General features: G+C 33.4%; 47 protein-coding genes (1 of these 47 running past the window's edge). 32 read left to right on the forward strand and 15 right to left on the reverse strand.

From position 1 onward, the window contains the following. Window positions 1–752 (forward strand): ribonuclease E/G (locus tag B3L86_RS10890; RefSeq protein WP_291118908.1); only part of this gene is annotated, 752 nt, incomplete at its 5' end. 44 nt (window positions 753–796) lie between these two features. Here B3L86_RS10890 and pbpC read toward each other — a convergent pair. The 4 genes from pbpC to B3L86_RS10910 form a co-directional block, all read right to left on the reverse strand. Continuing rightward, the gene (pbpC, locus tag B3L86_RS10895; RefSeq protein ID WP_291118911.1) at window positions 797–3,190 is read right to left on the reverse strand and encodes a penicillin-binding protein 1C; all 2,394 of its coding nucleotides are present in this window, start codon (window positions 3,188–3,190) and stop codon (window positions 797–799) included. A 93-nt stretch (window positions 3,191–3,283) separates the two neighbouring features. After that, window positions 3,284–4,852, reverse strand: coding sequence for a S41 family peptidase (locus tag B3L86_RS10900; RefSeq protein WP_291118914.1), 1,569 nt, complete (start codon window positions 4,850–4,852; stop codon window positions 3,284–3,286). Between the two features lie 429 nt (window positions 4,853–5,281). Continuing rightward, a complete protein-coding gene (locus B3L86_RS10905) occupies window positions 5,282–10,783 on the reverse strand; it encodes an alpha-2-macroglobulin family protein (protein ID WP_291118917.1) in 5,502 nt (1,833 codons plus the stop codon). 122 nt (window positions 10,784–10,905) lie between these two features. Further along, window positions 10,906–11,349, reverse strand: a complete 444-nt coding sequence (locus B3L86_RS10910; protein WP_291118920.1) for a nucleoside deaminase — start codon at window positions 11,347–11,349, stop codon at window positions 10,906–10,908. Between the two features lie 38 nt (window positions 11,350–11,387). On the opposite strand from B3L86_RS10910, the gene B3L86_RS10915 reads away from it, so the two are divergent. Together B3L86_RS10915 and B3L86_RS10920 are read left to right on the forward strand one after the other, a co-directional pair. Continuing rightward, window positions 11,388–13,160, forward strand: a complete 1,773-nt coding sequence (locus B3L86_RS10915; RefSeq protein WP_291118922.1) for a 1-deoxy-D-xylulose-5-phosphate synthase — start codon at window positions 11,388–11,390, stop codon at window positions 13,158–13,160. Window positions 13,161–13,190: 30 nt separating this feature from the next. After that, window positions 13,191–14,162, forward strand: a complete 972-nt coding sequence (locus B3L86_RS10920) for a DUF3078 domain-containing protein (protein WP_291118924.1) — start codon at window positions 13,191–13,193, stop codon at window positions 14,160–14,162. Window positions 14,163–14,205: 43 nt separating this feature from the next. Here B3L86_RS10920 and B3L86_RS10925 read toward each other — a convergent pair whose 3' ends face one another. The 6 genes from B3L86_RS10925 to B3L86_RS10950 form a co-directional block, all read right to left on the reverse strand. Next, on the reverse strand, window positions 14,206–16,827 hold the full coding sequence (locus B3L86_RS10925) for a T9SS-dependent M36 family metallopeptidase (protein ID WP_291118927.1): 2,622 nt from the start codon (window positions 16,825–16,827) through the stop codon (window positions 14,206–14,208). Between the two features lie 75 nt (window positions 16,828–16,902). Beyond that, window positions 16,903–18,246: a deoxyguanosinetriphosphate triphosphohydrolase gene (locus B3L86_RS10930; protein WP_291119054.1), complete on the reverse strand. Its 1,344-nt coding sequence runs from the start codon at window positions 18,244–18,246 to the stop codon at window positions 16,903–16,905. 34 nt (window positions 18,247–18,280) lie between these two features. Next, window positions 18,281–18,505, reverse strand: a complete 225-nt coding sequence (locus tag B3L86_RS10935) for a hypothetical protein (protein WP_291118930.1) — start codon at window positions 18,503–18,505, stop codon at window positions 18,281–18,283. Window positions 18,506–18,621: 116 nt separating this feature from the next. Beyond that, complete coding sequence (locus B3L86_RS10940; RefSeq protein ID WP_291118933.1) at window positions 18,622–21,054, reverse strand: ribonucleoside-diphosphate reductase subunit alpha; 2,433 nt, start codon at window positions 21,052–21,054, stop codon at window positions 18,622–18,624. Window positions 21,055–21,182: 128 nt separating this feature from the next. Next, complete coding sequence (locus B3L86_RS10945; RefSeq protein WP_291118936.1) at window positions 21,183–22,160, reverse strand: ribonucleotide-diphosphate reductase subunit beta; 978 nt, start codon at window positions 22,158–22,160, stop codon at window positions 21,183–21,185. Between the two features lie 257 nt (window positions 22,161–22,417). Next, window positions 22,418–22,990, reverse strand: a complete 573-nt coding sequence (locus B3L86_RS10950) for a DUF3109 family protein (RefSeq protein ID WP_291118939.1) — start codon at window positions 22,988–22,990, stop codon at window positions 22,418–22,420. A gap of 137 nt (window positions 22,991–23,127) precedes the next feature. Here B3L86_RS10950 and B3L86_RS10955 point away from each other — a divergent pair, with 137 nt between their 5' ends. Genes B3L86_RS10955 through B3L86_RS10965 form a run of 3 tightly spaced genes read left to right on the forward strand, consistent with a single transcriptional unit; the run spans window position 23,128 to window position 24,549 of the window. Further along, window positions 23,128–23,703 carry a MarC family protein gene (locus B3L86_RS10955; RefSeq protein WP_188363241.1) on the forward strand — a complete coding sequence of 192 codons (576 nt, stop codon included), beginning with the start codon at window positions 23,128–23,130 and terminating at the stop codon, window positions 23,701–23,703. A 37-nt stretch (window positions 23,704–23,740) separates the two neighbouring features. Continuing rightward, on the forward strand, window positions 23,741–23,938 hold the full coding sequence (locus B3L86_RS10960) for a hypothetical protein (RefSeq protein ID WP_291118941.1): 198 nt from the start codon (window positions 23,741–23,743) through the stop codon (window positions 23,936–23,938). Then, window positions 23,938–24,549 carry an FAD-dependent oxidoreductase gene (locus B3L86_RS10965; RefSeq protein ID WP_291118944.1) on the forward strand — a complete coding sequence of 204 codons (612 nt, stop codon included), beginning with the start codon at window positions 23,938–23,940 and terminating at the stop codon, window positions 24,547–24,549. Before B3L86_RS10960 ends, B3L86_RS10965 begins: the two co-directional genes overlap by 1 nt. A 124-nt stretch (window positions 24,550–24,673) precedes the next feature. Here B3L86_RS10965 and B3L86_RS10970 read toward each other — a convergent pair whose 3' ends face one another. The 3 genes from B3L86_RS10970 to B3L86_RS10980 are packed head-to-tail and all read right to left on the reverse strand — an operon-like array spanning window position 24,674 to window position 27,302. Next, window positions 24,674–26,248 carry a S41 family peptidase gene (locus tag B3L86_RS10970; protein WP_291118947.1) on the reverse strand — a complete coding sequence of 525 codons (1,575 nt, stop codon included), beginning with the start codon at window positions 26,246–26,248 and terminating at the stop codon, window positions 24,674–24,676. Between the two features lie 6 nt (window positions 26,249–26,254). After that, window positions 26,255–26,683: a deoxycytidylate deaminase gene (locus tag B3L86_RS10975; RefSeq protein ID WP_188363139.1), complete on the reverse strand. Its 429-nt coding sequence runs from the start codon at window positions 26,681–26,683 to the stop codon at window positions 26,255–26,257. 25 nt (window positions 26,684–26,708) lie between these two features. After that, entirely contained in the window at window positions 26,709–27,302 is a 594-nt protein-coding gene (locus B3L86_RS10980; protein WP_291118951.1) for a HupE/UreJ family protein, read from the reverse strand. A 143-nt stretch (window positions 27,303–27,445) separates the two neighbouring features. Between B3L86_RS10980 and B3L86_RS10985 the strand changes: the two genes are divergently transcribed. Then, window positions 27,446–27,877: a TerB family tellurite resistance protein gene (locus B3L86_RS10985; protein WP_291118954.1), complete on the forward strand. Its 432-nt coding sequence runs from the start codon at window positions 27,446–27,448 to the stop codon at window positions 27,875–27,877. Between the two features lie 160 nt (window positions 27,878–28,037). Then, window positions 28,038–28,319: a hypothetical protein gene (locus tag B3L86_RS10990; protein ID WP_188363142.1), complete on the forward strand. Its 282-nt coding sequence runs from the start codon at window positions 28,038–28,040 to the stop codon at window positions 28,317–28,319. A gap of 96 nt (window positions 28,320–28,415) precedes the next feature. On the opposite strand, the gene fbp is transcribed toward B3L86_RS10990, so the two are convergent. Further along, window positions 28,416–29,423 carry a class 1 fructose-bisphosphatase gene (gene fbp / locus B3L86_RS10995; RefSeq protein ID WP_291118957.1) on the reverse strand — a complete coding sequence of 336 codons (1,008 nt, stop codon included), beginning with the start codon at window positions 29,421–29,423 and terminating at the stop codon, window positions 28,416–28,418. Between the two features lie 119 nt (window positions 29,424–29,542). Between fbp and B3L86_RS11000 the strand changes: the two genes are divergently transcribed. The 24 genes from B3L86_RS11000 (at window position 29,543) to B3L86_RS11115 (ending at window position 56,753) form a co-directional block, all read left to right on the forward strand. Continuing rightward, window positions 29,543–30,022 (forward strand): GNAT family N-acetyltransferase, encoded by a 480-nt coding sequence (locus B3L86_RS11000; RefSeq protein WP_291118960.1) that lies wholly within the window; start codon window positions 29,543–29,545, stop codon window positions 30,020–30,022. 6 nt (window positions 30,023–30,028) lie between these two features. Next, entirely contained in the window at window positions 30,029–31,282 is a 1,254-nt protein-coding gene (locus B3L86_RS11005) for an aspartate kinase (protein WP_291118963.1), read from the forward strand. 107 nt (window positions 31,283–31,389) lie between these two features. Then, on the forward strand, window positions 31,390–34,797 hold the full coding sequence (locus tag B3L86_RS11010; protein ID WP_291118966.1) for a hypothetical protein: 3,408 nt from the start codon (window positions 31,390–31,392) through the stop codon (window positions 34,795–34,797). Window positions 34,798–34,863: 66 nt separating this feature from the next. Next, the gene (locus B3L86_RS11015) at window positions 34,864–35,367 is read left to right on the forward strand and encodes a hypothetical protein (protein ID WP_291118968.1); all 504 of its coding nucleotides are present in this window, start codon (window positions 34,864–34,866) and stop codon (window positions 35,365–35,367) included. Between the two features lie 259 nt (window positions 35,368–35,626). Next, window positions 35,627–36,859, forward strand: a complete 1,233-nt coding sequence (locus B3L86_RS11020; protein ID WP_291118971.1) for a tyrosine-type recombinase/integrase — start codon at window positions 35,627–35,629, stop codon at window positions 36,857–36,859. A gap of 30 nt (window positions 36,860–36,889) precedes the next feature. Beyond that, window positions 36,890–38,758 (forward strand): hypothetical protein, encoded by a 1,869-nt coding sequence (locus tag B3L86_RS11025; protein WP_291118975.1) that lies wholly within the window; start codon window positions 36,890–36,892, stop codon window positions 38,756–38,758. 93 nt (window positions 38,759–38,851) lie between these two features. Beyond that, window positions 38,852–39,139, forward strand: coding sequence for a helix-turn-helix domain-containing protein (locus tag B3L86_RS11030; protein ID WP_291118978.1), 288 nt, complete (start codon window positions 38,852–38,854; stop codon window positions 39,137–39,139). Between the two features lie 3 nt (window positions 39,140–39,142). Beyond that, entirely contained in the window at window positions 39,143–39,421 is a 279-nt protein-coding gene (locus tag B3L86_RS11035) for a helix-turn-helix domain-containing protein (RefSeq protein WP_291118980.1), read from the forward strand. Between the two features lie 16 nt (window positions 39,422–39,437). Then, on the forward strand, window positions 39,438–41,684 hold the full coding sequence (locus B3L86_RS11040; RefSeq protein WP_291118982.1) for a DUF3987 domain-containing protein: 2,247 nt from the start codon (window positions 39,438–39,440) through the stop codon (window positions 41,682–41,684). A 69-nt stretch (window positions 41,685–41,753) separates the two neighbouring features. Next, window positions 41,754–44,522, forward strand: a complete 2,769-nt coding sequence (locus B3L86_RS11045; protein ID WP_291118985.1) for a class I SAM-dependent DNA methyltransferase — start codon at window positions 41,754–41,756, stop codon at window positions 44,520–44,522. Window positions 44,523–44,581: 59 nt separating this feature from the next. Further along, window positions 44,582–45,700 carry a DNA-binding protein gene (locus B3L86_RS11050; RefSeq protein ID WP_291118987.1) on the forward strand — a complete coding sequence of 373 codons (1,119 nt, stop codon included), beginning with the start codon at window positions 44,582–44,584 and terminating at the stop codon, window positions 45,698–45,700. Then, window positions 45,701–46,129, forward strand: coding sequence for a type II toxin-antitoxin system death-on-curing family toxin (locus tag B3L86_RS11055; protein ID WP_291118990.1), 429 nt, complete (start codon window positions 45,701–45,703; stop codon window positions 46,127–46,129). It abuts the gene before it with no gap. 6 nt (window positions 46,130–46,135) lie between these two features. Continuing rightward, complete coding sequence (locus B3L86_RS11060) at window positions 46,136–48,067, forward strand: DEAD/DEAH box helicase (RefSeq protein ID WP_291118993.1); 1,932 nt, start codon at window positions 46,136–46,138, stop codon at window positions 48,065–48,067. Then, window positions 48,060–49,253, forward strand: coding sequence for a GIY-YIG nuclease family protein (locus tag B3L86_RS11065; protein ID WP_291118995.1), 1,194 nt, complete (start codon window positions 48,060–48,062; stop codon window positions 49,251–49,253). The genes B3L86_RS11060 and B3L86_RS11065 overlap by 8 nt, the downstream gene beginning before the upstream one ends. Before the next feature lie 67 nt (window positions 49,254–49,320). Continuing rightward, window positions 49,321–50,169 (forward strand): DUF5655 domain-containing protein, encoded by an 849-nt coding sequence (locus B3L86_RS11070; RefSeq protein WP_349679491.1) that lies wholly within the window; start codon window positions 49,321–49,323, stop codon window positions 50,167–50,169. A 96-nt stretch (window positions 50,170–50,265) separates the two neighbouring features. After that, on the forward strand, window positions 50,266–50,646 hold the full coding sequence (locus B3L86_RS11075; protein ID WP_291118999.1) for a hypothetical protein: 381 nt from the start codon (window positions 50,266–50,268) through the stop codon (window positions 50,644–50,646). Then, window positions 50,621–51,097, forward strand: a complete 477-nt coding sequence (locus tag B3L86_RS11080; RefSeq protein WP_291119001.1) for a helix-turn-helix domain-containing protein — start codon at window positions 50,621–50,623, stop codon at window positions 51,095–51,097. Before B3L86_RS11075 ends, B3L86_RS11080 begins: the two co-directional genes overlap by 26 nt. Beyond that, window positions 51,097–51,579, forward strand: coding sequence for a hypothetical protein (locus B3L86_RS11085; protein WP_291119003.1), 483 nt, complete (start codon window positions 51,097–51,099; stop codon window positions 51,577–51,579). The genes B3L86_RS11080 and B3L86_RS11085 overlap by 1 nt, the downstream gene beginning before the upstream one ends. Before the next feature lie 17 nt (window positions 51,580–51,596). After that, window positions 51,597–52,133, forward strand: coding sequence for a hypothetical protein (locus tag B3L86_RS11090; protein ID WP_291119006.1), 537 nt, complete (start codon window positions 51,597–51,599; stop codon window positions 52,131–52,133). A gap of 41 nt (window positions 52,134–52,174) precedes the next feature. Then, window positions 52,175–52,585 carry a hypothetical protein gene (locus B3L86_RS11095; RefSeq protein WP_291119008.1) on the forward strand — a complete coding sequence of 137 codons (411 nt, stop codon included), beginning with the start codon at window positions 52,175–52,177 and terminating at the stop codon, window positions 52,583–52,585. 72 nt (window positions 52,586–52,657) lie between these two features. After that, on the forward strand, window positions 52,658–53,032 hold the full coding sequence (locus tag B3L86_RS11100; RefSeq protein ID WP_291119010.1) for a hypothetical protein: 375 nt from the start codon (window positions 52,658–52,660) through the stop codon (window positions 53,030–53,032). A 147-nt stretch (window positions 53,033–53,179) separates the two neighbouring features. Beyond that, window positions 53,180–54,079, forward strand: coding sequence for an Abi family protein (locus B3L86_RS11105; RefSeq protein WP_291119012.1), 900 nt, complete (start codon window positions 53,180–53,182; stop codon window positions 54,077–54,079). A 1,363-nt stretch (window positions 54,080–55,442) separates the two neighbouring features. Next, window positions 55,443–55,868, forward strand: coding sequence for a DUF6943 family protein (locus tag B3L86_RS11110; RefSeq protein WP_291119014.1), 426 nt, complete (start codon window positions 55,443–55,445; stop codon window positions 55,866–55,868). A gap of 54 nt (window positions 55,869–55,922) precedes the next feature. Further along, window positions 55,923–56,753, forward strand: coding sequence for a hypothetical protein (locus B3L86_RS11115; protein ID WP_291119016.1), 831 nt, complete (start codon window positions 55,923–55,925; stop codon window positions 56,751–56,753). A 148-nt stretch (window positions 56,754–56,901) separates the two neighbouring features. Here the strand turns inward: B3L86_RS11115 and B3L86_RS11120 are convergent, their stop codons facing one another. Beyond that, a protein-coding gene (locus B3L86_RS11120) for a hypothetical protein (protein WP_291119018.1) crosses the window boundary here: on the reverse strand, window positions 56,902–57,671 show its 3' portion. Its footprint extends 34 nt past the window's final position; only the last 770 of its 804 coding nucleotides appear in the window; its start codon lies off the right edge, out of view; its stop codon occupies window positions 56,902–56,904.

Below are 57,671 nucleotides of genomic sequence, written 5' to 3' on the forward strand. Positions count from 1 at the left end.
CATTGGAAGAAATTGCTCCTGATAAAGTTTCCATCGTGAAACTATATCAATCAAAAGAAATCCCGATTTTTGAAAAGTACCATATCGAAAGACAAATCAAAACGTCTTTTGGAAGAACCGTGTCAATGAGCAAAGGTGCTTATTTGATAATTGAACATACTGAAGCACTTCATGTTATTGATGTAAACAGTGGAAACAGATCAAACAAAGCCCAAAATCAAGAAGACACTGCTCTTGAAGTAAACATGATTGCCGCCGCAGAAGTAGCAAGACAGTTGCGTTTGAGAGATATGGGAGGTATTATTGTTGTTGATTTTATCGATATGCAAAATCCTGAAAATCGAAGAATTCTATTTGACTTCTTAAGAGAAGAAATGAGCGATGACAAAGCCAAACACAAAATCTTACCGCCTAGTAAATTTGGATTAATTCAAATTACCAGACAACGAGTAAGACCTGAAGTCAACATTAAAACCAGAGAAGAAGACCCGAACAACGGATTTGGAGAAATAGATGCTCCTATTCAAGTTATTGATAAGATTTCTTTGGAAGTTGAACGATTAAAAGCCCATAAAAAAATTGTGTTAAACGCACATCCTTTTGTGGCAGCATACCTAACCAAAGGTTTTCCATCATTACGTTCAAAATGGTTTTTTGAACATAAGAAATGGGTGAAAATCATACCTCGTGATGCTTACACGTTTTTACAATACCAATTTTATGATAAAGATGGTAATGTAATAAAAGAATAAAAATGAACGCTTGTCTTGAAAAAGATGAGCGTTTTTTTTTGAAGTTATTCCACCACAAACTCCACTTTTCGTTTAATTTCAACCCCATTTTCATCTGTAACCGTTATAAAACGAACGCCTGAAGTAGTTTTTATGGGCATTTCATGAAAGGTTTGTGTCATTCCCAAATACTGATTATCCACATACCAATACAATTTGATTTTGGGTTGCGAATGAGCTACTTTTAAAATCACAGGTTGCAGTTCGCTGTTAAAATTTTTAGTCAAATAAATTTTACTATTGGATTTTGGATAAATAAAATCCATTGACCCGGAAGTTACAGCACTACAATCCTCTCTAAAAGGTGGCAAAACGGAGTAATCAATATTTTTTGATTTATAATACCATTCCATAACAGGTGGCAATACAAACCAAGATTTGGCAACCATGTTTTCTATGGCTTCACAATTCGCATGAACACGATAGGTTTCTGTTGCATCCAAATGAATGGATTTGTGATACGGACATATTTTGGTTTGCTTCCCTGAAAGTGGAATCCATTGTTTTACTGTTGTACATAATTCAGAAGCCAAATGACCACTTTTTTCACAAACGGCCACTTGCTCAATAGCATTTAAAGGTTTTTCAAACCAAGGTGTTTTTGGCATTATTCTAAATACATCAAATAAAATTGGAGCAGCACTACTCACGCCGGTTAAGGAAGGTCTTCCTTCTCCTGTTGCATTTCCAACCCATACACCCACCACATATTTCGAACTCGTGCCAATTGCCCATGCATCGCGATTGCCAAAACTCGTACCTGTTTTCCATGCAATGGGCAACGACGAATCATAAAACCGCCAAGCCTCATCACCTTCCGGACGATTGACCTCTTTCATGGCTTGATAAGTCAAATAAACAGCTCCGGCTCCCACAATATTTTTCTGAAAGGATGTGTTTCCAAAATCAATGGTTTTGTTTTGGAAATAATTCAAATTAGAAAATTCATTTTTGCGATACGAACTTTGATTATCAGTATACTGATTCAATGTGCCTGTCAATCCTGCATAGGTTCTGCATAAATCCCACAAATTACTTTCTGCACCTCCTAAAATTAAAGACAAACCATAATGATTGGGAGGTCTATTGATGTTTCGTAAACTGTATTTTTGAAGTTGTTCATAAAACCGATTTACACCATAATCCTGCAACATCAAAACAGCCGGAATATTCAGCGAGCGAGACAAAGCCCGTTGAGCCGGAACAGCTCCGTCATAACTAAAATTAAAATTTTGCGGATTATACCCCGAAATTTGTGTTGGAATATCGGGAATCAACATGTTTGGCAACAATTCGCCTTCGTCTAACATGGCGGCATAAAGCAAGGGTTTTAAAATACTTCCCGTACTTCTGGCTGCTGTGATGATATCTACATCTTTTTGATGTTCTTTATCCGTAGGACTGTTTCCAACATAACCCACAATATTTCTTGTTTCAACATCCACAATCAAGATTGCCAAATTATAAACTTCGTTTTGATTGTATTGGTTGTAATAATTCCGTGCTATTTGATTTACACGCTCTTGAATTGCGACCTCTATTGTGGTTTGAATGCGTTTTCCTTCATTTCTTTTTGCGATGCGTTGCAATAAATGAGGGGCAGTTTGCGGTAAATCAAAAGGTTTTTGTGGCAACAATTCTTGTAAAGCCAACTCATACGTCATTTGGTCAATTACTCTGTTTTCAAAAAGTTTAAGCAACAACCGATTTCTTTTTTGCAATAATCTATCTTGATTTTTTCCGGGATAAATTAGGCTTGGAGCATTCGGTAAAACCGCTAAGGTCGCCGTTTCCGCCCACGATAACTGATGCGATTGCACGCCAAAATACCGCCACGAAGCCATTTCTAATCCCACCACGTTGCTGCCAAACGGAGCATGAGCGGCATATAATTTTAGTATGCTTTTTTTTGAATGACGAAATTCCAAACGCGTAGCCAAAACCATTTCAATGCTTTTTTCAAAATAGGTTCTGTTTTTTCCTTTTCGGGAAAGGCGAATGACTTGTTGGGTCAATGTACTTCCGCCACGAACAACGCGATTAGCTTTGCTATTTTGCCGAAAGGCATTCCACATCGAAATCGGGTTAAAACCGGGATGATAGTTAAAATGCTGGTCTTCAAAAGTAATAATGCATTGTTGAAATTTCTCCGGCACACTATCCGCTGCCGGAAATCGCCATTGCCCATCACGAGCGATTTTGGCTCCTAATAAATTACCTTCTTTACTTTCAATTACGGTGGAATAGGGTTCGTTAAAAAGTGTTCGTGGTAAGCAAAAATAATAGCCCACCAACAAGAGCAAAATCAAAATGGATTTGATTTTGTGTTGGAGGATTTTGGTTTTGGCTTTATGGAGGAAGGGTTTGAGCACGGAGATAAAACTAATTTTGTTGTTCATATTTGTCAAAACTATAAGCTCCGAAGTCAGGGACTTCGGAGAGCTAGTGTTCTAAAATATACTTATTGAAAACTTTGTACATATGCTATTTTACTAATCAAGTTCAATTATTTTAACAGCTTCATTTATGTACAAATTTGAATCATAATTAATAGCGTTTTCTATTATTCTATAATCTAATTTGAGTCCATTTCGCTGAACACTTTCGCCAGTGGGATAAAAACCACCGTATCCTGTAAATGCTTCTTCAGAACCATCGGGCAAAACAAAGAGGGTTATATTGGTTGGAGCACCACTGGTTTGTTCTCCAATAGTAATGCAATTGGGTGATTGCTGTATTGCCATACCAACATATTCACCTCTACTTGCCGTATTTCTATCGACCAATAAAATTACTTTACCTTTATAATACTTCTTAGAACTAGCAGCCGTCTTAAAAGGGTCGCTTATGAATCGTAATGGAGCTTCGGCATCATATTCACAAACAGATGGATAAGCATTTATAGGTAAACTAACCTTTATAAACTCTTTTCTTTTTGACAATAGATGTTTAGTAATATCAGATGCAGTAACGTTTTTTGGATATTTTCTCAAATCTATAATCAATCCTTTTGTAGAGGAGAACTGTTTAAAAGCATTTTCTACATCCTTTTTTGTCATTTTCCCTAAATTTATATACCCTATATTTGGTTTAACAAAATAATAGTTGTCCTTATTATCCGAATCATCTGTCTTGGCATCGAAGTCAAACTTTTCATATAACTTAATATACTTATTGACCACTTCGCCATTCTTTTTTATAATGTCAACATTAATGGAATCTACATTATTACATAGTATTAAACTGTACGACAACCCTACATTAAGAGCATTTGAATTTGAAGCTGAGATCAAACTTGCAAAAGTAGAAGTGATATAGGTTGAAATTTTTTGATTTTTGATTTTCACAATAACATCTCCAAGTTCAATACCGTTTTCTGCGGCTAGTTTATTGTTTGCAAAACGATTTACAACAGCAGAATCATTCACTATCTTCACATTAAAACTTGCATAAAATTTGAACAATGAATCCCTAACTTCACTAGAGAAACCCATGGAATGAGAATCATTTAATTTTGCAACAATCTTCAATTTTGCAATCTCAAACGTTACTTTTGAGTTTGCATTTGAAAAATCATTAATAGCACCATCCAAAACATCGAACCACTTTTCATCGGTCAAATATTTATTTAGGTTCCAATATTGCATCGCATTCCAAAAACTAAATACAGTCAACAATCGGTGGTGTTTGTTGTTTAAATCGAAATCTTTAATTCCTTTCTCATTTTCAAAGGAAACCATTCTAGTGAGCTTACTTACCTTTGCATAAAAATTACCTATATTCCCATTGTTTTTTAATTTATTTAGCTCATTTGTTAATTCAACGCCAAATACCGTTTTGTCAATCCAATCGTAATCTTGGTTTTTAAAAAAAAGCTTTGAATTATCAATTTTTCTTTCTTTAAAACTTGTATTTTTAGAATTGTACTTTCTAACGAAGTCCAATAAAAAAGCATTTATTTTTTCCTGTGATTCAACTTTTTCGGAACTTTCCATAATCTCTAAAAAAAAACCATCCCAATCGTATTTCCCCTTGCTAACGTCTGGATGATGATATTTCATTAATCCCCAAACTAATCCTATTTGTTTAAATTTTTGTATATCTGTTATTTTCGTTTGTGAGTAAAGAATAGAACTTGTAAAAATAATTAGAAATAGAAAATGTTTTTTCATAAAAATAAATATGCGAATTAAATGATAATAAAGAACCTCATAGCTTTATTAATAAATAAAAATAGGATTTCTTGGATTCTAAATATCCTACTTTTCTGTTAAATCTTTCTTTTGAAACCATTATTTGACAAAAACCTATAGCCCTGATTGCAGCGAAAAGCAGGATTGGCTTCATATAAAGTTGGCAGTTTTCAGTCTCAGTTTTTAGTTGGCAGATGTTCAGATAATATTGAAAATGCAGCAATCCAATCTTGATGAGATTCCTCCTGCGTCGGAATGACACAACGAGGAGGAAAATCGGAATGACACAACGAGGTGTTACTCCTTCACCACTTCCACCCATTGACCGAATGTTCGTGCTGCATACGTGTTGTCGTACATCGCTTCGGCTTGCATACCGGGGAGATAATAGTTGCCCAAATAGGACGCGTTTAACAGCACTCGGAACGTTCTGGACTCGTTGGCTTTGAGGCCAAAATAGAAATTGGTGCGGTCATCGCGAATGTCGATGTGGTCGGCTACGTTGTTGCCAAAACTGCCAAAATCGGTAAAACGCGTGTTCACAATTTCAAATCCGGATGGGATAATTTGGGTTAATGCCAGATTTTCCAAGCGTTCATTGGTTTGGTTTCGGATGGTAATTTCGGCAATAAACTCAGTTCCTTGAGCGATTTTTGACACGTTGACTTGTGCTCCGCTTCGGTTTTTAAAGACGAGATTGGTGTATAATTTGCTTTGCATCGCTTTTTCTTGACCTATTGGCAAAATTCCGCTCGTGAGCACTCGCACATACAAGGTATTGGATTTAGTGTTTTTGATGGTAATGGAATTGCTTCCGTTTTTGATGTCTAAATTTCTGTTTGCCAATGATTTTGCGGTCGTGATAGTTTGCGATTTTCCGTTTAACGAATAAGTTACTTCAACACCTTTTCCGCCGTTTTGTTGAGCGAATTTTGACATGGCATACAAACCATACGCCGTGGTTTGTGTACTCATCCATTGGTCAGAAGCCATATTTTTGGCTAAATCAGTCGCCATTTTGAAAGCTCTTTGTTTGTCACCAATTAAAATCAGCGTTTCCAATGCCATCGCTTTATTTCGGTCAGAAGAACCATAATAATAGTAATAATTCTGATTGGTTTCATCAATTTTGCTTTGGTTAAACAAACTTTGAGCGGCTTGTTTTTGTCCGGCCAACGCATAGGCAGCAGCCAAACGCAATTTGCTTTCGTTGGATATTCCGGTGGTTTCTCGCAAACGGTTCATTGAAGCCATGTCTGGCGAACCGGCCAAAGCTAAAGTATACAATCGATAAGCTTGAGCAAAATCGTTGTGATAACCTTTGTTCAATCGCCATTCTTTGGATGCTTTTTGCTGATAGGCGATCCATTTTGATTTAAAATTAAGTGGCAACACATAGCCTTTTTTCTCCGCTTCAATGAGGAAATGACCCACGTAGGAAGAACTCCAATCATCGGCATAATTTTGCCCACTCCAATAGGAAAATCCACCATTAGCAATTTGGAAACCGCCTAGTTTTTGGATTCCAATTTTGATGTTTTTCTGAATTTCGTTTTTACGATTTTGATCAATATCGAAAATATCAGCCAAATATAATTGCGGGAAAACACTTGAAGTCGTTTGCTCCAAGCAACCGTGTGGATATTGAATTAAATACTGTAATCTTCTGCTAAAGTCAATCGTCGGGAAAGACGAAACCTCCAATTGTGCTTTGTTGCTTCCGGCGACACCAAACGTAGCCACATCAATTGTTTTGGAACTATTGGGTTCTAAAATTACATCGGTAAACTCATTTGTAATTGGGTTTGGATTCGTGATATCCAATTCAACTTCATACGTTGCTTTTTCATTGCCGGATGTGGCGATGACTTGCACTTTTGCCAATCCGGTTAACTCCCCAACTTCCAAATCAAAATACACCATTTTTTCATCCGGTTGAGCGAAAGATAAACTTTGGGTTGTTGAACCCAAAACTTTCATCCCGTTGTTGGTTCTAACTTGAACGTTTACATTTTTCACCTGATTTTCCATTGCGAAAACAGTAATTGGCAACGTCACTTTTTCAGTTGGCGATACTTTTCTTGGCAATGAAGCCAATACCATCAACGGTTTTCTAACCGGAGTTGTTTTTTCTGCACTTCCATAAGCACTAGTATTCAAATCTCCGGCTACCACCATTGTTCTGACTGAACCAATATAATTTGGCATGGTGATTTGATGTGTTTTCGTTTGTCCTTTTTCTAATTTGAAAGGCCCTAAATATATCACAACCGGCTTGAATCTATTGGCTTTTTTAGCTTTTGCTCCACCCAAATCTTCGTCACCTCCAATGCTGAATATCTGATTGATTTTTCCTCCGTAAGCTCCAATTACTTCGTCATAAATATCCCAAGTTTTAACCCCTAATGCTTCTCGAGTGTAAAAACTATTCCATGCATTTGGTGTTTTAAATCGGGTTAAATCCAGCAAACCATCATCCACAATTGCCAAGGTGTATGTCATCGCTTTTCCAGATTTTTCGCTTACGCGGATTTTGACTTTCTCTTCCGGTTTCAATACTTCAGGCATAGAAAGTTGTGGTTCAAGTATCGTATTTTTATCCAAAACTTCAATCGGGATGATTCCATACAAACGAATCGGCGAATCATTTAACGTTGTGGCATGTGGCTGCAATAGCGTTACATGAATGTAAACATTCGGAGCCATTTCAGCTGTTATGGGAATGTCCACTTTTGTTTCCCCTTTTTGTGTAGAAGCCCATAAAGTTTGCACCACACGGGTCCCGTTTTCAATAGAAATCAAAGCCCTGCTTCCGGCACTTGAAGGGAAAGAAATGATTGCTTTTTCTCCAACTGCATACTTCTTTTTGTTGGCAGAAAAAACGAGCATATTAGCATTTGAAGCATCTGAATTTCTGGTTTTTCCTGACCAATAAGGCCAATCAATCATGACCGTCTGACCGGTTGCATGACCGCCGTTTGGATCTGAAATTCGAACCAAATAACGTCCCCATTCCGATTCTTCATTTTTGAATTGAAAACTGGCTTTTCCGTTGGAATCCGTATTTACAATCAGATTTTTAAAAGGTGTGGTAGCTTTTGAAGATGTATAGCTGGATAAATTATCATAACTAGCATCCCACCACCAACGCCATTCCACTTTATAAACTTTTACTTCAAGGTTTTTAACGGCTTTTGGCTTTCCGTTTTCATCTACTGTAACCACATCAAAACGATTGGTTTTTCCGGTTTCCAACAAGCCGTATTTATTAACTTCGGGGGTTTTTAATCCGATATAGGTTTCATAAGGCGAGAAATTGGCCGTCATTACATCGGTGCTGAAATCACCTCCGTTTTCATAGACTTTAGTCATAAAAGAAGCTTTCAACATTCCGGGTGCTTGACTGGAAACTTTCGGTTGCAATTTAAACGTAGCTTTCCCTTCTGCATCTGTTTTCCCTGAAAATATATTGGTTTCTTCTGTTTCAAATGTTCTAACCGGATCATCAAAAGTATAGTTTGAATAACCTTTGAAAGTGGTTTTTTGTTGCGTAAACTTTGCTTGAATTTCCATTTTCAAGTCTTTTGCAACAGCTCCATGAAGCCAAGTTACTTCTGCATTCCCCAAATTAGATTTTGAAGACGAAAGCATTTCTGAATCAAATTTGTTTTTGATTTTTAATCGGTTCGGTTTGATGGTTTCAATTTTGATACTTTTATAAAATTGAGCACCTCCAACACTGATAATTGCTTCCCAATTTCCGGTTGGATGACTGTCTCGGGTGGCAACCACAAATTTATAATGATTGGCATCATTGTATTTTTGAACCGATTGAAACATTAATTTACCTTCCGGATCATTCAATTTAAATTTTATAGGATGTGATTTTTCCAATTTATTTGCCACATCATTTAGCATGAATCCGATGAACAAAGTATCTCCAGGACGCCAAACGCCACGTTCCCCATAAATATATCCTTTCAAGCCTTTTTGTAATTTTTCTCCGGAGACATCAAAGTTGCTGACAGACAACGAATAGCCATCGTCTAATTTGACATAGGTGGCTTGATTGTCTTTTGATACAATTGCAAAATAGGCATATTTATCAATGTTAACTGAAGCCGCTCCTTCACTTCCTGTTTTTACAGAAGCCAATTTTTGTTGTTGATAATCATAAAAATCTACTGTTGCTCCTGAAACCGGACTCGTGGTCACAATATTATTCACTGCCACAAAATAAGAACCGTTCTCACCTCTTTTGGCAATAACTCCTAAATCACTTGCCAAAACATTCATTCCGATGGGACCGCGTCTGTAATAAGAGTCTGAACACGCATCTTGTCGGTCTTGCCATTCATAATCATCATACCAATAATAATCGTAATAATCTTCATCAACAGAACGAACCTCATCTTCATCATCATTATCCGATTCATCGGATTGCGTTGAAGACTGCTCACATTTGTAGAGTGAATAGGTTTTTTTGAACGATAGTTCAACACGATAAATTGCCCCGGGTTCCGGGTTAATAATTTTAGCCAAATCCAAAGCAAAAACGTTCCATTTGCTGTAATTGGATAATTTTTTTTCTTCCAAATTAATGGTTTGTTTGGCTACCGGAGCGGCAACTTTTCTTAAATCCCGTTTTCCGTTTAAATTATTATCCTGTAAAAACTGCAGTATATTGTTCTTGTAAATTTTATATACTTTTACGTCAACAGCTTTCAGGTTGGCTGCTTCAAAATTTATTTTTAGATTGTTGGAACTTGGTAAAATGGTTCCGTTCTTTATAAACCGAATACCCGGTTTGAGTTGGTTAAAAGAAACTTTTTCTGCATAATTATTTTTCATCTTATAGCCGTCTTCACTTTGAATGCCTTGAAAGACCTCCAAAAGCAAATCACCTTTTAATGATTCTGTAAAAAACACTTTCAGCACATTCCCTTGAATGGCAAACTTGGGATTACTGGCGGTTTCAACAGTTACCAATCCCGACAAATCTTGTCCTTTTTTGATAGGATCAGAAAAATTGATGTGCAACGTTTGATTGTTTTCATCGGCTACTTCTGCTCCAATTATTTTAAAATTATTTTTGCCGGGGATATCAAAATCCATACTTCCTTTTTCGTCAATATCATAAGGATTTCCGTTCCATGAAATTTTAATTGTACTGTCTTCAATTTCGCGTTTGATGCTGTCTATAACAAATTTAAACTCTGTTGAAGAGCTCATCTCTTTGTCAAATCTTAGTTTTAGTTTTTTTCCCTTTTGATTCACTTCAACCAACTTTTTGGCTGTTTCAAAATCCAAATGATCACTGGTTTGAATCACTCCGTTCAAAAATTGCCACTCTTTGCTATACGATTGTAAATCTAATGTTGAAATTGAAAAATCCTGTTTCAACGTTTTTACTGAAAATTTAAACTCAGAAAGATTTTCAGAAGTTTTAATAATTTTGGAAAGTTTCAGCTTTATACGGTATTCTGTATCTTGTTTTAAGCTTTGTTCCGGAACAAAAGCAAGCGTATTGCTTGAAAGAGCCACTACTTTCCCTTTGACAGAAGGAGAAATTTCAAAAAGACTTTGATCCACTTCCTGATTGGCCGTCCATTCGTTTTTATCAAAAGTAAAAACTACACGAATATCACTTTTGCTGGATATGAGTCCCGAACTAAAGGATTGTATGTATTCTTTGAACAATGAAAAATCAGAATTAAAATCTTCTGTAGATTCTTTTTTGCCACAAGAGTGTAGCACAACAACCGCAACAAGGAGTTGCATCAAACGTTTGATTGACATTGTTCATTAAGATTTAAAAAGTGGAACGAAAAAGTGTGGTTTATCTCTTTGCAATAACACAAAAAGTATTCCAAATATTGTGTTAAATGTAAGAATAATTTAAGAAGAAATTATAGGTTAATTCATTTCCGTTTCGAGGCAAAAAACCGCAGCATTAATTCGCTGCATTGTTGTTCTAAAATTCCTTGAATTACTTCTGTTTTTGGGTGTAATTTAGTTCCCATTTTCATAAAACCTCTGTTTTCATCACGAGCTCCAAAAACAATTTTTGAAATCTGACTCCAATACAAAGCACCGGCACACATTTGACACGGCTCAAGGGTTACATATAACGTGCAATCTTTTAAATATTTCCCACCTAAAAAATTAGCAGCAGAGGTTATGGCTTGCATTTCGGCGTGAGCCGTAACATCGTTGAGTAATTCGGTTAAATTATGTGTTCTGGCGATGACTTTATTTTCCACCACAATGATGGCTCCAACAGGAACTTCGCCTTTTTCAAAAGCAATTTCGGCTTCTTGCAAGGCTTTTTTCATAAAATACTCGTGGGTAAACGGATTTTCCATAGAAACAAAAATACAATTTCAATTCGTACATTTGTCTCATGGTTGAAAATTTACTTTCACATATTTCTTATCCCGTTGATTTACGCAAACTAAACGCAAATCAACTTCCGCAATTGGCTCAGGAATTACGCGACTTTATTATCGATATTGTTTCGGTTAAAGAAGGCCATTTGGGAGCCAGTTTGGGTGTGGTGGAGTTAACAATTGCCTTGCATTATGTTTTCAACACGCCGGAAGATTTGTTGGTTTGGGATGTAGGTCATCAAGCCTACGGTCATAAAATTTTGACAGGTCGGAAATCCATTTTTCATACCAATCGGCAATTAAATGGTATTTCCGGTTTTCCGAAAAGGAGCGAAAGCGAGTTTGATACGTTTGGTGTTGGACATTCTTCTACTTCGATTTCTGCGGCGTTGGGAATGGCGATTGCTTCTCAACTGAAAGGAGAAAGCAAACATCACATTGCGGTGATTGGCGATGCTTCGATTGCGAGCGGAATGGCGTTTGAAGGATTGAATCATGCCGGAGTAACCGATGCAAATTTATTGGTGATTTTAAATGATAATGCGATTGGCATTGACCCAAGTGTCGGGGCTTTGAAAAATTATCTCACTGCCGTGAAAGAAGGCAAAAATCCGAAAGTGAATAACATGATTAAATCGTTGAATTTTGATTATTCGGGTCCGATTGATGGTCATGATCTTTTTGCAGTTATTCAGGAATTGGAACGGTTGAAAAAAGTTAAAGGTCCAAAATTTTTACATGTTATTACTACCAAAGGAAAAGGACTTCAAAAAGCGGAAGAAGACCAAGTAAAATACCATGCTCCAGGGAAATTTGATAAAATTACTGGTGAGATTCATTTAAAAGAAGAAGGTCATTTACCACCTAAATTTCAAGATGTTTTTGGTTTGACGTTAGTGGAATTGGCTCAACAAAACGAAAAAATTATTGGTATTACTCCTGCAATGCCAACGGGAAGTTCGCTTAAATTTATGATGGATGCTTTTCCGGACAGAGCATTTGATGTGGGAATTGCAGAACAACATGCCGTAACGTTATCAGCGGGAATGGCAACACAAGGCATGGTTGTTTTTTGCAACATTTATTCTACTTTTTTGCAACGAGCGTATGACCAAGTGATTCATGATGTGGCGTTGCAAAATCTTCCTGTGATTTTTTGTTTAGACAGAGCCGGTTTAGTTGGTGAAGACGGTGCCACGCATCACGGAGTTTTTGATTTGGCGTATTTGCGATGCATTCCGAATATGATTATTTTTTCACCAAGGAACGAAATTGAATTGCGAAACATGCTTTACACCGCACAATTAGGAATAAATCATCCAATTGCAATTCGTTATCCGAGAGGAAGAGGCGAAATGGTGGATTGGCAACAACCGTTTCAAAAAATTGAAATTGGAAAAGCAACGTTATTGAAAAAAGGATCGAAGACAGCGATTTTATCCAATGGTTTTATTGGTCGAAATGTTACATTGGCTTTAGCTGAAATTGAAAAATCGGAACTTTTTTCGCATTATGATTTTTCTTTTGTGAAACCGTTGGATGAAACACTTTTACATTTCATTTTTGCAGAATACAAAAACATCATAACACTTGAAGATGGTGTAAAATCTGGAGGTTTTGGCAGTGCAATTCTTGAATTTGCTGCTTCAAACAATTATCAAAGGCAAATTAACGTTTTAGGAATTCCGGATGAATTTATTGAACACGGCACTATTGATGAATTACAAACTATTTGTTCAATGGATAGTAAAAGTTTGTTAAGTTCTTTGTCAGCTTATACAAAATAGTCATTTTTGCATTTTTAAAAATTTCCTTTAATGAGTTTATATTCAAAATTAAGAATTCTATTATTTGTATTGGTTTGTTCAGTTTCATCTGCTCAGGAAATATTGATTTCTTTAAAAGATAAAGACAGTTTGGTTGTAAAAAAAGACACCACGTATTGGGAACATAAAAATGTGGCCGGATTGGATTTTAGTCAAATTGCATTTGTTAACTGGAATGCGGGAGGTAACAGTTCTGTTTCGGGATTATTGAAGGGAAATTTCACCAGAAAATACCAAAGAAAAAATGTGATTTGGAACAATGAAATGATTCTCCGTTATGGTATAAACAAACAAGAAGATAGGGAATTACGAAAAACAGAAGATGCTTTTTCGGTAAGTTCTAATTTTGGTTATAGAAAACATCCAAAATCAAATTGGTATTCCTCAGCTAGATTTAATTTTAACACCCAATTTACAAATGGATATGCCTATCCAAATATTGAAATTCCCATTTCAAAGCCATTTGCACCCGCCTATATTTTTCTTGGTGTGGGGTCTGAATACAACAGAAAAGATTTAAATCTAAACGTATATTTTTCACCATTAACCAACAAGACCACTTTGGTTTTAGATCAAACTTTAGCTGACAAAGGCTCTTTTGGGGTTCAGAGAGCAATTTTTGACGAAGAAGGAAATTTGCTTCGAAGAGGGAAAAAAGTACGCAATGAGTTTGGTATGCTTCTCACCAATTATTGGAAAAAAGAGATTTATAAAAACATGGTACTTGAGAATCGGTTTTCTTTATATTCTGATTATATCAACAATTTTGGTAATATTGATGTTGATTGGCAAGTTCAAGTAGAAATGATAGTTAACAAATATGTAAGAGCCAACATTGGCATTCACACCATTTATGACGATGACATAAAAGCTAAAGAAGAAGTTAATGGCGAACAAATTACCGTAGGTCCAAAAGTGCAATTGAAACAAATGTTAGGTATAGGAATTACCTATTTGTTTTAGAAAAAACCCCGAAATAAGTTATGTTATTTCGGGGTTTTTTTATTTAGTTTTTCATCAATTTGAAACTTTGTTGCACTTGATCAGAATTGACCTTTATCAAATAAACACCCGTTAATAAATGAGAAAGATTTATAGATTTTTCTCCTGAAAAATTAGAGATGGATTCATTGTAGACCCTTCTCCCATTCAAATCAAAAACTTGTATTGAAAGTTTAGAAAAGGTAAAATCTGAATTACTAAGTGTTACAATTCCTGTTGTTGGATTAGGAAATAAATGAATATTCATTTTGTTTTCAACAGATGCAACGGCTAAAGTTGTGCAATTTGGCCCTGGTGGCGGTGGTGTAAAATCTTCTACTTGGTCGGAAGCACTACTTGCTAAACCAGAAGAAGCATTTATACCCAAACCTCGATTGGCAAAAACACCCCAAATCATACAGAAATCTTCACCACCTGTAGTTGCTTGATCTGCCGCTATAAGTGCATTTCTTGCATCAACAAATGAAGGATTACAAGGTTGTATTTTTAAACCATCAATGACCAATTGCATTACTTTATTGTTTCCACCTGTTCCGGAATATATATTTGAATCATAACCGTATTTTGCAATATAAGCCCATGTCAAATCCCACAACATTGTTGCCCAAACTGAGCCTACTCCGTGAGGTATCGAAAGTGTGTTGGTGTTTCCAAAAGTAAGTGGATTTACGGCCATATTAATTGAATAAGGAAATGATCTAATTCCGGTTCCGTTTGTGGGTTGATTTACAGCATATGTTCCAATCCCTCTAACTGCTGTTCCAACATCACCTAGTTTTAATTGCATCATCAGAGCAAACCAATCTGACCAACCTTCTCCCATTTGTTCTGCATTATTCAAACACGATGAATTATTTCTTCCACCAGCCAAGCGAATGGAAATTCCATGACCGTATTCGTGGGCAATAATTCCGTTATCAAACGAACCATCAGAATTAATAAAAGCATCTAATGGGTTTTGAAGTGTAGCATTAACGGTTCCTTGTGCCATTTGAGCAATAATTGACTCACCAACAGCCTGAGTTACACTAATGGCAGGGATTGTTATTGTGGCGTCTGCACCGCCCATCACAATGTTGCCCTCTACATTGTTAACAATTATAACTGCAATGGCTCCTGCATTTTGAGCATTTTTCACCTTTTCAACAAATAAACAAGTACCTCTTCTGATTACACAAATTTTACCCGCAATTGCCTGAGCATTTATAGCTACTGAACAAGCGTCAGAAGTATCTGGAGTTCCATCAACATATAAAACCAAATTTGAAGTAATACCATTTGGTGCCGTTGGTAGTGGTATATTTCCCGGATTAAAATTATTATCTCTTGTGGCATAAGCCCCTGCAATTGCAGTTGGTGAATTTACTGTTAAAGCCAGTGTTGGTGGTCCTACATCCCACAAATACATTTGCATTCTTCCTCTAATACCATCTACCGGTGTAGAAAAATTAGCATTATTAATTCCTGAACCGTCTTGAGCATCTGCTAACACATAATCATTTTGTGACGCTCCATTTCCATAATTATTTTGTTGAAAATTACCACTTTGTTCATCAAATCCATAGTTATACCAAACATCATGCATAATGTTTGACATGTAAAACAAATTTGTTGTTGCTGCATTAGTGTATGTGCTTGGTTGTGTATTATTGCCCCCATAAGGGTAGTCAAAGACTAATGTTGCTCCTCCATTTGGTGCTAATCCACCTGTTCCGTTATTCCCGGCAATATCTTCTTTTGCCCAAACATTATTTCCTCTTGTTATTGTAAACTCAGCTCCGGGAATTCCGTTGGTGTCATGCCATCCAAATGGAGATGCTGTAACATTAAATGGAGAAGAAATAAGTTCTCTTGAGCCATGATTTGGGCTTTCTATATAGTAAGGATAAACTCTATATGAGCCTGACATGACCTCAAGTGGCGTTGAAGTTGATTCAGTGGTAAGACCGATTGGCTTTGTAAATCCATTAAAGTGGTTATGATTAGAGTGATTTGATGCTTCTCCAAAATTACAATTTAGAGTTAAATCAAATTTTTCCAAAACATTTCCATTGATTGCATCAATTCGAATGCTCCATAGGTTTTTGTAATTTGGAGTATAAAAAGTGAAGTCCCAAGCCAAACGCAGCGAATTGTCATCTGTTAATTGATATACTAATTTACATAAAACTGACTCATCTAATTCTATAGCATTGTTGATTTTATAATAATTTTGTCGAATTGTTTCTTCAATATAAAAAGATTCTACTGCTTCTATGGAAAAATGTGCATAAGCTAATTCCAGGGCCTGAATAGCATCATAAACAGGAGTTGTAGCATTGATTCGTTGTGAAATATTGGCTTCAAAACGATTGCCTACATGAAAAACTTCTCCATTTTTAATTGAAAAATTTGATTGCCCGTGAAAAAGTTCAATGCCTTGATGGCGTTGTTTCAAATAATAGTTGCGAATTTTAGTTGTTTTTGAATAGGTCTCACTTTCAACAATCCAATCCGAACCATCTTGAGCAGTAATTCCAAGACTAGCAAGGTTTGCATCCATGTATGTTTGCAGCCTTTGTAACTCTTCTTGCGAATAACTCAAAAGGGAAAAAAATGATACAATGATAAAGATGCTTTTTTTCATTCTTACTTATTATTTTGAACCAAAAATAGATTTTAATTTGTAATTATTCGTCAATTGTTTAAAAGCCAGACAATTTTAACTGTTGTTTGACGATATAATTTTGTTGTATAAAACCGCATTCCCATCGGTTAAGAGGGAAATAAAATGGCAGATGTGTAACAACCGTTCATATACTGTCTCTTTATCTATACGATATTTTTCAGGTAATAGTTCTAACAACAATTTATCATAATTGGTTTCTACGCCTTCATGTTTGTTGTTATAAGCAGTAATGAAATTATCCAGTAGGTTATTTAAAATAGTATAGCCTGTAATTTCTTTTTCAATCACTTCGCGACTTTTGTAGATTTTTTTTACACTCAACTGAATGATATCATCCATTTGTGCTTTGTAGCTACTTTTGTCTGACAAAGCAAAGGGAAATTGACCATTCAAGATTGCTTCTTCGTTGGCCACAAAAACGGCTACCGCATCATTTATCAAACTTCCAATAGCTAATGCTCTCAGATAGCTAATTCTGTCTTCTTTGGTTTTTAGTGAGTTGTATTTAGCGGTATCGATGGTATTTTTTACCAGTTTCACCAAAAATTCTAACGCATAATCTTCATCTACTAAACCTAAATTGATACCGTCTTCAAAATCGATAATGGTATAGCAAATATCATCAGCTGCTTCCACTAAGTATGCCAAAGGATGTCGTTCAAAGCCAATATCATCACCTGATTTGTTTGAGATTAATCCCAATTCAGAGGCCACTTCTGTAAAAAAATCTTTGTCTTGTTGAAAAAAGCCATATTTTTTATCAGCAATATTTTTTGTTGGTTTTTTGGGTAGGCTTTCTTTGGGATATTTCATAAAAGCTCCCAAGGTAGCATAAGAAATTCGCAAACCGCCTTCGTTGCCGGGTCTTGAACCCGTTAGTACGGAAAATCCATTGGCATTCCCTTCGAAGTCAATCAAATCTTGCCATTGTTTTGCTGTAAGTTGTGACTTGAATTTTTGTCCTTTTCCGTTTTTAAAATACTCGCCTATGGCTTTTTCGCCTGAATGACCAAATGGCGGATTTCCGATATCGTGAGCTAAACAAGCAGCTGCAACAATAGCTCCAAAATCATTCATTTGAAAACCGTGCACTTCTTTTAAATGGGGGTATTTTTCAATGATTTTTTTTCCTACTAGCCTACCGATGGAACGCCCCACTACAGAAACTTCCAAACTGTGTGTCAATCTTGTGTGTACAAAATCGGTTTTAGAGAGGGGAATTACTTGTGTTTTATCTTGTAAACTTCTAAAAGCAGCGGAGAAGATGATTCTATCATAATCTACTTCAAAACCCAGGCGGGTGTCGTCTTGTTCTACTCTAAGTCGTTTTCCTTTATCGCCTTGACGTTTTAAGGATAAAAGTTGTTCCCATTTCATCATGAAACTGCTGGTTTAAGCGTTTTTATTTGTATTATTTCTTTTCATTAGCCAAGAAGAAGTTTCTTGACTTTTTAGGATATTTATTATAACTGATATCGCTCGGGTTTTCAATAACCGTTTTGATGTTGATTTTATCTCCTATTTTAAAGCCGGCTTGGGTATATTTATAATCTAACAAGTATTCTCCACAGAAATAGTTCCCGTTTTCATCTTTTTCAATGACTCCGGTGTAAACGCCTTTTTTATCTTTTGACATAGTTTTTGAATTTGATTTTCAAATGTACGAATTGATATTGATAATTAGTAAAACAGCCATTCACCCCAAGTGAACAGCTGCTTTTTTGTACTGTTTGTTCTTAATTTTATTTATAACTACGACCCACACATTTCACAATCTTCCGGACCTGCATTTTTGGCCATTTCAATCATGGCTCGGTATTCTTCCGGAGTCATTTCAACGGGTTCGTTTAGCACCGCAATGGATTCTAATTTTTGAATAACCGGTTGTGGTTTTACTTCTTGCGGTTCTGCTTTTTTGTCGTTATTTAATGTAAACTTGATGGCATCTACGGCAGATTTTGTACGCAAGTAATACATTCCGGTTTTTAAACCTGATTGCCAAGCGTAGAAATGCATCGACGTTAGTTTCGCATAGGTTGCTCCTTCCATAAACAAGTTCAAGGACTGTGATTGGTCAATGAAATAACCTCGTTGACGTGACATATCGATGATGTCTTTCATGCTCATTTCCCAAACGGTTTTGTATAATTCTTTGATATCTTGCGGGATGGCCTCAATGTTTTGCACAGAGCCATTGTTACGCATGATTTCCTGTTTCAAGGTATCATTCCACAAACCAAGCTTTACTAAGTCTTCTAATAAATGTTTGTTTACAACAATGAACTCTCCTGAAAGTACTCTTCTAGTATAAATATTAGAGGTGTAAGGCTCGAAAGCTTCGTTGTTTCCTAAGATTTGTGAGGTAGAAGCGGTTGGCATTGGAGCTACTAACAATGAGTTTCTCACACCGTGTTCTACAACTTCTTTACGCAAGCTTTCCCAATCCCATCTTCCGGATAAATCGCTGTCTTTTAATCCCCAAAGGTTGTATTGGAATTCACCTTCAGAAATTGGTGAACCTTTAAACGTGGAATACGGTCCTTCTTCTTTTGCCATTTCCATAGAAGCGGTTACGGCTGCAAAATAAAGGGTTTCAAAAATATCTTGATTCATTTGTTTAGCTTCGTCACTTGTGAACGGTAAACGCAATAAAATAAACGCATCTGCCAAACCTTGCACTCCCAATCCAATTGGACGGTGACGCATGTTAGAGTTTTCAGCTTCCGGAACCGGGTAATAATTTCTATCGATAACTCGGTTTAAGTTTCGGGTTACTCTTTTAGTTACTTCATATAATCGTTGGTGATCAAACTGACCATTTTCGATGAACATGGGTAGCGAAATAGAAGCTAAATTACACACCGCTACTTCATCAGGAGCAGTGTATTCCAAAATCTCAGTACATAAATTTGACGAACGAATGGTTCCTAAATTTTTCTGGTTTGATTTACGGTTGGCTGCATCTTTATACAACATATAAGGTGTTCCTGTTTCAATTTGCGATTCTAGGATTTTCTCCCAAAGTTCACGAGCACGAACGGTTTTTCTGCCTTTTCCGGCGGCTTCATATTTGTGATACAAAGCTTCAAACTCGTCACCATAAACATCACATAAACCAGGACATTCGTTTGGACACATTAAGGTCCACGATGCATCGTCTTGCACGCGTTTCATGAATAAATCGGACGTCCACATGGCAAAGAATAAATCTCTGGCACGCATTTCTTCTTTTCCGGTATTCTTTTTCAAATCTAAAAATTCGAAAATATCAGCATGCCATGTTTCTAAATAAATGGCAAAACTTCCTTTTCTTTTTCCACCACCTTGGTCAACGTAACGAGCGGTGTCATTGAAAACACGCAACATCGGCACGATTCCGTTTGAAGTCCCGTTTGTGCCACGAATGTAGGACCCGGTTGCACGAACGTTGTGAATAGACAACCCGATTCCGCCCGCAGATTGCGAAATTTTAGCGGTTTGTTTCAAGGTATCATAAATTCCGTCGATGCTGTCATCTTTCATCGTTAACAAGAAACAAGACGACATTTGCGGTTTTGGAGTTCCGGCATTAAATAAGGTTGGTGTAGCGTGCGTGAAGAATTTTTTCGACATCAATTCGTAGGTTTCTTTCACTGCTTCGATGTCATTTAAATGAATACCCACCGAAACACGCATCAACATATGTTGTGGTCTTTCAACAATTTTTCCGTTTATTTTTAGCAAATACGAACGTTCTAATGTTTTAAAACCGAAATAATCATAATTAAAATCTCTGTTATAAATAATCATGGAATCCAATGTTTCTGCGTTGGCCATGATGGCTTCATACACCTCATCAGAAAGTAACGGCGACTTTTGCCCTGTACGTGGGTTCACGTAGTGGTACATATCGGACATTGTTTCTGAAAACGATTTTTTGGTGTTCTTGTGTAAGTTAGAAACAGCAATACGTGCTGCTAATTGTGCATAATCCGGATGAGCAATCGTCATCGAAGCGGCAGTTTCTGCTGCTAAATTATCTAATTCTGATGTAGTCACACCGTCATACAATCCTTCAATCACTCGCATGGCCACCTTTACAGAATCGACCAAATCATTTAAACCATAGCATAGTTTTTTAATTCTATCTGTGATTTTGTCAAACATTACCGGCTCTTTGTGGCCGTCTCTTTTTACTACATACATACTTTTACGTGTTTTTAAAACAGAAAATCCCTTTTGCTGTTTTGGGTTATTTGTTAGTTGATTTTTGGGAAACTAATCCCGGAAGCTAGGAACCCTTCGAGGGTTTGGAACCCTCGAAGGGTTCCGGATTAAAAGTCGGCGTCGAAACTAATTTTTTGCGAATCTGAGTCGGTGCTCATCACACCCGCTTTTTGGTATTCTGCTACTCTTTTTTCAAAGAAATTGGTTTTTCCTTGTAGCGAAATCATATCCATGAAATCAAATGGATTGGAAGAATTATACACTCTTTCACATCCTAATTCTACTAGTAATCTGTCAGCAACAAATTCTAGGTATTGGGTCATTAATGTGGCATTCATACCAATTAAACTCACAGGAAGTGATTCGGTGATGAATTCTCTTTCAATGGTTAACGCATCTGTAATAATTTCTTTGATTCTTTCTTTTGAAACTTTGTTTACCAAATGGTGGTTGTGTAAATGCACCGCAAAATCACAATGTACACCTTCATCGCGTGAAATTAATTCGTTTGAAAAAGTCAATCCCGGCATTAAACCACGTTTTTTCAACCAGAAAATGGAACAGAATGCCCCTGAAAAGAAAATGCCTTCCACAGCTGCAAACGCAATTAAACGTTCGGCAAATGAATCAGAACTAATCCATTTTAACGCCCAATTGGCTTTCTTTTGAATAGCCGGAAATACATCTAAGGCATGGAATAATTGGTCTTTTTCTTTTTCGTCTTTTACATAGGTATCAATCAACAGCGAATAGGTTTCGCTGTGGATGTTTTCCATCATGATTTGAAAACCATAGAAAAATTTGGCTTCGGGATACTGCACTTCATTAACGAAATTTTCTGCTAAATTCTCGTTTACAATTCCATCAGAAGCGGCGAAAAATGCTAAAATGTGTTTGATAAAAAACTTTTCATCGGCATTCAATTTCGTATTCCAATCGGATAAATCTTGGTGCAAATCAATTTCTTCTGCGGTCCAGAAACTCGCCTCCATTTTTTTGTACCATTCCCATATATCGTGGTGTTTGATAGGGAAGATTACGAATCTGTCTTTATTTTCTTGCAAAATTGGTTCTACTGCTACCATCTTTTTCTATTTTTTATTACGTACAATGATTTATATTAAAATTTATGTGTTACAAAGATTGCAATTCAAAACGGGAAATGAAAGTCAAACTTATTCACAATCGGGCTTAGTTTTTAACAACGAGTAATGTTATTCTTACTTTGAAAAAACAAACATAACTTGTTGTTATTTAACGCATTAAAAACTACTTTATTGGAGGTCGCGAGGGAAAAAGTAAATTTTTAAGGAATAATTAGGAAGATAACTTTTTATAAAAACTACTTCTCTTTTTGGTATTCTTTTCCCACTTTTTCCAGTTCCAAATACCACGCTTCGCCAAATTTTCTTACCAAAGCTTCTTTGACAAATTTATAGACCGGCACTTCCAATTCTTTTCCTAAAGAACAAGCCGGACTACAGATATCCCATTTATGATAATTTACTGCTGAAAAATCAGAGAAATCTTTAACTCGAATGGGATACAAATGACAAGAAACCGGTTTTTTCCAAGAAATGATTCCTTGGTTGTAGGCTTGTTCGATACCACACAAAGCGGTTTTTCCGTCAAAAATCACATAGGCACAATCTTGCTCATTAATTAGAGGTGTTTCAAACTCGCCGTCTTCGCTTTTAATCCAAGTGCCTTGCTTTTCAATTGCTTCAATTCCTTCTTTACGAAGAAAAGGTTTTACTTTGGGATAGATTTCATCTAAAATTGCTGTTTCTTCTTTAGATAAAGGTGCTCCGGCATCTCCATCCACACAACAAGCACCTTGACAAGCTGATAGATTACATACGAATTCTTTTTCCAGAATTTCTTCAGAAACGATGGTTTTACCTAATTGAAACATAAAATTTTGAATAAAAATATGAGTACAAAGGTACAAAGGTTTGTTTGATAGATGGGGTAGTTATTTCATAATTATTTCTCGTTTTTTATGCAGAATAAGCAATAAAAATGGGTAATTTTGCACACAAAACGAAGATCATGGAATTGGATTTAAGAGAGATTTTTACGGCTACAATGGTGCTTTTTGCTGTAATCGATATTGTTGGTAGTATTCCGATTATTATTGATTTACGCAACAAAGTAGGTCATATTCAATCGGGTAAAGCATCGATTGTGGCTGCTGTGATAATGATAGCTTTTTTGTTTGTTGGAGAAACTATTTTAAGTTTAATTGGCATTGATATCAACTCGTTTGCTGTTGCAGGTTCGTTTGTTTTGTTTTTTTTAGCCTTAGAAATGATTCTGGGCATCCGACTTTATCGTGATGAAGAATCAACCTCTGCTTCTATTGTCCCGATAGCTTTTCCGTTAATTGCCGGAGCGGGAACCATGACAACCATTTTATCTATTCGGGCTGAATTTCAAACCGTGAACATTATAATTGCGATAGTGCTAAACATTATATTGGTTTATGGTGTTTTAAAATCATCTTCACGAATAGAGCGATTACTCACCAAAAATGGGTTGAGCGTCATTCGAAAAGTGTTTGGGGTTGTTTTGTTAGCCATTGCTGTTAAATTATTTGCAGCTAATGTTAAAGGGCTTTTTGTATAGTATTTCATTTAATACCTTTGTTCGAGAATTATTTCTGATGAAAATTTTACACTATATACTTTTTATTCTTGCATTTGCATTAATTGTTTTTAATGTAACGCAACTTAATTTTGATAATATTTTAAGCAACGACAGTGTGATTGCTATGATAGGAATTGTAGCTTCGTTTTGTGCAATTTTAATATTATTGATTTTCAGAATGTCAAAATCTATTGAAGACAAACTCAAGGACTAATGCAATTTGATGTTTTATTGATTGGTGGCGGTGTTTCGTCGGTTTCGTGTGGTTTAGTTTTGGGTTCTGCTTTCAAAAAACCCTTTGCCGCTTCAAAAAAAATTGGCATAATTACCCACCAAAAATCATCTTCTTTACAAGATGCTTTATTCAACAATGCCTATGGTATTTCTGCCGAAAAATTAGGAGCTGATTTATTGGTTGAAACTTTAGAACAACTACAATCGCTTTATCCCCATGTTGTTCAGATTCCGAATGAAAAAGTGTTGAAAATTGAGGGAGAAAACGGCAATTTCTCTGTGATTACCAACAAATCTGTTTATCAAACCAAGCTTGTAGTTATTGGCATTGGAGCCGGAAATCCTTTTACAATTGAAGGTTTGGAAGCGTTCGTTATACCCCATCAAAAAACGATTGCTGAAAAAAATCGTATTCAATTAAAGAATCACGATCATTTGGTGAAGGACGGCATTTATGTATGCGGCGTTTTAGCCGGATGGCGAAGTCAACTTTCCATTGCTGCCGGAAGCGGAGCTGCAGTTGCAACAGACATTTTAACGTTGTGGAACGGTGGCGTGCATGTTCATGTGCATGATAGTGTGAGAGAGTAGTTGCGGTTTGTCAGTGTTCGGTTGTCTGTTTTAAGTCTGACTGAAAAATCATCATTTCGTTTCAAGTAAAAATGTTTTATAACATCAAAATGCCAACATCCTTACTTTGTAAGCAAACTATTTACTATTTCTGTTCCAAAACCGCTTTCACCATGGCATCTTCTTTCAGAATAATTTCATAATATTTTTCGTCATCAAACAATTGTCTGGCGAACTCAGCCATCAAGTAGCGTTTCACCACCGGTTTGCTTTTACTCAATTGAACTGCTATTCCGTTTTTATTGAGATAATTTTGAAAATTAGTATAATACAAATCTGTATATTCCATTTTGATAATGAAATTATCAAAATTTAAATTGTAAAACGCTTTTCGGTCTTTGTCTAATTCTTCAAAAACAAAATAGCTCACAATTCCGGTTTGCATCATGGCTTCCACAGCATCTTCACTATGTCTGTTTTGTAAGGGTACAAAAATATCGGGCACAATGCCGCCACCGCCATAGACCGTTCTCCCTTTTTTAGTTTTAAAGATTAGACTATCTTTAATTTTTATGCTGTCGCGTTCATACAATTCGCCACTTTCAAATCGTTTATCAAACTCGTTATAATAGTCTTCATTGCCATTTTCATAGGGTTTTTGAATAGATCTTCCTGAAGGGGTGTAATATCTTGCTACGGTTAATCGAACAACGGAACCATCGCCTAGTTCCATTTCGCGTTGCACTAAACCTTTGCCAAAAGAACGACGTCCAACGATTATTCCACGATCATTATCTTGAATAGCCCCTGCAAAAATCTCAGAAGCTGAAGCCGAATTTTCATTTAACAAAACAAAGACTTTTCCTTTTTCAAAAATTCCTTTTTTGGTAGCTTTTGTTTTATCAATACGTTCTTTTTTATTTTTTGTAAAAACAATCAATGCGTCTTCTTCCAGAAAATCGTCTGCCATTTGCACTGCTTTTTCAAGATAACCTCCGCCATTATCGCGTAAATCCACAATGACGCTTTTGGCACCCTTGGCAATTACTTTTTCGAGACCTGCTTTAAATTCTTTATAGGTAGTTTCAGAAAAACGATTGACTTTTATAAATCCGATATCGTTGGAAATCATCAAAGCCACATCTACGCTTTTTATAGGAATCACATCGCGTTTTAATTTGACTTTAAGTTTTTTGTTTTCGCTTTTTCTAAAGATTGTGAGCGTAATATCAGAACCTACTGCTCCTTTGAGTTTTGAATACAGTGTGTCATTAGGTATTTTTTTTCCGAACAATTGGTAATTATCTGCAAACAAAATTCGGTCGCCGGGTTTAATTCCTGCTTTTTCTGAAGGCCCACCAATTAAAGGTTTTATAACCGCAACCGTATCTTTATAAACATAAAAATTTACACCAATACCCACAAAATCTCCACGCATTGATTCTGCCACAAAAGTTTGTTCGTTTTTGGAAATGTAAACAGAATGCGGGTCGAGTTTTTCTAAAATTCCGTTAACCGTTAAATCAACAATACTGTCTGTATTAACGTTATCCACATATTCTCTTTCAATAAAATCAATAAGTCGGTTTAATTTGAATTTATGAGAGTTGGAAATCAGTGTTTCCTGTTTGCCAAAAATACTGAGCTTGCCTCCGATTAGCACACCAAAAGCAACTGCGGTAAAAAGAATTACCGGCCAATATTTTTTATCCATTTTCATTTAACACTATTCTAAATCATCTATTAATTCTACCTCAACACCCGCTTTTTTTAAGAATTCAATTCCGCTATCGTCTTTGTATCCTTCAAAATAAACCACTCGTGTAATTCCTGATTGATGAATCAATTTACTACATTCTTTACATGGCGAAAGGGTGATGTATAACGTTGCTCCTTCACAAGATTGTGTGGAACCGGCAACTTTAAGAATGGCATTTGCTTCCGCATGCAACACATACCATTTCGTAATTCCTTCCTCATCTTCGCAACAATTTTCAAAACCGGAAGGCGTTCCGTTGTAACCATCAGAAATGATCATACGGTCTTTAACAATAATCGCTCCAACTTGCTTTCGTTTGCAATAAGAAAGTCGGCTCCACTCTTTCGCTATACGAAGGTAGGCTTTATCATATTTAGTGCGTTTCTTTTTATTCATTTTTTAACAACCAATTATAAGACATTTATCTGTTCCAAATAGGGCTTTCAATTATCATAGGAATCACAACACCAATGACAAAGGCTGTGGCAACCAAAGTCCAATCTCTTTTTGAAAATCGAAAGAACGTTTGCACTACAAAAGATACAATCAACACTAAGAAAACCACTATAAGTTGAGCGGCTTCTATTCCCAGAGCAAATTGAAGTAACGGAACTAGTTTTGAAGAGGCATCACCGGGAACAATTGATTTAAAGTAATTTGAAAACCCTAATCCGTGAATGATTCCGAAGAAAAGCGTAATGAATGCCACAACGCTTATACTCTCTTTTTTGCCTGATTTTCCGGCGGTAAACAGGTGAAAAAAAGCAGTAATCAAGATTGTTATTGGAATAAGAAATTCAACCAAAGATTCTTTAATTAAAACAATTTCATAAACCGAAAGCAGTAATGACAAGGTATGACCAATAGTAAAAAGTGTTACCAAAATTAATACCCTTTTCCAATCTTTAAAAGAATAAGGCACCGTTAAAGCGATTAAAAAAAGTACATGATCATACGCATGAATATCCAAAACATGCTTCAATCCGACTGTAAAATAAACCCAGAATTCAGACATAACTACAGATTTAATAATTTGAGGCCCTCAAACTTACGATTTATTTCGAAAAAAGTAAGTTTTACCAATTAAAAGCTTGTGAAAAATTATTTAGAAAAAAGAATTAGAATTATATTTGCACTACCAATAATTAACAAAAAAGTATGTCAATTTCAGATTTATTTGATAGTGGTTTTAAAAACCGAAACAAGGGTCACTTTTCAGCAATTGTAAGAGTAGCTTTAAGCGATGGTGAGATTACACCTGAAGAAAAAGAATTTATAGATCGATTGGCTCGAAATTTAGAAATTTCGAAAGATGAGTACGAAGAAATCATGGAAAACCCCATGAAATATCCGATTAATCCGCCATATTTATACATTCATCGATTGGAGCGTTTGTATGATTTAGCCCGAATGGTTTATGCAGATCATGTTTTGGGACCCAAACAAAAAGAAATTTTAACTAAATTTTCGTTGGCTTTAGGCTTTACGCCAAGTAATGTGAATTATATTGTTGACAAAGCCTTGTCGTTGCTAGTTTTAAATGTAGATTTAGACACCTTTATTTTTGAAATGCAACACATGAATAAATAAATAAAAGCCCTGAAATTCAGGGCTTTTTTTATGATTTCTTACGTTGTGTTTTCTTTGACTTCTTTGATTTTAACATGAAAAAACAAAATCAGCTACTTATTTTTTGTACTTTTATTTAACTATTTATAATTCAAACAGTTATTAACTAAATTTTTGACTTATGAAAACCATAAATAAACTACTGAAATTTGTGTTGCTTTTTTGTTTCCTCTCTGTTTCATTTCTTCATTCATCTTGTTCAAGTGATGACAAAAAAAAGGTTGAAATTTGCAACAACGGCATTGATGATGATGGCGATGGTTTTATAGATTGCGATGATTTTGATTGTAATGAAAGTCCGTTTTGTGCTGTTGAAATTTGCAACAATGGCATTGACGACGACGGTGATGGTTTTATTGATTGCGACGATTTTGATTGCAACGATTTCCCCGGATGTGATTAATCAGAGCCATTCCGTAATCATTTAATTCTTTTACAAAACAAATAAAGTCTTGAAAAATCAAGACTCCATTGTTGTGTTTATAATTTTCTGAATTAATTACTTATAATTTGCCATAAATTCTTCTGCCTTTTCTACCATTTTTTTACTCCCACAAAAGAATGGAGCTCTTTCATGTAGTTCTTTTGGTTGAATTTCCATAATTCTGTTGTAACCATCAGACGCTTTACCACCCGCTTGTTCTGCAATAAAAGCCATAGGATTGCACTCATAAAGCAAACGTAACTTCCCGTTTGGGGCTTTTGAACTGGTTGGATAAATATAAATTCCTCCTTTTATCATGTTTCTGTGAAAATCAGAAACCAAACTACCAATATATCTTGATGTATAAGGCCTGTCATCTTCTTCCGATTGACAATATTTGATATAATCTTTCACCCCTTGTGGAAAATGCACATAATTTCCTTCGTTAATGGAATATATGTTTCCTGTTTCCGAATATTTCATGTTGGGATGCGATAAATAAAATGCACCAATAGCGGGGTTTAAGGTGAATCCGTTAACGCCATGTCCTGTTGTATATACCAACATTGTAGATGTTCCATAAATCACATAACCTGCTGCAACTTGATTGATGCCGGGTTGCAGGAAATCTTCGGAAGTTGCCGGCGAACCAATTGGTGTGATTCGTCTGTAAACCGAAAAAATAGTGCCCACAGAAACATTCACATCAATATTTGAAGAACCATCTAGCGGATCCATTAAAACTACATATTTATTATTGTGTCCTTTATCGCTTCCTGCAACGGTAATGAATTCGTCATTTTCTTCTGAAGCAATTCCACACACAATTTCACGATTGATTAGCGTTTGAATAAACACTTCGTTAGCATAAACATCCAATTTTTGTTGGTCTTCACCCTGAATGTTTTGTTCTCCGGCTGCCCCAACAATGTCCACCAAACCGGCTTTATTCACTTTATAATTAACCACTTTGGCAGCTAATCGAATAGAATTAATGATTCTGGAAAGTTCTCCGGTTGAATATTGAAACTCTTCTTGCTTTTCGATGATAAACTCACCTAAGGTTTTGTTGCGTTCTTCCATTACGAAATCGATGTAGTTGTGTTAGTGGCACAAATATCGATATTTTTGTGATACCTATGAAAATATTATTCAAATCAATTTTTAGAATTGTAATTTTGTTTCCTTAAAAAAAATATAGCGTGCAAATTAGAAAAGCAGTTCCTGAAGACATGCCGGCCGTTTTAGAACTAATAAACGAGTTGGCCATTTTTGAAAAAGAACCTGAGGCAGTGGTAGTCACCGTTGCGGATTTGGTTCGTGATGGTTTTGGAGAGCAACCTCTTTTTCATGTTTTTGTTGCAGAAAACCAAACAGAGATTATTGGAATGGCCCTTTATTATTATCGTTTTTCCACTTGGAAAGGCAAAACTATTCACTTGGAAGACTTGATTGTTAAAGAAAGTCAACGAGGAACCGGAGCCGGATTTGCATTATATACTGAGATAATTAAACAAGGAAAAAAAGACAACGTTAGAAGAATTGAGTGGAATGTTCTGGATTGGAATACGCCTGCTATTGATTTTTACATCAAATCGGGTGCAAAAGTACTTGAAGATTGGCGTGTAGTTCAAATGGATGAACAAGGAATTACTTCATTTTTAGAAAAAATCAGCAATTAAAAATTTATGAAACTATTCAAATTTGGTGGAGCATCCGTAAAAGATGCTAATGGCATTAAAAATGTTTTTGATGTTTTGCAAAAAGTGGGTTATGAAAATGTTTTGGTTATAATATCTGCAATGGGAAAAACCACCAATGCGTTGGAAGTAGTTATTAAAAACTATTTTGAAAAATCAGAGGAACTACAAGAATCCATTCAGGAAGTAAAAAAATACCATTTACAGATTATAATGGAACTTTTTGAAGACGATAAAAACCCTGTTTTCAAAGCGGTAAATCAGCACTTTGAAGACATGGACTATTTTTTAAGTCATAACAAATCCCCTAATTATAATTTTGTTTACGATCAAATTGTAAGTTATGGTGAATTGATTTCTACCACAATAGTTAGTCATTATTTCAACTCGTGTGGTTTAAAAAACAATTGGTTGGATGTTCGAAATTTCATAAAAACCGATACCACCTATCGTGATGCTACGGTTGATTGGGATCAAACTTTAGAATTGATTTCTAAAAATGTAAAACGCAAAACACTAAACATCACACAAGGATTTTTAGGTGCCGATCCCAACAATTTTACTACCACATTAGGTAGAGAAGGCTCTGATTACACGGCTGCCATTTTTGCTTATTGTCTCAATGCAGAAAGTGTTACCATTTGGAAAGATGTTCCAGGCGTTTTAAATGCCGATCCGAGGTATTTTGAAAATGCCATTTTGTTAAATCAAATTTCGTATCGAGAAGCTATTGAGTTGGCTTTTTATGGAGCTACTGTCATTCACCCAAAAACGTTGCAACCGTTACAGCGTAAAGAGATTCCATTATTTGTAAAATCGTTTTTAAACCCATTACTTCCAGGAACCAGCGTTTCAAAAGGAGCCGATTTGGTGCCGCAAACGCCTTGTTTTATTGTGAAAAAAAATCAGTTGTTGATTTCATTATCTTCAATTGACTTTTCATTCATCATGGAAGAACACATCAGTGAAATTTTCCGATTGTTTCATGAATATCAAATAAAAGTGAGTTTAATTCAAAATTCAGCCATTAGTTTTTCTGTATGTGTTGAAGATAAATTCAATCACTTTAATGAATTAAAAAGCTTGTTGTCAAAACGATTTCAAATTAGCTGGCATGAAAATGTATCGTTGTTTACCATTCGTCATTTTAATGAAAATGCCATAAAGATTGTAGAAACTGACAAAACCGTTTTAGTAAAACAAATTTTGGGCGATACGATTCAGATTGTAACGAAGGAGTAAGTTGAATTTTTAGATTTTTGGAATATTTGATTTTTCAATCAAACACGCTTACTTTCCTAAATTCCAACAATAAATACTACTTTTGAGGTTTTGGAGTTATAGTATTTATGTTGAAAAAATGTGTTTTAGGGCTACTTTTACTACTGATTTCAAGTCTTTCGGCTCAGGAAAGCGAAACGCCGTATCAATCAAAAAAAGTTGTAGCATCAAAAGACACCATTTCACTTGAAAAAGTGAGCATCAACAAAGCTTTTTTTAAAATTTTTGACTCTAATGGTGTTGAAATTGACACTTCGTATTATGTAACAAATTTTCAAAAAGGCACTTTGCTTTTTAAAAAGGAGTTTAACAACAGTGACACACTAACGGTTCGCTATCTTAAATTTCCCGATTATCTAACCAAAACTTACAGTGTTTTTGACGAAATTCAAATAGTTCCCAATCAAACAGGATATGGTGATTTGTATCGTTTTTCAAAAGATCCAAAAAAAATAAACACCCCATTTAGCGGTTTAACTACTTCAGGAAGTATAACCCGAGGTTTGACCGTTGGAAACAATCAAAATGCGGTTGTAAATTCAAATTTAGACCTTCAAATTAGTGGAAAAATTTCCAATGATGTTAGCATTAGAGCATCCATTCAAGACAGTAATATTCCACTTCAGGAAGGCGGTTACTCTCAGAAATTAGATGAGTTTGATCAGATTTTCATTGAATTATATGCTAAAAATTGGAAAATTCGAGCCGGTGATTTGTTCTTAGAAAACCGACAGTCTCGTTTTTTAAATTTCAATAAAAAAGTACAAGGAATTGCCACTGATTTTAGTTTTGGAACTCCTGAAAAACGAACTACCGTTACTGCATCAGCAGCATTAGTTCGCGGTCAATATGCCAAAAGCAACTTTATTGGTCAAGAAGGCAATCAAGGTCCGTATAAATTACGAGGGAACAATGGCGAACTTTATGTACTGGTTATTTCAGGTTCAGAACGTGTTTATGTGAACGGTTTGTTGCTGCAACGCGGTGAAAACAATCAGTATATTATCGATTATAACGCGGGTGAAATTATTTTTACATCGTTGTATCCCATCACTTCCGAAATGCGAATCACCATTGAATACCAATATGCAGAACGAAGTTATACCCGATTGATTACTTATGGCGGCGTTACTCATGAGCAAAAAAAGTGGCAAATTGGTGGTTATGTCTATTCTGAAAATGACATAAAAAACCAACCACTTCAACAAAATCTCTCACCAGAACAAGTGGAAGTTTTAAAAAATGCCGGTGACGACATCAATTTAATGAATGCCCCATCTGCTTATTTAGACAGTTTTTCGGAGAATAAAATTTTGTATAAAAAAACATTTATAAACGATGTTGAAGTTTTTGAATTTTCAAATAACCCGGAGGACGAATTATACAACGTGCGATTTAGTTTGGTTGGCAATAATAATGGGAATTATATCTTGACCAACAGCCAAGCCATTGGCAGGATTTATGAATATGTTGCCCCAATAGCCGGAATTCCGCAAGGAAATTACGAGCCCATTATTCGATTAGTGGCTCCAACTAAAATTCAAATTGCCACGCTGTTAGGAAAATTTTCGCCCAACGAAAAAACCGTTGTTGATTTTGAATTGGGAATAAGCAATAATGACAAAAATTTGTTTTCAAACATAGACGACGGAAACAACCAAGGAATTGCCGGAAGAATTAACGCAAGACAACGTTTATTTACAGGAAAATGGACATTGGATGCTTTGGCAAATTACCAATTTGTGCAAAAAGATTTTCAAACCATTGAACGATTATTTACCATTGAATTTGATCGCGATTGGAGTTTGAACAATCCAATGGGCAATCAGAGTTTATTAATTTCAGGTTTAGAATTGCGAAATGCAGAAAAAGGATTTGTTCGCTATCAATTGGAAAAATTAAATTTTTCTGAAAGCTTTTCCGGTAACCGACATTTGGTGGAAGGAATTTATAAAGATAAAAACTGGAGCCTTCAAAATCAGGGTAGTTTTATGAAAAGTGACAGTGATGTGGCCGATTCCAAATTTTTAAGAAACCAAACACAAGTCCGCTATCATTTTGATAAAAATTGGGTAGGCACAAGTTATAGAATGGAAGATGTTTCAGAAAAAATTAAGGCCACCAACACCTTTTCACCATTAAGTCAACGTTTTAACGAATATGGTGTTTTTGCCGGAAGAGGCGACAGTACGAAAGTTTTTGTTGAAATTGGCTACTTACATCGAGTTAATGACAGTTTACAAAACGGATCGATAGAACGAGTAAACAAGTCCAATTCCTATTATATCAAATCCAAATTGATTCAAAATGACAAAAGTGATTTAAGCTTGTTTGTCAACTATCGAAATTTAAAATATATCGATACTTCGCGTCCTGATGAAACTTCGTTAAATTCTCGCTTGCTTTATAACGATCGCTTTTTTAATCAATTGGTACAAATTACTTCGGCTTTTGAAACCAGTTCCGGAACCATTGCAGAGCAAGAGTTTACCTATGTTGAAGTAGAACCCGGTTTAGGGATTTATACCTGGATTGATTACAACGGTAACGGTATTCAAGAATTAGAAGAGTTTGAAGTAGCTCCATTTCCGGATCAAGCCCGTTATATTCGAGTTTTTCTGCCCAATCAGGTTTTTGTACCCACTCATCAAAACAAATTTTCGCAATCGGTGACTTTAAATCCGATACAATGGCAAAACGAAAAAGGAATTAAAAAGTTGGCTTCCTATTTTTATAACCAAACCTCCTTTTTAGTAGATCGGAAAATCAGAAGATCGGAAAACAATTTTGATTTGAATCCGTTTTCTAATGACGCCACTGATTTGTTAGGGTTGAATGCTTCGTTTAGAAACAGTTTGTTTTACAACCGTGGAAAACAAAAGCATTCTTTAACCTATACTTATATAAACAATCGTGCAAAAAATTTACTTTCTTCCGGTTCACAAGAAGTTAAAAACAGTTCGCATCAAATGCAATATGCCCATCTTTTTCAAAAAACATGGCTTTTATCTTTCTTAGGAAAAACAGTTGTTTCTGAAAGCGAATCTGAAAATTTTGAAATTCGAAATTTTGAAATAAATGGTTATCAACTGGCTCCAAAACTGGCTTATTTGTTTTCACAAAGCACCAGTTTGGATGTTTTTTATGAATACCAAATCAAAACCAATCAAATAAATGATTTGGAAGAATTACAACAACAACGCATTGGTACTTCTTTCACCTATTCAGGCAAAAAACAATTTACTATGAATGGTGAATTTTCACTTTATAACAATGATTTTTTCGGAAATGCTACCTCTGCTGTTGGCTTTCAAATGCTGGAGGGATTGCTTCCCGGAAGAAATCAAACGTGGCGATTATTACTCCAAAAAAACCTGACACAATTTTTAGATATCAACGTGAACTATCAAGGAAGAAAAAGTGAAACCAGCAAAAGTATCCACACGGGAAGTGTTCAATTGAGAGCTTATTTTTAAGACTTCGTTAAAAATAGTGCTGACAGCATGGAAATTACTATATTTGAATTTGAAAAAACACTACTTATGAAATCAAAAACTATTTTATTGCTACTTTTGGCAAGTACATTCATAGCAACTTCATGCAAAAAAAATGAAGAAGAAGCCACTCAAGAAGCAACAGCAACCACACAAGAAGCACCAATAATCACCACTACTCCTGCTGCAACACCGGCAAATACATCGACACCGACCGGAGAAGCTCCAAAATTAAATCCGCCACACGGAGAACCATTTCACCGTTGTGACATTGCCGTTGGAGCTCCGTTAGATGGTCCTTCAAACCCAAATGCAGAAGCAAATATGAATGCCGGAGCAACAACCGGAGAACCTAAATCGTTTTTTAAATCGGTTCAAAGCAATAACCCAACACCAACCCAAACAGCACCGGCTCCTACAGCTACAACAAGTGCAACTCCTGCAACGCAGCCCACTGCAACAGCTGCAAATACACCAAAACCAAAAATGAATCCGGCACACGGACAACCGCATCACCGATGTGACATTGCCGTTGGAGCACCATTGGATTAATTTCAAAATAGAAAATAAAAAAACCGCAACTTTAAAAATTGCGGTTTTTTTGTGGAGAAGATGGGGCTTATATTTTCCTAATTCCAAAAAATACAAATCCTTTACAAAATAACACAAACTTCAACAAAATCAAGGCTTTACGATAATAAGTAAAGCTTTTTTTATTGGATAGATTTGATTTATATTGTATGTTTTTTAGTAAATGTGGGCTAAATGTGGGCTAGATTTTGTATATTTATGTATTCAAAAAATCAAAATTATGGCTTCAATAAAACTCCTTTTGCAAAGCAAACATAATCCGGCAGTTATATACATACGTTTTCGTGATGGTAGAAATATCGACATTAAAGCTAAAACTAATTATCTTATTGATCCTTTGAACTGGGATGATGTAGAACAAAGACCAACCAAGAAAGCTTTGAAGGATATTGACTATGCCAACCTGGATACAGATTTGCAAGACTTAAAAAACAACCTCCTTAAAGAATACAACAAAATAAAAGGAACGGTAGCCATTGATTTAAATTGGCTAAACGATTTCATAAACCCACCTCAACAAGAAGAAAAACTTCCAGAAAAATTAATTGATTACTTAGACAAGTACACAGAGTATAAGAAACGAGAAGTTAAAGAAAGTACCTTAAAAAAGTGCGGTGTAATTAAGCAGCTTCTACTTCGATATGAAGCAGACAGAAAATTAATTCTTTATGTTAAAGATATTAATTTACATTTCAAGAATGACTTTGAAAACTATTGTTTTAGTAAAGGATATGCTTTGAATACCATTGCTCGTGCTGTTAGGTTTATAAAAACAATTTGTAATCATGCAAAAGCTAACGGTATTGAAACACACTACCAGCTTGACGGAGTAAAAGCAAAATACCTCAAAGTGGATAATATCTATCTGAACGAAACTGAAATACAGCAAATCGAAAACATAGCATCTGAGAAGCTAACCGAAGGTTTAGAAAATGACCGTGACTGGTTATTAATTAGTTGTTATTGCGGCCAAAGAATTTCCGATTTCTTACGATTTGAAAACACGATGATTCGATACGAGAAAAACAAAAGTGGTGAACTAAAACCTTTAATCGAATTTACTCAAGTGAAAACAGGCAAAATAATGACCATCCCATTACATCATAAAATCATGGCTATTTTAGAAAAATATGACGGCAATTTCCCTAGAAAGATATCAGACCAAAAATACAATGATAACATCAAAACAGTATGTAAGTTAGCCGGTATCAACAAACCGACTCACGGCGTTAAATTTGATGCAGAAACAAAAACTAAGGTAGAAAAAGACTATGAAAAGTGGGAATTAGTATCTTCACATATTGGAAGAAGATCTTTTGCCACTAATAATTACGGTAAAATACCAACTTCGTTTTTAATGTATGTGACAGGGCATGCTACAGAAGCCATGTTCCTCACTTACATCGGGAAAAGCAACAAGGATATAGCAATGGAATTAACGAATTATTTTTAATACTTTTGGATATAATGTTTTTATAAGCTGATGGTTAACTTTCAAAACAAAAAAATATTTTATACTCTCAAAGAGTATAAAAATAATTACAATAATTTACTTAAAGATTACCTCAAGCAACATGAGGACTTTGATGAATTGATGTTTCTTGACATTGAACTTCAATTTTACACATTGTGTTATGATAATTCTAATCTGGTTATTGTAGATTTAGGTTATGGTCCTCAATATTGTGTGAATAGTGGACATTGTGAGCTACTTATACCAGAAATAAACGAAGCAATATCATTGCCTGATGGTTATGATTTAGAGTTAAGCACAAAATATAATACGTCATTTTATAAAATCCTTAAATTTTTAATAGATAAAAAAGATAAGGCTTACATTTCAGAAAACTATAATCCAATACTAAACAGCTGTAGTTCCCCGGAAATTAGAGAATTGTTCATTAATATTCTTCATAATAAATTATCTCTTTTTAATGCAATTAATCAGATTAAAAGAATAACAAATTCAGATACTTATGAATTATTTTTGAATGAATTTAATTCGGTTTATAATCACTTGATTTGTGAATTTATGTTTTCCTTCAATGAAGATATTATTTTGGAGGCAATAGAAACATTTGAAAACAATTTATCTTTTGTGTATTTAAATGAAGTAGAAATTTCAAAAGTAAAGCATTTTATAAGAGATATTGGGCAATACAAAACTGTTTATAATGCATTTGGATTTAGTTCGGTAGAAAAGGATAACTCTACTAAATTTATACACTTAAACAATTTAATGATCGATTATTGTGATAGCTTTTTTCACGACCCAATAGATGGCTTCGAAAATTTAATTTCTTTGAAAACTGTTTACGAGCATTTAAATAAAGGCATGATAAATAGTGTGGCAAATTCAAACAATGATAATAAAGAAAAGAGTAAACAAAAAACAAAGGTTGAAATCACCTCTATTTATGGTGTCTATTTAGATAATAAAGATATTTTACCAGTATCAATTTTAAATGCTTTTAATAACGTTGGTAATTTCGAACATTTGTACATTAACGAAAATGATGGTGAAATATTAAATTCATACGGCTTAGGTCCGTTTGATAATTTACCAGGTGAAACTATAATTGAATATTATTGTCTTAAAGAAAATTATCTTAATCTGCTATCTAAAATTGAAGACAAAACCTTGATTTTTTGTGATAATCAACCTCTTGATTATTATCTATACGAATATGCAAAAGCATTTAATAAAGGATATAATGATTTTGAAAAAATTCTAGATAAAAAACAAAAAGCCCTAGAAGAAACTCAAGAGCAAAAAGCTTTAAAAATCTTATCCTATGTTTTAAATGCAAAATATAAAAATGGTTATTTTGGTGATATAGCTGATACTTTTGAACAATTTAAAAATAGAAAAGGTAGATATATTGGTGATGATGAATTTACAGAATGGGGTTTTCAAGGAGGTCAGTTTTATAAAGCATGGGAGATTATTCTAAACAACCCACTAGTTTTTGAACCTCTTTTTCTGAAATACTACAATTCAACTGAAACAAATAATACACTATCCACTGATATTTCAGAGAATAAAAACAATAAAAAATTTCCAGCCAAGTATCATGCCTTAACGTATCTTCTCGAATTAGAAATGAATAATCAAAAACCTCCAACTACTCCTGATGGTGAATTTAAAAAAGATTTAATTATTATAGAAGGTAGAGAAAGATGCAATGACACAGGTCAAAATTTTTATAATACAGTAAAAGACCATCATCATCATATTTCGAAAAACATTGTAAAGAAAACTATATTTAAAACTAATTGGAAAGAAATAGTATTAAGTCTAACCAAAAATAAATCAGAATTAGAACAATTTATAGAAAATAAAAACCTGTAAATCATAGAGATACACATATCTCAAAATATCTAAAACTTCCTTCAAAATATATCCCGAAAAATTTGTGCTGTATAACACTAAAAAATACAGCTCATGCAAAACAACGCAATTTTACTTCAAAACCTAACAGTTGACCAACTTCAACAACTGATAGGAACAACAGTTCGCAACAGTATTGTCGAACTGCAAAAACAAATCCAAACACAATCCGACAACGAAGCCCTAATGACTAGGGAAGAAACGTGCCAGTTCCTTAAAGTGGACAGCTCCACACTTTGGGCATGGACAAACCAAGGCAAAGTCAAAGCCTACGGCATTGGTGCAAGGCGGTACTACAAAAAAAGCGAGTTACTCGAATGTCTAACCTTACTAAAAAAATAAGCGATGGACTATTACGAAAAAACTGCAAAACAAATCCAACAACTTTTAGATAAAGTGGATGAAATTTCGTCAATGATTAAAACCCGAAGCGGTTTTGATGCTGAGGACGTATACATTGATAACAACGAGTTTTTACAACTATTCAAAGTAAGTAGACGGACAGCCCAACATTGGAGAGATTCCGGTATAATCGGACACACAATGATAGGTTCAAAAATCTACTATTGCCTTGCGGATGTTCATAAAATGATGAAAGAAAATTACAAGCAAAGAACCAAATAATTTTAAAAGTAAACTGATGGTATCAATTTATAAAGAATTTAAAAAAGTTAGCTCAGATATTGAGATAACAGAGGTTATTGAATGTATAAAAAATGGTGATTACAAAGAAGATATTAATTCCATTCGATATGCAGTTCATAGTGAAGATTTAAAAACAGCTGATGAAATCAAAAGTAAATTAGTTGGATTTACAACAAGCGGAACATTCGGAACAGCAAGAACCAAAGAAAACATCACTTCATATTCAAAAATGATTTGTTTGGATTTTGATAAGTTAGATCATCAAGAATTACAAGAAATACTAACGATTATCAAAATATGCAACTATACTTATGTTTCGTTTATTAGTCCTAGCGGTAATGGAATCAAAGTAATTGTAAAAGTGAATTGTGATGCAGATGGCCATGAAGAAGCATACATTCAAGTAGCGGAACATTATAAATCAATAACCGGCATCGATTACGACAAAAAATGCAAAGACATCACCAGACTTTGTTTTATATCGTATGATGAAGACATTTATGTAAACAAAAACAGTGAAATTTTCAATCCTATTAGTGAAATAAAAACAGTTGAACCAAGCAAACCAATTGTTAATCAATCTTCAAATACAGATATTTTACTAGATAAGTGTTTAAAGTTCACAGAACAAAAAGAACAGTATCACGAAGGAAACAGAAACAACTTCATTCATTTGTTTGCATCCAATGCCAACCGTTTTGGGATTTATCAAGAAGATACGCTAAACTTTTGTCTAAACAATTTCGATTTGCAGACTAAGGAAATTGAATCAACTGTAAAAAGTGCCTACAAACATCAATCGGCAGACTTTGCCAGGTTTGCCGAGTTTGCCAACCGTGCAGAAAACAAAAACAAACAAACATCGGTTAGTAAAGATAAAAAGGAAATTGATGATGAAGATTATTTACTTACATCACCAACAATGACAAATGTAGTATATGATAATCTTCCGCCAATATTTAAACAAGGTGTCGAAGCATTTAAAGTAGATAGAGAAAAAGACGTTTTTCTTACGGGAGCTTTAGCAGTATTATCAGGTTGTATTCCTAATGTTACAGGGGTTTATGGTGGTAGAAGAGTTTATCCCAATCTATTTAGTTTTATTTTAGCTCCGGCAGCTTCCGGCAAAGGTGCTTTACAATCAGCCAAAGAGTTGGCTGATAAATACCATAGTGAAGTATTGCAAAATTCATTAGACCAACAAAAAGAGTACAAAAGAAAGTTGGAAGAATATAAAAGAGCAATGCGTCAAGCCAAAAAAGAGGAAGTAGTAGATATGAACGAACCTGAAGAACCTCCGTTTAAAGTAGTTTTTATTCCGGCAAATGCAAGTAACGCAAGTATTATAAAACATTTACAAAATAATGAAGGTAGAGGAATTATATGCGAAACCGAAGCAGATACAATGGGTCAAGCATTTAAAAACGATTGGGGTTCCTATTCCGACTTGCTAAGAAAAACATTTCACAACGAAAAAATTTCTATTACCAGAAAAACGAATTATGAATATTTTGAAATAAACACTCCACATTTATCAGTAGCATTATCGGGAACACCGAAGCAAATTCAAAACATCATTCAATCTGCAGAAGATGGTCTATTTAGTAGAAACATTTTTTATGTATTCAAAACTGAAGCCAAATGGTTAGATCCATCACCGGAAGGCAACTTGGTAAACCTAACAGAACATTTTGCAATCCTATCTCAAAACGTATATAACATGGTAAATTATCTAGACAATAGCGAAACTGAAATACATCTATCACCTCAACAATGGGCTAAATTAAATACAGCTTTTACAGAATATTTAATTCAAATCAATGCTTTTGTATCGTCAGATGCTCAAAGTGTAGTAAAAAGATTAGGCTTAATTTTATTTCGAATTTGTATGGTATTCACGGCAATAAGAAAATTCCAAGCCAAAGAAACAGCAAAAGACGTTCAATGTTTAGATGAAGATTTTGATACGGCAATGGCAATCATTAGAGTCTATTTAAAACACAATGTTTTAATGTTTGAAAACTTAACAAAACAAGAAGAAGAAAATGATTCACCTTTCAAATCCGGTGATAACAAATACCGTTTTTTTAAAGCACTACCACAAAAATTCTCTCGACAAGAAGCAGTAATTTTAGGAGATACTTTTGGTATTAAAGAAAGAACGGTAGGTACAATTTTAAAAAATTGTTTAGGGAAGTACTTAACGCAACCAGAATACGGAAAATACTGTAAAGTCAACTAAAATACTTTATTTATTGAAACAATAATTATAATATCTTATTTTTGAGTTTTTATACAGAAATTCAATAAGATGAATATAGCACAAATTGAGAATAATCTTCAAAACCTGATTAAAAATTTTAGTAAAGACACGTTCATTTTTGATTTGTTATTAGCTTATGGTTTACCTAAAGCGTCAATTACAAGACTACAAAATGGAAACTTAAATCTTTCTAAAGTGCAAGGCCAAGTATCTTGGAAAAAAAAGGTTTTATTCAAACCAATTGAAAATGAAGATTTACACGTTGCTATAACCAAATGCAAAGAAGAAACAAAACAAGAACAGCGTTTTATAATCGTTACTGATTTTAAAACGTTGTTGGCGGTTGATACAAAAACAAGTGATACGCTTGATATTGAATTAGAAGTTTTACCAAATCATTTCGATTTCTTTTTGCCGTGGGCGGGTATGGAAAAAGCAACACATAAAAATGAAAATCCTGCCGATGTCAAAGCAGCCGAAAAAATGGCAAAGCTTTTTGACGAAATCAAAAAAGACAATCCTGATAATTCTCCTGAGTTCATTCACGGATTAAATGTGTTTTTATCAAGGTTATTATTTTGTTTTTTTGCAGAAGACACCAATATTTTTAAGAAAGGTCAGTTTACAAATGCAATTAGTTCACACACGCAAACTGATGGTAGTGATTTAAGTAATTACCTTGAAAAACTATTCGATGTTTTAAATACGCACAACAGAAACAGAAAAGAACTTCCGGCATATCTTAACGAGTTTCCTTATGTAAATGGTGGTTTATTTGAACACAAACACAAAACACCAACTTTCACACGTCGTTCTCGTCAAGCAGTTATTGACGCAGGCGAATTAGATTGGTCAGCTATTAACCCTGATATTTTTGGTTCAATGATACAGGCTGTTATTACGCCTGAGCATCGTGGTGGTTTGGGGATGCACTACACTAGTGTTCCTAACATTATGAAAGTAATTGAACCTTTGTTTTTAAATGAATTAAACGAAGAATTTGAAAACGGAAAATACGAACCTAAAAGACTAAACAAGCTATTAGAACGTTTAAGCAAAATTAAAATATTTGATCCTGCATGTGGTAGTGGTAACTTTCTAATTATTGCTTATAAAGAATTACGTTTTCTTGAAATTAAAATTTTATTACAATTACAAGAATTACAAAAAGCAGCTACAGGTTTTGAACCTTATCAATTAGAACTAATTCCAAAAGCTCAATTAACTTTAGCAGCTCAATACCAACATTCGTTATTTTCACGTATAGAGTTAGCACAATTCTTTGGTATAGAGTTAGACGATTTCGCTCACGAAATTGCAATTCTATCTTTGTGGTTAGCACAGCACCAAATGAACCAAAAGTTTAAAGAAGTGTTAGGAGAAAGCACACCAACATTACCATTACAAGCAGGTGGTAATATCGTTCATGGTAATGCAACTAGAGTAGATTGGGAAAAAGTATGTCCTAAAAAAGAAAATGACGAAATATACATTTTAGGTAATCCACCTTATTTGGGATTTAGAAATTGGGATAATGACCAAAAAGAGGATATGGAATTTATTTTCAATAAAATGGGAAATGTTAAGAGATTGGATTATATAGGTTGTTGGTTTAAAAAAGGTACCGACTACATCAAAAATTCAAACTCTAAATACGCTTTTGTTTCAACTAACTCTATTTGTCAAGGAGAACAAGTAAGCCTTTTGTGGCCATATGTTTATTCAAAAAATCAAGAAATAGGTTTTTGTCATACATCATTTAAATGGGATAATAATGCTAAAAGTGTAGCAGGTGTAACTTGTGTTATAATTGGCGTTCAAAACTGTTCTAATTATGAAAAAAAGATTTTTTCTGAAGGAAGAATTTTTAAAGTAAAAAATATAAATCCATACTTGGCAGAGGGAAGTAATATTTTTATTAATCAAAGAAACAATGCAATTTCAGATTTACCAGAGATGGCTTTAGGTAGCAGCAGTATTGATGGTGGTTTCTTAATATTAAGCCCTGAAGAAAAAGTTGATTTTATTAATGATAATGTTAATTCAAAAAAATTCATAAAAAAATATATTGGGGGTAATGATTTTTTGAATGATTTAGAAAGATATTGTTTATGGATTGAGGATAAGGATTTTGACGAAGCTTATAGTATTACAAAAATAAAAGATAGAATAGATAAATGTAAAGAATATAGATTAAGTGCCGGTAGAGATGCAAAAAAGGCAGCTCTTACACCTCATAAGTTTTTTTACAAAAAATACAAAGATGAACCTTCCATAATTTTACCATTTACTAGTTCAGAAAATAGAACGTATTTACCTGTAGGATTTGAAAAACAAGGAACAATAATTAGTAATGGTCTATTTGTAATCTACAATTCTAATCCTATCATTTTCGTTATACTTAGTTCAAAACTTCATAATTTATGGACTAAAGTCGTATCTGGTAAACTAGAAACAAGAATTAGATATTCAGTAAACTTAGTTTATAATAATTTTCCTTTTCCAGCTATATCAGATGCTCAGAAAAATGAATTAGAGCAAAGTGTTTTTAGAATTTTAGCAGAACGGGAAAACCATTCCGAAAAAACATTAGCACAATTATACGACCCAGAAAAAATGCCTCAAGGTTTGCGTGAAGCTCATAGGTTAAATGATTTAGCAGTTGAACGTTGTTATCGCAGTAAACCTTTTGAAACAGACGAAGAACGCTTAGAATACCTTTTCAAGTTATACGAACAAATGATTGCAGAGGAAAAACAAAAAGGAACATTGTTTCAAGAAGAAAAGAAAGATAAAAAGGCAAGAAAAACTAAATAATTTCACAGAGGTACATTCGTGTCCCTCTGTGCACGTATAATATTAATAATTAGATTGATATGACAAATAATTTAACGAAATCAGCAGTAGACCGTCAAAATATTTTAAATAATCCAGAATTTCTTCAAGAGTTTCAGACTTTTTTAGGGATAACAGGTATGGTATATGAAGGCGAAATACGATTTACAACTGCACAAATTGCTGATTTCTATGATGTGAGTCCTAAAACAATCAAACGTTATGTAGAAACTTCCGAAAAGGAGTTATCTCATAATGGTTATTGTGTTTTAAAAGGTACTAAATTAAAAGAGTTTAAAACACTTTTCGGTCATCTAGTTTATGCAGATATTGAAGACGATTCACAGAGGGACACGAATGTCCCTCTGTCAAAAAAACAAAGTGACACCGCACAAGATACAAATACACCTTTAAAAAAGGAATTAACTGATAAACAGAAGCTTAACAGACTTAAAGCATTAGCTGTTTTTAATTTTCGTGCATTTTTAAATATCGGTATGTTACTTACCGAAAGTGAAAAAGCCAAATCCATAAGAAGTTCAATCTTAGACATTGTAATTGATAGTTTAAATAAAAAACTTGGAGGATCTACTAAATTTATAAATCAACGAGACGAAGATTATTTAGTAGCAATACTAAGAGAACCGCAATATCGTAAAGAGTATGTAAGTGCATTAAGTCGATATCTGGATATGGGAAAAGCAAAATACAGCATTTATACTGATGCAGTTTATCAGGCTATTTTTAATGAAAACGCAGCAGAATACAAGCAAGTGTTAAAATTAGAAGATAGTGAAAATCCAAGAGAAACTATGTATTCTGAAATTCTAAAATTAATTGCATCATTTGAAATAGGCATAGCAGATGAAATGAAAAGCAAATTTCAAGAGTTAGGTCGTCAATTAACACCAGTAGAATTAAATCAACTAATTAAAAAATTTAGTGAACAACGTTTTTGGATTCCTCAATTAGAAGATGCTAGAATAAAAATGGCAACAAGAGATTACGGTTTTCGCGATGTGGTACATAAGAGATTAGAAAATTATATTCAAAGTATTTCTACAAATGATTATCAAAAATTTTTAGGAGAACAAAGCAAAACATTGCAAGAAAGAATAGATGAGAATATTGAAATTTTCAAAAGATTAAAAGAAAGATAGATGGAACTCATATATTTTGATACAGCACATGCAATTGAAGTACACGATTCAATCATTCTAAAATCCGAAGGATTGTTGGGTATTTTAAATATTGGTTTATTGGAAAGCACATTAGTTCATATTCAAAACGATATGTATTATCCAGAATTTGAAGATAAAGCGACACATTTATTTCACTCTATTAATAAAAACCATAGTTTTAAAGATGGTAACAAAAGAGCATCAATTGCATTAACAGCATATTTTTTTGAGATAAATGGTTTTGATGACAGAGTGTCAATTTTCATGGAACGAATGGAAAACATTGCAGTTCATGTTGCTGATAATAAAATAGATAAAGATTTGTTACATGAAATTATTCAGTCTATTATTTATGAAGCAGATTATTCAGAGGAACTAAAATTAAAAATTTATAACGCATTAACTTAATAAAACATGCCAAATTTAGTAAACGTATCATACCATCAAACAGGTAAAAGCACAAGTACAAACACAATGGGTATGCGTGAAATGCAAGCTCGTGCCTTTGAAGCTCGTGATGCAAAATATTTATTATTAAAAGCACCACCAGCATCAGGTAAATCTCGTGCATTAATGTTTTTGGCTTTAGATAAAATGATTAATCAAGGCATCAAAAAAGTTATTGTAGCTGTGCCGGAACGTTCTATTGGTAGTTCGTTTTCTCAAACAGATTTAATGAAGGATGGTTTCTTTGCTAATTGGGAACCTAACGACAATTATAATCTTTGTACTCCTGGTGATGATGGTAGTAGTAGCAAAGTACAAGCTTTTCATAACTTTATGGATAGCGATGAAAAGATTTTAATTTGTACACATGCTACGTTACGATTTGCTTGTGATACATTAGACGAAACTAAATTAAATGAAACTTTATTAGCTATTGATGAATTTCACCACGTTTCTGCCGATGTAAACAACAGATTAGGCGAACTATTAAAAGTAATAATGAATAAGTCAACAGCTCACATTATAGCTATGACAGGTTCATATTTCAGAGGTGATAGCGTGCCTATTTTAACGCCTGAAAACGAAGCAAAATTTACTAAAGCAACTTACAACTATTACGAACAATTAAACGGTTACAACTACTTAAAATCACTTGGTATTGGATATCATTTTTACACAGGTAAATACACAGCCGCAATATTAGATGTTTTAGATACAGATTTAAAAACCATTGTACATATTCCAAATGTAAATTCAGGAGAAAGTACAAAAGACAAACACAACGAAGTAGATTTCATTATTGATGCTATTGGTCGTGTATTAAAACAAGATAGTGATACAGGAGTAATATTTGTAGAAAGACATACAGATAAAAAAATAATCAAAATTGCAGATTTAGTCGAAGACACACCAAGAGAAAGAGATAAAATAGTAAACTATTTACGAAACATTTCTTCTGTTGATGATATGGATTTGATTATAGCATTAGGTATGGCAAAAGAGGGTTTTGATTGGCCTTATTGTGAACATGCTTTAACAGTTGGTTACAGAGGTTCATTAACCGAAATTATCCAAATTATAGGTAGATGTACTAGAGATAGTAATAATAAAACGCATGCTCAATTTACAAATTTAATAGCACAACCCGAAGCAATACAAGACGATGTTAAGAAAGCTACTAATGATATGCTAAAGGCAATTACAGCATCATTATTAATGGAGCAAGTGTTAGCACCTAATTTCAAATTTAAAACAAAGCTTGATAATGATGATGATGCAGAGCCGGGAACAATCAAATTAAGAGGTTTTAAAGAGCCAAGTTCAAAAAGAGTTAAAGATATTATTGAAGCTGATTTGAATGACTTAAAAGCTACTATACTGCAAGATGATAACATGTTAAAAACAATGTCAGGTACAATAGATGCAGAAGTAATCAATAGAGTATTAATTCCAAAAATCATTAAAATAAAATATCCTGAATTAACAGAAGATGAAGTTGAAGAAATCAGACAATATGTGGTTGTTGATAGTGTAGTTAAAAGTGGAGAAATTAAAGAAGAAGGCGACCAAAGATTCATTCTTTTAGCTAGTAAATTCATTAACATTGATGAGATACATATTGATTTGATTGATAAGGTTAATCCTTTCCAAAAGGCTTATGAAATATTATCAAAATCAGTTACTACAAAAGTGTTGAAAGTTATCCAAGATACAATTGAAGCAACTCGTATTAAAATGGATTTTGAAGAAGCAAAAATATTATGGCCCAAAATTGTTGAGTTTAAAAAATTACATGATAAAGAACCAAGTCTTAATGCTAATGATCCATTAGAAAGAAGAATGGCAGAATGTATTATTTATTTGAAAGAGGAAAAAAGAAAACGTTTAGCAAATGGATAAAAATTCAATACTTGACGATATTTTCAATAATGATCCGTTTGATATTTTAAATGTCAAACCAAAATCTTCTGGAGCAAAAACAACAGATGAAAGGTTATTAAATTCATTTTATGAGGTAAATGATTTTGTTGAAAAATACAACAGAGAACCACAACCAAATCCAAGTAATATTTCAGAATACCAATTATATACAAGATTAAAAGGAATTAGAGAAAATCCGAAAAAAAAAGAACAATTAAAAGATGTTGACGCTAATAATTTACTTGATTTTGAAGTAAAAGAAATAAACTCAATTGATGATATTTTTAATGATGATGCTTTTGATTTGTTTGACGATGATACAGATTTATTTGATTTTAAACATACTCCTAAAACAGACGAAAGAGCTTCAACAGACTTTGTAGCTAGAAGAAAACCAATGAAAGACTTCGATAAATACGAACATGTATTCAAGGAAATTCAAAAGGATTTAGCAAGTGGTAAAAGAAAATTAGTTGATTTCAAAATGGGTAACTTACGTGAAGGAGCATATTATGTTCATAACGGAGTTTTATTCTTATTAGAAGAAATACAAATTTCAATAAAAGAGCACTATCGAGAAGATGGAACAAGAGTAAGAAAAGATGGTAGGACAAAATGTATATTCGAAAATGGAACAGTTTCCAATATGCGTAAACGTTCAGTAGAAAAGATATTGTATGCTAATGGTCAAGTAGTATCTGAAAACATTGACAAAGTAAACGAAAGCTTTATTGAAAAGTTTAGCAATATTACTGATGAAGATGAAGAAGCAGGATTTATTTATGTGTTAAGTTCAAAAAGTAAAGATGTAAAAATTGCATCAATAGAAAACCTCTTTAAGATAGGATATTCAAAGGTTGATGTATTAGAAAGAATAAAAAACGCAGAAAAAGAACCAACTTATTTAATGGCAAAAGTCAAAATAGAAAGTGCTTGGAAATGCTACAATATGAACCCACAAAAATTAGAACAACTACTTCATAATTTCTTTGGCAGCTCTTGTTTAAACATTGATATATTCGATGAAAATAAAATTCGTCACACACCTAGAGAATGGTTTATAGCTCCATTAGAAGTAATAGAACAATCAATTCAATTAATTATTAGTGGTGAGATTGTAAATTATAAATATGATATTGACAATAAAGTAATAATAAATAGATAATTGACAAATGATTTTATATAACAATAATTCCAACAAGTTAACCCAAGTGAAGGAAAATCCTTTTAAATTGGAAAGAGATATTCAAAATATTTTTGAAAACAATCTTCAAGATATTATGGGATTGCAAATAGTAAAATCAGAGTTTACAATAAAAAACAAGCGTATCGATACGTTAGCATACGATAAGCAAACTAATGCCTTCATTATCATAGAGTACAAAAGAGATAAAAACTACAGTGTTGTGGATCAAGGCTTAACATATTTAAATTTAATGTTGCAAAACAAAGCTGAATTTATTCTGACATATAATGAAACATTAAAAGATGTTCTACACAGCAAAGACGTGGATTGGTCTCAATCAAGAGTAGCATTTGTTTCTCCAAGTTTTACAGAAAATCAAATATCCGCTAGTGATTTCAAAGATTTTGGCATAGAATTATGGGAAGTAAAACAATTTGAAAATAATATAATTAGCATCAATTCTATTAAGAAAAGTAGCGGTGCTCAAAGTATAAAACCATTGTTAGAAAACAGTGAAAAACTAAAAGAAGTCAAAGAAAACATCAAAGTTTACACAGAAGAAGATCATTTTAAAAATGCGAATGATAATACTATTGAATTGTATGAAAAATTCAAAACGAGTATTCTTAATTTAGCAGACAATATTGAAGTTTTACCTCAAAAATATTATATAGCTTTTAAAAAAGGAAGTAATATATCAGATGTTGAAATACAAAAGAAATCACTTAAAATATTTATAAATACAAAAATTGGAATGTTAGACGACCCAAAAGGTTTAGCAAAAGATGTTTCTAATATTGGTCATCGTGGCAATGGTGATTTTCAAATACAAATAGAAAATGATAATGATTTAGAGTATATTATGAGCTTGATAAAGCAAGTTTTAAAAAAATAATAGATTTTTTTGATTAAATAAATACATTTATTTCAAATATATTTGCATTTGGTTAACCTATAGCTTAATTTTGCAGTGAGAATAGCAAGAGAAATATTGAAAAGTAAAGATGGCAAAAGGATTATTTGTATTGATACGGATAACTGGAAAGCAATTTTTGACTACATAAATCAAGACGTAAAACATAAGAAGAAATTCGAATACATTTGCGGTGTCCTTCTTGACGGTCATAGGAATACTGAAATTTATGACAAAGAAAATATAAATGAAAAATGTAAAGATGTAACTGCAATGAAATTTTTCAAGGGCCAAGATAATGATAGAATATACTGTAAAGAAATGTCATTAGAGGATAAAACATTTGTGATTATTGCGGCTGAATTGTTTGAAAAAAAGAAAACTCAAAAAAACTCAAAAAAAAACAAACCAATAATTGAAAAAGTCGGAAAATATGAATACGAAATCATTAGAAAATAAATACCAAGAAATTGATAATGCGTTTGATGATTTGTTTAAAGAACTGGAAAATAATTTTGAAGTAGATGCTAAAGTGATTGCTTCAAGGTTTTTAAATGAAGTAAAAGATATAGCTGAGATTAGAAAAATTAACCGAAAGAAATTAGCTGAAATGATTGGCACTTCTCCGAGTTATTTAACTCAATTATATAGAGGAACTAAATTAATGAACTTAATAACTTTGGCGAAATTAAAAAAAGCTCTTGATTTAGAAATTGAAATCAAAGTAACAAACAATATTTATTCATTTGAAGTAGCGGACAACAAATTTGAAAAATTTTATTCTACTCACAAATGTTTAGATAAAGAAATAACATGGGGTGTTATTAAGAATTTTAATACTGAAAGCACATCAAATGATAATGTTTATGTCAATGATAATATCAATGATAACAATATAAAATTTGCGTAATGAAATTTGTAAAATCACAACTTGAATTAGTAGATTTTTTTATTATAAACAACAAATATAAATTTGTTGATCCTTCTACAGACAACTTAGATATAAAAAAAACATTTTCTGAATACGAAATTGATATTGATTTTATGCCTAAACTCCACGAGAGTAAAAGGTATTTAATTTATATAAAAATTTCTATAAATGAAATAGAAAATCCTTTGCCTGGATATGTGATGTTTATTGAGGGTGTATGTGTGTTTAATTTCAATGAGGATGACAATTTAGAAGAAAATATCAAAGCAGAATATCTTTGGTCGTCAGGCATAAGTATTGCAATAAATAATTTAAGAAACTTTATATCTTCACAAACTTCATATTTCCCTTTTGGTAAATTCAATCTTCCAGCAGTAGATTTGACAAGTTTGATAAATGACAAAAAAGCAATGATGGATATTTCTAAATCAGAAATAATCAAAAAGAAAAAAGCAAAATAATCAACAACATATAAATAATGAAATCAATTAATTTAATTTATTTCTTTTTACTAGCTTCATTTATATCATTAGCTCAAACAAAGAAAGAAACAGAAGAATGGATTAATAATAACATTAATTATTATCCTGTGAGTTATGGCAATAACCCAATAAATGTTGTAGAAAAAATAGAGGTTGAAAATGGTGTTTTATATTTTTACCATCATTGGCAAAATGACAACACTAATTATTATTCCGGTTCTTGGACAAAAGTAAATATTAAAGACATCATTAGTATCCAATATTCTTATGACAAATCTCCTGACCTAGAGAATAAATGGATTAATTTAGTTTTAAATTTTAAAAAAGGTCAAGCTTCAGTAAGAAAAACAAAACATAATTATGATTCAAAAAATCAAAATGACTATACTACAGTTCCAGAACAAACAATCATTACGATGCGTTTAAATATTGATTATGAAAAAAGCGGAATGAAACCTAGGATGGAAAAGGCTTTATTACATTTAATTAAACAATATGGTGGAAATGCCTCTACTAAAAAAGATCCTTTTTAATCTCCATTACTTTGTTAACTGAAAATAAATATTGGTTCTAATTGCTTCAACATTATGACAGTAACAATTATTTTCAAAACGGTTTAACTTTACCTTTTATAATTGGTTCTAGAACTTATATTGAAACAGAAGAAAAATTGCAAACAATAAGGCAGATAATTGAAGATTTTAAAGATTCAAACTGTTTTATAAATGTTTTAAAATGCGATACTATTGGTACTTATGTTTTTAGAATATCAGAGCCAGAAAACGTATCAATATATAGATGTATTGATAACTTTGTAATCATTGATAGTAGTTTTTCTAATTGTACCAACATCAAAGAAATAATTATTGAACTTGAAAGTTTATATATGAACTTATTAATCTCAAAAAGTTTTTCTAAAATAGGTTCAGAATGGTCTGGGTTTAATTTAAAAATAGATGTTCCTCGATTTAAAGAAATAAAATAATTTTTTATTGTAAATATTTAATTTTGGTAAAGAAATAAAAGGTAAATAATGAAAATTGTAAAAAGATAATTCATGTCAAATAAACCAACAAATAGCGAACTAATTCTTGGTATACCAATAAATAAGTATGAACTTCAAAAAGATCATATTGTTCTATATTCTGATAATCAACTTATAGGGTCAATACCTTTTTTAATACTTGGAGATGATACATTAATGTACGATAAGAATGAATCAAATTTAAATAGACTTAGATGGGATTTGATTTACATAAGAAATAAAGAAAAAATTGACAATAGAATAAAACATCTTTTTGGAACAGATGAATTAGAAATTACATTAGGTACTTTTAGAAAATTATATGTAAAACAATTGTTTGATAACACTCTAAAACGAGTAGACTGTCACTACTATGAAAAAGAATGGCAAATAAAAGTAGAACAATAATCATATATTAAAAACAACTTAAAATGTTAATAACTGCTGTTAATTGTTAAAAAACTTGTGCACCTAGTTGTTGTTTAGTATATTTGTCCCAATCGTACCAGTTGAGCTTCCCATAAGAACAGCCTTCTGGTCTTTTTTTTTATATAAATGGCAAGTAAAGATCCAAAGTCAATAATAGAACAAATTGAATTGCTTAAACAAAGAGGTATGTTGTTTTACAATGAAGAAACAGCACCTCATTTCCTAGAAAACATCAGTTATTATCGTTTAAAAGGTTATTGGTGGGAAATGCAGTTCGACAAGATTAATCATATATTTAATGCTGACAGTTACTTTGAAAACGTAATTGATTTATATAATTTCGACAGGCATTTACGTTTAATCATGTTTGACGCAATTGAAAGAATTGAGGTTGCTTTGAGAACTAAATTGATTTATCATTTGTCGCTTTCATTTGGTCCTTTATGGTATTTAAAGTTTGATATTTTTACTGATGGTATTAATCAAATGTCAATAGCTGGTCACCTTAGTAATGAAATTTCTAGAAGTAAAGAACAATTTATTGTCGAACATAAAAACAATCATAAAAACGAATTACTGGAAGCATGGAAATGCTTAGAGGTGGCCTCAATGGGTTCTTTATCTAAAATTTACAAAAATCTTAATCACCAATTGCCGGAAAAATCAACAATTGCTTTACAATTTGGTTTTAATTCTCATAGTGATTTTTCTAGTTTTCTAGAAGCAACAACAGTAATTAGAAACGTAATAGCACATCATTCAAGACTTTGGAATAATAATATTACTATTAAATACTTATGGCCAAAAAATCTAAAAAATGCTCCAATAACATATGTTCCTGATGAAAACCAAAGAGCGAAACTATTTCCATTGTTCTCTCTTATATTATATACTCTTGAAAAAGTAAGTCCTAATAATTCTATTAAAAATAAATTTCTTAATTTATTAGATGAATATCCAAACACACCGATTCACAAAATGGGATTCCCTTTAAATTGGAAAACACAACCAATTTGGACAATTTAGAAAATATTTTTTTTAATCAAATAATTAAAAGAACTAAAAAAACTAAAAGAACTCTTTTCTTCCCGGTTTAATGTTTTAGTCCTCCGTTCCCCACCACTGGCCAACGCATAAAAGTTTTTGTATGCCCACAAATGTATCTCTTCGAAAGAAAATAATACTCGGCAACAAAAACTTTTCCCAAAGCTTCTTTACATAATGTGGCATTATAGGGCTATAAAAAAGAATGTATTCCTATTCAAAAGTTGTCATAGCCCTATAATAACATTATGTAAAAAAGCCGCACGGCCACCGCTCGAGAGCCCCGCTCCAGCCACACATTTTTGGCAGATTTCCTCGCTCCACCCTATCTGCCAAAAACACGTGGCTTCGCGGGTCTCACTTTGTCGTTTCTATTGAAAGAACTTACACATTATAAAGATTTTCTCTTCGTTGCAAATTTTCGTCGTTTGTTTTTATCAGCTTTGTGTTTAAAGCGGTAGTATTTGCATTATCTTTTGAAGGTGCATACGGTTTTCAATATAATATCTCTGCTTACTAAAATGCAACTGCCATCAATCACTATCATGCACCCTCAAAAGATAAAAAAGGCCCAGCAAGAGTTTTGTTTTTTGATTTGCCAGAAAAAGTTGTGGTAATTGTTTTAAGCTTGCTGAAGCCATAATTAGTTTAAAAGTAAATTATCTTAAATTGTAAATCTCAATAAATCGGATGTTTGTTGGCTCCAGCAAACTATAAAACAATCAGAAAATTTCAATAAGCAAATCAAAAACCAATACACTTGCTTTCGCTACTGCCAACGCACTCGGTAAGTATTTGCATTGATTTTTGAAGGTGCTATACTTCTCCGATTCATTTTCTGATTTATTTTGTTTCCAAAAGAAATTTTAAGCACCCTCAAAAATCAAAACGGAAAACAAGAGTATCAAATTTTGGTTCTAAATAAAAAGCGTAAATATTGTATTGTTTTTTTATTCAGCCCCAAAATTTGATACCCTTGTGGGAACAGTCCGTTTTCAGTAAACGAAAAATCATTCTAGTAGCAAGTTTCTGCTTCGAAAGAAAAATAAAAAAATAAAAAAAAGATAGCAAAGTTAAGTTCCGGGTTTACAAAAAAGCAAGTTCAAGCCCTTCGGGTTTTTTAAAAAATCTCCACCACCCATACATTTTCATAAGAACGTATCTACCCGAAATAAAATCCCTTCTCCGATAGGACGTATCTGGGTGGTAGTATTTTTTAAAAAAAACTTGCTTTTTTGAAACCCTCCACTTGACGAGAGTGCTTTCTTTTTTTTCTTTTTTTTTCTTTTGAAAAAATTTTATGGAAAAAGTGTGTCCAGTTCATAAATCCTTTAAACGCCACGATATGATAAATTTTAAATTAAAACACCACCAAAGCGGAAACACCTACAATTTACCTCATTTTTTTATGCTAAACAAAGGAATGAATACAGGTAAACCCCTAACAGAGCCATGTCCGAATTGTTTTGTTATTCAATTTTATTGCACTTCTGATTTTGAAGATATGGAAGCAATTTGCAAATGTCTTTGGAAGGATAAATTTTGGCATCAATTTTTAATTGGTTCCGTTATTCCATATATCAGAATAAGTGATTTTAATAAGAATCTATCGCTCAAATCACATGAAATGATGTTGGACTTGGAGCAGCACAAAAAAGACGTTAAAACCCTTAAAATGCTCCTTGATAAAGAAGAACAATTTCAGCAAAACATAAACTTAATCAATGATTTAAGAAGAGTTATTATTCACAGATACTGTAAAAGATTGTGAGCATAGAAATATGCTCATATTCTTTTTTTATATTTGTTAAAATAATAAAACTTTATGATTAAAGAATATTTGGCTAGGATTTCTACTGACTTAAGTAGGTTTAATCAAACTTTATCAAAAACATCTATTTTGATTGATAAGCCTTGGGCATTAGTTGACGACAACAATGAAATTCAAAAACTGATATTCAAAAAAAACAATGAATTAATCTTATCCAAAAACGGCAAAGCTGAAGTAGGAAAATGGGAATACTTCCCGGAAGCTAAATCTTTACTTATCGATAGAGGTTCTGATAAAATTTTCTGTAATGAAATATTTATTGACAAAGGGGTAATCATATTAAAACTAGACGGCACTAAAAATGATTTTTTTGCCTTAGCGAATGAAAATGTTGTTCCTAATTTAGACATAATTAGTTATTTAAATCATTTATTTTACGAAGGCCCAGAACCTCAAAAAAAAATAACAAGAAAATATGAACTTGAAAATGGATTAGAAATTGAAATTCATTCAGATGTTTATTTGGAAGGTTTAAGTAATAAAAATATTCTCGTAACTATTGATGAAGATAATGTAAAGAATGGTTTTTATAAAATAAAAAATACTGAAACTACTATAGTTGTTAAGGATAGTAAAATAATTGAAACTACTTATGATAAGAAATATATAACGGAAGATGGTGTAACTATTTATGTATTACAACATCATTTTTATAGTGTTTCAAAAAATGACTATGTTTTAATAAATTGGCAACTAGCGGAAGATGGCTGCTATTTTTTAAACAAAAACAAAAAAATTTATACTGAAAACGGTTTGATTAAAAAGATATTAGCGAGACCTACAATTTTTAATTATCCTTTAGGTGATTTTAGAGAAGTTGATTAATAAGATATTACTCCTATTTAAATCCAATGTAAGTCCAATATAAGTCCACATTATTAGCAAATCGAAGCAAAAAATAAACCCTCACACAATTGCGAGGGTTTTATTTTGCAAACTGCAAACTTTGCAACGTTGCAAACTGATGGTATTTTTAGAACAACTCTTGAATTTTCATTGAGTTCCCTTGTTTGAAAATAAAGTATTCAGTTCCAACTTGCTGAGAAAACTCGATACCAATTGAACCCAATACTGCAACAGTTGTTGGTATAGAAGGAGCTCCGGGTAAAGTAGCAGTCAAGGTTATAGGTGCAGTAGTTGCATTTACAGGAATGTAAGTTGAATACTCAATTTGTGAAGCTTCATTTAATCCTGGGTCTGATGCTTCATAAGCCCCAGTTGCCGAATTATAAACAAAGTCAGATACTAAAGAAATAGCATTAATTAATCTGAAGTGTGTTGCACCAGATGGTATATTAATACTATTTAATGGATTAAAAGACGGAATACTTAACTCTGTTTCGTTTCTGTCAACATTTGCAGTTAAAATATAAGGAGCTGCAAAAATACCATTGAATGAAAGGTTGCGATTAAAATCTAATCCTCTCAAATATTGTGGTTGTTGTGAAACTAAAACGGCTCTCTGTCCTCTAGCTTCTGAACCATCCTCAATATTGATTTTTTTCATAATAGCTGTCAATCTTCCAGCAAGTCTGCTGTCAGACATTTGACGCATTAATGAAGATAAACCAACTCTTACTGACTTTCCAGCCATTGCACAAGCAGCAAACTCCGACATGTTTTCACGTGTTCGAATGAATCCAGGTGCAGTTTTTACTTGTTCGGCTGTTGGGCCACCAACTAACCCGGCATAAAATCCTTTATTGCCTTTAATCTTGAAGTGTCGAACTTCGCCCAAAGTAC

Origin of the sequence: Flavobacterium sp. UBA6135 (assembly GCF_002428305.1) — a bacterium.
Classification (GTDB): domain Bacteria; phylum Bacteroidota; class Bacteroidia; order Flavobacteriales; family Flavobacteriaceae; genus Flavobacterium.

Bases quoted from the DNA above. Each gene is read 5' to 3' on its own strand.
- pbpC (WP_291118911.1), bottom strand. From the start codon at position 3,190: ATGAACAACAAAATTAGTTTTATCTCCGTGCTCAAACCCTTCCTCCAT.
- B3L86_RS10900 (WP_291118914.1), bottom strand. From the start codon at position 4,852: ATGAAATATCATCATCCAGACGTTAGCAAGGGGAAATACGATTGGGAT.
- B3L86_RS10905 (WP_291118917.1), bottom strand. From the start codon at position 10,783: ATGTCAATCAAACGTTTGATGCAACTCCTTGTTGCGGTTGTTGTGCTA.
- B3L86_RS10910 (WP_291118920.1), bottom strand. From the start codon at position 11,349: ATGGAAAATCCGTTTACCCACGAGTATTTTATGAAAAAAGCCTTGCAA.
- B3L86_RS10915 (WP_291118922.1), top strand. From the start codon at position 11,388: ATGGTTGAAAATTTACTTTCACATATTTCTTATCCCGTTGATTTACGC.
- B3L86_RS10920 (WP_291118924.1), top strand. From the start codon at position 13,191: ATGAGTTTATATTCAAAATTAAGAATTCTATTATTTGTATTGGTTTGT.
- B3L86_RS10925 (WP_291118927.1), bottom strand. From the start codon at position 16,827: ATGAAAAAAAGCATCTTTATCATTGTATCATTTTTTTCCCTTTTGAGT.
- B3L86_RS10930 (WP_291119054.1), bottom strand. From the start codon at position 18,246: ATGAAATGGGAACAACTTTTATCCTTAAAACGTCAAGGCGATAAAGGA.
- B3L86_RS10935 (WP_291118930.1), bottom strand. From the start codon at position 18,505: ATGTCAAAAGATAAAAAAGGCGTTTACACCGGAGTCATTGAAAAAGAT.
- B3L86_RS10940 (WP_291118933.1), bottom strand. From the start codon at position 21,054: ATGTATGTAGTAAAAAGAGACGGCCACAAAGAGCCGGTAATGTTTGAC.
- B3L86_RS10945 (WP_291118936.1), bottom strand. From the start codon at position 22,160: ATGGTAGCAGTAGAACCAATTTTGCAAGAAAATAAAGACAGATTCGTA.
- B3L86_RS10950 (WP_291118939.1), bottom strand. From the start codon at position 22,990: ATGTTTCAATTAGGTAAAACCATCGTTTCTGAAGAAATTCTGGAAAAA.
- B3L86_RS10955 (WP_188363241.1), top strand. From the start codon at position 23,128: ATGGAATTGGATTTAAGAGAGATTTTTACGGCTACAATGGTGCTTTTT.
- B3L86_RS10960 (WP_291118941.1), top strand. From the start codon at position 23,741: ATGAAAATTTTACACTATATACTTTTTATTCTTGCATTTGCATTAATT.
- B3L86_RS10965 (WP_291118944.1), top strand. From the start codon at position 23,938: ATGCAATTTGATGTTTTATTGATTGGTGGCGGTGTTTCGTCGGTTTCG.
- B3L86_RS10970 (WP_291118947.1), bottom strand. From the start codon at position 26,248: ATGAAAATGGATAAAAAATATTGGCCGGTAATTCTTTTTACCGCAGTT.
- B3L86_RS10975 (WP_188363139.1), bottom strand. From the start codon at position 26,683: ATGAATAAAAAGAAACGCACTAAATATGATAAAGCCTACCTTCGTATA.
- B3L86_RS10980 (WP_291118951.1), bottom strand. From the start codon at position 27,302: ATGTCTGAATTCTGGGTTTATTTTACAGTCGGATTGAAGCATGTTTTG.
- B3L86_RS10985 (WP_291118954.1), top strand. From the start codon at position 27,446: ATGTCAATTTCAGATTTATTTGATAGTGGTTTTAAAAACCGAAACAAG.
- B3L86_RS10990 (WP_188363142.1), top strand. From the start codon at position 28,038: ATGAAAACCATAAATAAACTACTGAAATTTGTGTTGCTTTTTTGTTTC.
- fbp (WP_291118957.1), bottom strand. From the start codon at position 29,423: ATGGAAGAACGCAACAAAACCTTAGGTGAGTTTATCATCGAAAAGCAA.
- B3L86_RS11005 (WP_291118963.1), top strand. From the start codon at position 30,029: ATGAAACTATTCAAATTTGGTGGAGCATCCGTAAAAGATGCTAATGGC.
- B3L86_RS11010 (WP_291118966.1), top strand. From the start codon at position 31,390: ATGTTGAAAAAATGTGTTTTAGGGCTACTTTTACTACTGATTTCAAGT.
- B3L86_RS11015 (WP_291118968.1), top strand. From the start codon at position 34,864: ATGAAATCAAAAACTATTTTATTGCTACTTTTGGCAAGTACATTCATA.
- B3L86_RS11020 (WP_291118971.1), top strand. From the start codon at position 35,627: ATGGCTTCAATAAAACTCCTTTTGCAAAGCAAACATAATCCGGCAGTT.
- B3L86_RS11025 (WP_291118975.1), top strand. From the start codon at position 36,890: ATGGTTAACTTTCAAAACAAAAAAATATTTTATACTCTCAAAGAGTAT.
- B3L86_RS11030 (WP_291118978.1), top strand. From the start codon at position 38,852: ATGCAAAACAACGCAATTTTACTTCAAAACCTAACAGTTGACCAACTT.
- B3L86_RS11035 (WP_291118980.1), top strand. From the start codon at position 39,143: ATGGACTATTACGAAAAAACTGCAAAACAAATCCAACAACTTTTAGAT.
- B3L86_RS11040 (WP_291118982.1), top strand. From the start codon at position 39,438: ATGGTATCAATTTATAAAGAATTTAAAAAAGTTAGCTCAGATATTGAG.
- B3L86_RS11045 (WP_291118985.1), top strand. From the start codon at position 41,754: ATGAATATAGCACAAATTGAGAATAATCTTCAAAACCTGATTAAAAAT.
- B3L86_RS11050 (WP_291118987.1), top strand. From the start codon at position 44,582: ATGACAAATAATTTAACGAAATCAGCAGTAGACCGTCAAAATATTTTA.
- B3L86_RS11055 (WP_291118990.1), top strand. From the start codon at position 45,701: ATGGAACTCATATATTTTGATACAGCACATGCAATTGAAGTACACGAT.
- B3L86_RS11060 (WP_291118993.1), top strand. From the start codon at position 46,136: ATGCCAAATTTAGTAAACGTATCATACCATCAAACAGGTAAAAGCACA.
- B3L86_RS11065 (WP_291118995.1), top strand. From the start codon at position 48,060: ATGGATAAAAATTCAATACTTGACGATATTTTCAATAATGATCCGTTT.
- B3L86_RS11080 (WP_291119001.1), top strand. From the start codon at position 50,621: ATGAATACGAAATCATTAGAAAATAAATACCAAGAAATTGATAATGCG.
- B3L86_RS11085 (WP_291119003.1), top strand. From the start codon at position 51,097: ATGAAATTTGTAAAATCACAACTTGAATTAGTAGATTTTTTTATTATA.
- B3L86_RS11090 (WP_291119006.1), top strand. From the start codon at position 51,597: ATGAAATCAATTAATTTAATTTATTTCTTTTTACTAGCTTCATTTATA.
- B3L86_RS11100 (WP_291119010.1), top strand. From the start codon at position 52,658: ATGTCAAATAAACCAACAAATAGCGAACTAATTCTTGGTATACCAATA.
- B3L86_RS11105 (WP_291119012.1), top strand. From the start codon at position 53,180: ATGGCAAGTAAAGATCCAAAGTCAATAATAGAACAAATTGAATTGCTT.
- B3L86_RS11110 (WP_291119014.1), top strand. From the start codon at position 55,443: ATGATAAATTTTAAATTAAAACACCACCAAAGCGGAAACACCTACAAT.
- B3L86_RS11115 (WP_291119016.1), top strand. From the start codon at position 55,923: ATGATTAAAGAATATTTGGCTAGGATTTCTACTGACTTAAGTAGGTTT.